This window comes from Ruminiclostridium papyrosolvens DSM 2782, from assembly GCF_029318685.1.
Classification (GTDB): Bacteria; Bacillota; Clostridia; order Acetivibrionales; family DSM-1351; genus Ruminiclostridium; species Ruminiclostridium papyrosolvens.
On sequence record NZ_CP119677.1, the window covers coordinates 980414 to 1038084 of the forward strand.

Here is a 57671-nt window from a genome sequence, read left to right on the forward strand (position 1 = left end):
CTATTTTATACTGGACAAGGCCTTAACGAGAATGATGGCAGAAAAGGTGCTTTCAAATACAGGATATATGATTTGATTCACCAAAAGGAGATTTTTTCAATGCCGGGAAATGACCCCGTTGCATTCAGACCATGGGGAGCAAATGATTCCTCCGCATTGCTGAACAGATACACCGATACGCTATTGGATTGCGGTGAAAACGGTCTTGTTTACAAGACAAAGCTAAATACAAAGTTTGATAAGAAAGCAGGAACAATATCAATTAATCCTTCAATAACAAAATACCGTTACAAGAGCAGTTACAGTCCAGAACAAGGAATTGAAAATTCACCTGCTGTATACAGGAACCTGATGTATTTTGCCGATAACGGAGGAACTATACAGTGCTTGGACATCAACAAACTTGAACCTGTTTGGATTTTTAAATCAGGTGACGATACTGATAGTTCCATAACTATAGAAGAAACTGACGAAGGAGTATTCCTCTACACAGCAAATGAGGTTGATAAACGAGGAAAATCAGGAGCCAGGGCAAACTGCAACGTAAGAAAGCTTAATGCACTGACTGGAGAGCTTGTATGGCAGAAGGATTATTCCTGTGTTTACCAGAATTATATAAATGGAGGGGCGTTGGCAACTCCTGTAATCGGAAAAAATGATATAAGTGATATTGTTATATTCAATGTAGCACTTACAGGCTCTACAAGTGATGGAACACTTGTGGCACTGGATAAGAAGACAGGTAAAGAGGTTTGGAAGAGGCAGTTGGACGCATACAGTTGGAGTTCTCCTGTAGATTTTATGTCCAAAGACGGAAAGACCTATATGCTGCTTTGTGACTTTAAAGGATATATGCATTTGGTAGACCCTAAAACAGGTGAGGATTTGGATAAAATCTCAGTTGGTGGGAATGTAGAAGCATCACCTTCAGTATACAATGATATGGCGGTAGTAGGTACTTATGCAAAAAAAATATACGGAGTAAAAATCAAGTAAAATAACCGGGGAGTAAATTGAGAATGACTAGATATAGAAGAAGAAGGGCAACCAACAGATTTAAAGTAATACTGACTATTTTAATACTATCGTTGATAACAACAGGTATCATGATTGTATTAAGCAAAACAGGTAATTTAGGGAAATTAGGAAACAGTAAAAATTCCTCTGCTGTAAATACTACTGCGAGAGACAGTCAGAATGAGGTTGATGAAACAGAACCTGAGCCGGTAGCAGACCCAATGCCCGCAGAAATAACAGACCAGAGTAAGTTGAAGGCCTCATGGACTACAAATTCAAATTTTGACGGTGCAAAGGCTTTTACGGAATTTGCATTCCAGAATACATTGAAAAACGGAACTAAAATGCAAAGCTGGATATTTAGAAACAATACTCCTTTGAAGGAATATACGGTAAAAAACAAGAACAAAATCAGCTTTGGTGCATCTGATACTTATTCAGACCTGGAAGGTATAACAACGTTCAGAGGAAACAATTATAGAGATAATGCATCATTTGGTACACGTACCGTGAATCAGAAAAAGCTGGAGATAGTGTGGAAAAAAACCGGACTGGGGGCTATTTCAGGAGAAGGCAGCTTTTGGCCGGGAACAGGCTGGACAGGGCAGCCCCTCATTGTTCATTGGTCTGAAGACGTAAGAAAGCTGATGAACATTAACAGTGATATGAAGTCAAAAGATCTTGTTGAGATCATATATCCTACTCTTGACGGAAATATATATTTCCTTGACCTTGAAACGGGAAAACCCACCAGAAATCCAATCAAAATCGGTTATCCGATTAAGGGAACAGGTATGATTGACCCGAGAGGCTATCCGATACTCTACACTGGAATGGGAATAAATGATAACGGCGGAAAATACAGCGAATACAAATACAGAATTTTTAATCTCCTGAACCAGAAGGAGATGTACTCAATATTCGGCAGAGATCAGGTTGCATTCAGAGGTTGGGGAGCCAATGATTCATCTGCAATTCTGGATAAAAATACAGATACACTCCTTAACTGCGGTGAAAACGGACTTGTATACAAGGTGAAAATGAATACAAAATTCGATAAGGCAGCGGGAACCCTTTCAGTAGCACCTCAAATTACCAAATACCGTTACAGAAGTCCATACAATGACGAACAGGGTATAGAAAATTCACCTGCAGTATATAAAAACTATATGTATTTCTGTGATAACGGAGGTACACTGCAATGTCTGGACCTGAATACTATGAAACCTGTGTGGATATATGAAACAGGGGATGATACCGACAGTTCTATTGTAATAGAAGAAACAAAGGACGGAGTGTTCTTGTATACTGCAAACCAAGTTGATAAGCGTGGTGAAAATGGTAAAAAGAAATTTGATAATTGCAATATTCGAAAAATAAACGCAAAAACAGGTGAGCTTGTATGGCAAAAGGATTACAAGTGTATCTACAACTATTATATAAACGGCGGTTCACTGGGAACTCCGGTACTTGGTAAAGACGATATAAGTAATATGGTTATATTCAACATTTGCTTTACAGGTTCAAATACAGACGGAAACATGATTGCTTTGGATAAAAACACCGGGGAAGAAATATGGAATAAGAAACTCTCAGCGTATAGCTGGTGTTCTCCCGTTGACTTCAAAAGCTCTGATGGGAAAACTTATTTAGTGTATACAGACTACGCAGGGTACATGCGTCTGGTAGACCCTAAAGACGGAAAAACCCTTGATTCGGTATCCTTGGAGGGAAATGTAGAATCCTCTCCTGCTATTTACAACGATACTCTGGTAGTAGGAAGCTATGCTAAGAAGATATTTGGAATAAAGGTAAAATAATAATGTACTAAAATAATTGCTTGGATTTATAGCATCTCCTTGTAAAATGCTTATCCAGGCAATTATATTAAATTGGGGTAATTAATGATACACTGCTGTTTCAGACTTATAGGACTTAAAATCGTATAATTATTAGTACTAAAAATAATTAAGGAAAAGTTAATAAATTACGTCTATAAAATGTTACATAAATATATTATAATTAGGTAAATTTAGTAAGTCAGAGACGTAAACGCAAAAGAAAACACAAACGAGGGAGATATTTTGGAGATGAAAATTTTAAGAGAATTATTAGGCTGGGTAGGAACAATACTGGGGTCTGTGGTTTTGGCATTGATAGTTATAATATTTATATTTCAGCCAACCAGCGTAGACGGACATTCAATGGATAATACTTTGCACGATAAAGAAAAAATAATAATTAATAAGACTCAGAATATATTTCACGGTAAACCAAAATACGGAGACATTGTTATAATTGACAGCAGGGTAGACAGAAAAAGAACCTTTTGGGACAACGTTATAGATCCTCTCAAATACAATATTCTTGTATCAAAGTTTACCGAAAATACTCAGCAGATATTCTGGGTTAAGAGAGTAATAGGCAAAGCCGGAGACGAATTGCAGTTCAAGGACGGAAAAGTTATACGCAACGGTATAACGTTAGAAGAAAAATACATAAAAGAGCCAATGCGTTATCAATCAGAAAACATAATAAAGGTTCCGGAGGATTGCGTATTTGTTATGGGAGACAACAGAAATGAAAGCAAGGACAGCAGAGTGATAGGCCCTGTACCAAATGACCATGTAGTGGGTAAGTATTTATTCAAACTTGGTTAATACATAACAAAACTTGGAGGACATATGAACCCGCTTTCGATATACAAAAAGAACTATCATGTTGATTATGGCGATGCTGATTATTTTAAAAGACTAAAACTCAGTTATCTTTTTAACTTTTTTCAGAATATCGCAGGCCTCCACTCAGAGAGTACAGACCTTGGTATAGGAAAATTGCAGAACGAATATGGTGTGGCGTGGGTAATGGTTCGAATGATGGTGGATATTAACAGGATGCCCGGTATTAATGAAGATATTTCAATTGAGACATGGCCGGTATCACCCAAGAAAATGACAATAGAAAGAAATTTTATTGTCAGGGATATGAAGGGGAATATTCTTGTTAATGCAATCTCAAGCTGGGTTATACTGGACTTACAGAAACGTCAGATGGTTAAAATAGATTCAATGCTTCCAAAGCAGCATCCTGAATTTATAGAATCAAAAGCAATAGACAGGAAATTTGAAAAGCTGAAGCCAACAGGCGAGTTGCATTCCGTGTACAAAAAGCTTGTAGGCTTTAGTGACCTTGATATTAACGGTCATGTAAATAATGCAAAATATATAGACTATATATTAGACTGTTTTTCCTTAGATAAGCATGAAAAGTATAGTGCTGAATCAATTCAAATAAATTATGTAAATGAAGCAGTTGCCGGAGATATTATTTCTTTGTACAGGAATACTGAGGAGATAGAAGGAAACCACAAAAGAGTGTATATTCAAGGGGTAAGTGAAACTGACAAAAAGGTATATTTTGAAGCAGACATCAAGGTACAGTAGTATATTACTATTTTAATGGGTGGAGGGAGTTTATATGAATACTTCAAAAAAACTTAAAACTATATTGGGTGTTCTTTTTTGCTTTATGGTAATTCTGGTTATTTTGCTTGTGTATGTTGTAGGTCAGTCAAAGGAGCCAACTGAATCTTCTTCAACAGCATCTGATTCGTCAGCAAGTACATCACAAACCACTGCATCACAAACCACTCCGGTTACTGAAAAAATGGAACTCAAACTTTATTATTATGATGCTGATAATTATGATAAACCAAAGGAAATCCGTAATATTACTGTTGATAAAAAATTGTATGACAATGATTTAACAGCTGCAATAAACAATGTTTTGTCTTCTACAGACATAAAAATAAACAAGGCTGTTTTGGATGGAAAGAATATTACTATTGATTTACCTAAGGAGACTGTAAAAAAGTTTAATTCAGGGAGTGCAGGAGGTATCAACCATACCAACATTCTTGCAATGACAGTACTGAATCTTCCGGGAGTTGAACAAATGCAGGTAACTATGGACGGGGAAGCAGGTATTGAGTCAGACCATTTCAGCTTTAACGGTACATTTATCAAACCTGAGGAAGGCAAAAAGTATACTTTCAACCCGTCAGATAAGCCTGGAAAGACTTTGGAATTTTAAATATGAAAAATAAATATTTACAGATATTTTTGTACATATTGGCTGTCGCTGGAATAATAGACACTATACTTATTGCTAAAAGAGGCGGCGGTATGAATCTGGGGGTTTTGCTTCCAGCTGTTGGAGGGACTTGTATAATACTTTGGGCATTATTTAAAAAGACCCCATCATACAGGAGAAGACCAAACCTTTATAGGAAGCTTATAAAAGTATTTACAGGACTTTTCCTTATATGGTTGGTTTCTTTTGCTATTATAACTGCTGTTATAATAACCTCTGCCATGTCAGATAAGGAGCAAAAGGTAGACAGCGTAATAGTACTGGGTGCAGGGCTTAAAGGTGAAACACCTACTCTGGTTTTGAAGAAGCGTCTTGACTATACTCTGGATTACTACAAAAGCAATCCGGATGTAAAGATAATAGTATCAGGGGGGCAGGGTATCGGCGAAACCATAACGGAAGCCGAGGCAATGAAAAGATATCTGGTTAAACATGATATTCCCGAAAATATTATTTTGAAAGAAGAAAGTTCTACCAGTACCTATGAAAACATGCTGTATTCTAAAAAAGCCTATGAAAATACTATTGGAAAGCCTCTTGATAAGGTAATGATTATAACTAATGATTTTCATATGTTCAGAGCAAAAATACTTGCAAAAAGAGCCGGACTTAAAGCATATGGAATCAGTTCCGGCACTCCTTGGTACATATATCCGAATGTTTGTTTAAGAGAGTACTTCGCTTTATTCAAGTCTCTTATTTTAGACAGATAAGTTAAAATTAACACTTTCATTTTCAGATAAATAAACAAAAACTAAGTTGCCTGTCTTTTCAAAATATTTGTCTGCCGTAAAGGATTCATTTATCCTAATACGGCAGACATTACTATTTCCAGCTGTTATACGCACCTTCAAAAGATTGTGATTGCGCCACAAAATATCTACAGTGTAGTTTCCTCTGGCTTTTAAACCCGTTGCACTTCCATCTTTCCAGCTATTGGGCAAGGCAGGCAGCAGGTGTAGCTCGCCGTTATGGCTTTGTAAAAGCATTTCAATAATACCAGTCGTAAAACCGAAATTACCATCAATTTGGAATGGAGGATGTGCATCAAAAAGATTGGGATAAACGGAACGGGTTAAAAGTTGATTGACAAAACGGTAGGCATTATCTCCGTCCCCCAGTCTGGCATAAAGACATATTAGCCAAGCACAGCTCCAACCTGTATGGCCTCCTCCGTTTGCAAGTCGTTGTTCCAGAGATTTACGGCAGGCTTCGGCAAGTTCCGGGGTGTGCCATGGACTTATAACACTGCCGGGGAAAAGTCCAAACAGGTGGGAGATATGCCGATGCCCCGGCTCTTCTTCAACATATTCATCAGGCCACTCCAATAACTGTCCCTTTTTACCTATCCGAAATGGAGGCAGCTTGCAAAGCCTTTGGACAAGTAAGCCGGAAAGCTCTGAATCAATTTTAAGAATAGACTGTGCTTCCACACAGCTTTCAAAAAGCTCTCGGATAATAAACAGGTCCATGGTTGAACCTTTTGTAATTGAACATATTCGACCTTCTTTATCTATAAAGGCGTTTTCAGGTGAAGTGGAGGGGTTGGTTATATAATACCCTTTTTTGTCAGGCTTCATATAATCAAGGAAAAACAAAACTGCTTCTCGCATAATATAATAGTGATTTTGTAAAAAAACTACATCACAGCTGAATCTGTAATGCTCCATTATATGTAGAGAGAGCCACGCCCCACCCATAGGCCAGAACCCCCATCTTGCCTGACCTGACACGGCAGATGCCATCCGCCATAAATCCGTGTTATGATGCAACACAAAGCCCCTGCATCCGTAATTTTCACGTGATATCTCAGAACCAGCCTTTGAAACGTCTTTCAGCAGATCAAACAGAGGCTTGTGACATTCCGAAAGGTTAGCAGTCTCAGCAGGCCAATAATTCATTTCAAGATTAATATTAGTAGTGTAATTAGAAGACCATGGTGCTGCCAAATCTTTATTCCAAATACCTTGAAGATTGGCTGCTTGTGTGCCGGGGCGGGAACATGCTATAAGCAGATATCTGCCATAGGCAAACATCAGTGAATCAAGAGAAGGGTCGTACTGTCCTTTGGCATATGCAGCAAGTCTTTCATCTGTGGGCAGCTGCGACTGTGTGCCAAGGTCAAGACATACACGTTTAAATAAAGAAGAGTGGTCATCTTTATGACGGGACAAAAGTTCATTCCAACTATAACCTGCTGCCTTATCCAAAGTCCGTATACATTTGCTTAACGGGTCTACGCCCGAACTTCCTGGCATTATATCAAATCCCTCAAAATTTGTAGATGAAGAGAGGACTAAGAGAACTTCATCAGCAGCATTGATTGAAATACCGTTTTCTTCTACAATTACGGAGCCACCCTTTATATATGCCCTCATTCCAACTGAAAATCCAATACTGCGACTGTGTTCTTCAGAGTCATAGACTATATGTTTACCTGCTTCCACGTAGTCAGGAATCATACATGAAGGACAGTCTCCGGTCATTATTAAGGTACGGCCTTTTTTATTAACCTGATAACGCAGTTGAGAATCAAGAGTTGCGGTTAATGTAAATGATTCTGATTTATCTGCAGTCATATGAACTGCCATTACGTTGTCAGGATAAGAACATATAACCTCACGGCAATGATTAACGCCGCCACAGGTATAGCGGGTTTCACATACTGCTGTATTAAGGGAGAGTGAACGACTGTAGTTATTAATTTCTCCTGACAGCTCACAGGTCAGTAATAACCTGCCAAGAGGGAGATAAGACTGTGAGTAGCCAGTTAGTATATTTTCTTCTATAAGCTTTTGTGCATCATAATTATTGCCTTCATCCACTAGACACTGAACTTCAGGTAATAAAGGCAGTATGTTTTTGTTAATAAGCTGCCCCGGTAATCCTGACCATAAAGTATCGTTATTTAAATCAATACATTCATGTGAAATCCCGCCGTGAACCATTCCACCAAGACCACCGTTACCGACAGGCAGTGCCTCTTCCCAAATACGAGCGGGAGATTTGTACCATAAAATATACTCCACCAGATTCCCTCCTAAAAATTGGTTATAAAATATAAAAACGTCCTGTTAAATGGAAAAAGGATGCTTCTCGGGTATTACCCAAGGCTGCATCCTTTTTCCGGAGGAGAGGACTATAAAATGTCCAATTTTGCAAATCTATTTTTTGCTGTCCGCTGCCTGTTTCCTAGCTGCAGCAACCTCACTTAACTGCTGTTTATCCCATTCTACAACGGTATCAAAACCTTCGCCCTTGACCTTCTCGGTCATTTGTTTTAAAAGAGAATTGAACTCACTGTCACTCTTTGCATATACCATCTTCCAGGAATAGTCACGGATATCCATCTTTACCACGTCCTGAGTTGACTGAATGTCAGAAGGAAGTGTAGGAGCAACATAATCGGTACCCGGAGCAACTGAAATGTGGTTGTTCTTTACAAGCCAGTCTTTGGTACACATAGCGCCGTCCATGGCTTCACTCCAGTTTTTCTGAAGGAGACTTGTATTAGAGGACAGAGTTGAGGACCAAAGTTTATAATAATATGGTTCCTTGGTATTAGGATTAACGGCGTTAGCTGCCAAGCCGTCAAAGCCGAGTCTGCACTCTCCTGTTTGCCAATCGCTGCCGCCAAACTCGCTGGATACTTCAACTGCAAGAGATGGTCTGCATTTCTTGCCAAAATCAGTAAGTACAGCTTTGCCGTTTTCCATTTTCCATGCAAGACCTTCAGGGCCGTTCTTTACAATCATTTGTCCTTCAGGTGAATAGTACCAGTTTAGGAAATCCATAGCACGTTCAGGGTCTTTGCAGGATTTGCCTAATGCAACAACATAAGTGCTGCCGTTTGGAGTAAATCCATTTGACCATATTTTCTCATCAGCAATAGGAACAAGTGCAAAGCCTGCACCCTTTGCTATGTTATCAGCATTGTTAAAATAGTTAGGTCCAAGCCAACTGAACTGTGAGTAAAGAACCTGACCATTTGTATACTTTTTGGTAATATCATCCCAGGTCTGATTGATTGAGTCTGGGTCCAGAAGACCGTCACGGTATGCCTGATTGTAAACCTTCAGAGCTTTTACATAGTAACCGTTGGGGTCAATAATGCTTTGATACTCGGTAGCCATATTATTTGTCAGAAGGAAACCGCCAAAAGGAGCTTCCTCATAACCGTAAAGCTCTGCAATCATTTTACCGAACATCATCATACAGCCGTCCCAATCCTTAAACAGTGAAAAAGCATACTGCTTCTGACCATTTGCGTTGGTGGGGTGCTTTTTTGCCATAGCTTTTAACATGGGATATACATCATCAAAGGTATTAAGCTTAGGAGAGCCGATTTCCTTGTAGTAATCATAGCGTGTATATACTCCAAAAGTAAGGTCGGAATCTTCACAAGGAGTATTAGGTGACTCAGTTGAAACATTATTAGGTATAGCATAATTACCATACTTATCGGAGATACGTTTGATTGCACCCGGATAATTCTTAACAATATTACTTCCGTGCTTTGAAAGCAAATCGTTGTCAGACAGTTTCATTAGAAGCCCGGCTTTAAGTGAATCAGTGAATTTAGTGTCCATTGCACCATATACCACAATATCACCAAGGTCTCCGGAAGCAGAACGGGTCTGAAAAGACTGGTCAGCATTTCCGTCTGTCTGGGCTGAAATAATGTTCAGCTTGAGATTGAATTTGTCTTTTACCACTTTTCCGAACCATCCTATCTGTTCGCCTTGGAAATTTCCGGTGAGAGTGTAAACATCAAGTGTTACAGTATCCTTATAAGGAGTGTTGCCGGAACCGGATGCGGAACTGCTGGAATTGGATGAGGAATTACTGTCGCCGCCCGGTTTAGTGCAGGCCGCCATACTTACGGTAACACCGAGGATAATGGCAGCGGTTAGGGATTTAATAAGCCACTTTTTCATACATAAACCTCCATTAAATTATTGTATTAGTAAAGCAGTGTTTCTTTATGTGCCGTTACACTGCAGTGTAGGGCACTAATAAACTATATAACGGAATTAACCCTTAACGGCACCTATAATTATGCCGCCCACAAAAAACCGCTGGAAAAAGGGGTATACAAATAAAATAGGAAGTATAACCACAACCGAAACAGTCATTCTCACAGACTGTGCTGTTTGAGAGCTTGCAATACTTGATACTGATTGACCAATTCCTGAACCGCTGTTTCTCATAATACTAGCAAGAGAACTTGCCTGATTAAGGTAGCGATACAGGATAAACTGCAAGGTATACAAATGGCTGTCCGTCATCAACAACAGAGTGTCAGTAAAAGAATTCCATTGACCTACCGCGGCAAAAATGGCAACCGTTGCGAGGATAGGAACGCAGAGAGGCCAGACAACTTTAGTAAATATTGTAAAGTATCCTGCCCCATCTATCTGTGCCGCTTCTTGAAGAGCTTGGGGGGTGCTCTCTATATAAGTTTTTACAAGGATGACATTAAAGGGAGCCACAATAGCCGGAAGAATATATGCAAGAAAATTATTACGAAGGCCAAGGTTAAGCATTGTTATAAACCAGGGTATCAGTCCGGCATTAAAATACATTGTAACAATAACAAAACGGTACCAGAATTTGCGACCCCACATTTCTTTTTTTGTAAACAGATATCCTAAAAATGCTGAGGCAAAAACTGTTAGTGTCGTGCCGATTATTGTACGGGCTACAGATATAAATAAAGCATCAGTAAGACCGTTGAGTTTCAAAATTTTTACGTAATTATCAAAATGAATTTTTTGGGGAAGTACTAATACCGCCATCTTTGAGCTGATTTCATTGGCTGTAAGTGTATTTATAATCAAAAAATAAAAAGGATATATGCAAGCGATAGTTAAGACACCAAATACCAAATATGTAATTATATAAAACACAATGTCTCCAAATGTGTAATGTTCTTTCTTTTTTATTATGGATAACATGTTTGTTTTCCTCCTTTATTAACCTGTCAGACAATAGTTTCGCCACGCAGAAGTTTGGATACGCCGTTAACCGAAAACAACAGTGCTATACTGACGATAGACTTGAGCATACTGACGGCAGTTGCAAGAGGGAAATTCATACTGCCAACACCTATGTTGTAAACATAAAGGTCAAGAACCTGAATATGTGCTTTGTTCATTGCATTCTGGAATACATAATACTGGTCAAGGCCGTTATTAAGAAAATTGGCAACTGACAGCATCAACAGAACAAAAAAGGTTGGCAACAGTGAAGGAATAGTTATATGCCAAATCATTCTGAAACGCCCTGCTCCGTCAACTTTGGCAGCTTCGTAAAGTTCCTGATCAATACCTGCTATAGCGGCAAGGTACATAATGGCACTCCAACCGAGAGTTTTCCACAAACTCCATAAAGTCATTGTAAGCCATGTATGGTTATCGTTTGCAAGAAAGTTTATGGGAGATGAAATAATATTCATATTCATCAGTACCTTGTTTACCACACCGTCTCCCGTTGAAAAGAACACATAGGCAACAGAGTAAACAAGTACCCAGCTGATAAAGTTGGGCAGAGTAGTCAACACTTGTACCGTTCGTTTGAACCAGCCTCGTTTAACCTCATTTAGAAATACAGCAAAGGCAAGAGGCAGAACGGAGGTTAACAGGTTTAGCCCGCTAATCGCAAAGGTATTACGAAGAACGTCACCGATTGCATTTCTGTAAGCAGGATTTGTAACTATAGAAGTAATCCATTTTAGCCCCACAAAATCACACTGATACAACTTAAATGGAGGACGGTAATCGAACATTGAGTAAATCCATCCGTATAAAGGTAAGTAGGAAAATGTAAAACAAAGAATCAGAAAAGGTAATGCCATGAAAAACAGTTTGAATCTATCCCGGTGCTTGTTCTTTTTAAACTTGACGTAGGTGATGCCATTCGACGGATTGGACATTAAGCTTCCCTCCAAATATTTTGGGTTTAGTAATTTTTTACAAAAATATTGTATCTTACCCATTAAAATTTGTATATCCTAAAAAAATAGTCAAAAACACTGTAAAATTTATAGGTGAGTATCTGTTTTCAAAAAGTTCTATAATTATTACAGTGATTTTAATGTGATTTTTTACGTTTTAAATATACTCATGAGACTGTATAATTGAAAATATGGAAAAATAAAATAGCCGGATAAACTTTTCAGGAGGTCTTAATACCATGAAATTTCTAAATGGATATTGGTTGAGCAAGGAAGGATATTCACTGCATTACCCGTCCAAGGCATACCGTATTGAGAAATGCGGGGACAGATTACGCATTTTTGCACCATGTAACCAGATTAATCACAGAGGAGATACTTTAGCCGGCCCTGCACTGACTATTGAATTGAGTTCACCGGCGGCTGATATAATTCACGTAAGAGCATATCACTATAAAGGAGTAAAAAAAGACGGACCTTATTTTGAACTTAATTCTGCCGGAAGTTCTCCAACAATCAGTGAAGATAGTGATGCAGTGTGGTTTGAAAGCGGAAATATTAAGGCTCGTATTGATAAAAACAACTTTAGTATTGACTATTATCGGGGCAGTGAACTTCTGACAGGGAGTGGTTGGAGGCATCTTGCATACATTAAAGATGAAAACGGTCATACCTATATGAGGGAACAACTTGATTTGGATGTGGGAGAGTGTGTGTATGGTTTGGGTGAGAGGTTTACACCCTTCGTAAAGAATGGTCAGACAGTTGATATTTGGAATCAGGACGGAGGTACTTGTACCGAGCAGTCCTATAAGAATATCCCATTTTACATGACAAACCGAGGGTATGGAGTTTTTGTAAACGACCCCGGACTTGTGTCATTTGAAGTTTGCAGTGAAGTAGTATCCCGGGTGCAATTTTCTGTTGAAGGTGAAGCCTTGGACTATTTTGTGATTGGAGGTTCAGACTGTAAGGAAGTGATTTCAAATTATACTGCGCTTACAGGACGTCCTTCAATGCCTCCTGCATGGTCCTTCGGACTATGGCTTTCCACTTCCTTTACGACGAACTATGATGAAGAAACCGTCACCGGATTTATTAATGGAATGAGTCAGCGGCGTATTCCCCTATCCGTTTTCCACTTTGATTGCTTTTGGATGAAAGAATTTAACTGGTGCGATTTTATTTGGGACAAGGATGTTTTTCCAGACCCCAAAAAGATGTTGTCCAATTTAAAGGAAAGTGGCCTGCATATCTGTGTCTGGATTAATTCATATGTCTCACAGGAGTCTGTTCTGTTTGATGAAGGAATGGAAAAGGGCTATTTCATACACAAAAAAGATGGCAGCGTCTGGCAATGGGATATGTGGCAGCCGGGAATGGCAATAGTTGATTTTACAAATCCTGAGGCGTGTAAGTGGTTTTCTCAGCAGCTTCTTAACCTTGTGGATATGGGTGTGGATTGTTTTAAAACCGATTTCGGAGAACGTATTCCAACAGAGGATGTTGTATACTACGATGGTTCAGACCCTAAAAAGATGCATAACTTTTATACTTACCTTTATAACAGGACAGTGTTTGATACATTGAAATCAGCGGGAAAAGACGCGGTACTATTTGTACGGTCGGCTACAGCAGGCAGCCAGAAGTTCCCTGTTCACTGGGGAGGAGATTGTACTGCTGACTTTTCCTCTATGGCTGAAAGTTTGAGAGGTGGTCTGTCTTTAGGACTGTGCGGATTCGGTTTCTGGAGTCATGACATCGGAGGCTTCGAGCAAACTGCTACAGCTGATGTTTATAAACGATGGGTGGCCTTTGGTATGCTGTCATCTCATTCACGTCTTCACGGAAGTACCAGCTACCGTGTACCTTGGCTATATGACGAAGAGGCAGTGGAGGTATTACGTTTTTTTGCAAATCTCAAATGCCGACTAATGCCTTATATATACAAAACGGCGGTTCAGGCCTCGCAAAAGGGGTTGCCATCGTTACGTGCAATGTTTGTTGAGTTTCAGGAAGATTCTGCTTGTGCAACCCTTGACCGTCAATATATGCTGGGTGACTCCCTGCTGGTAGCGCCTGTATTTACGGCTTCCGGCCTGGTAGACTATTATTTGTCTAAAGGTGAGTGGTATAACCTTCTGACGGGTGAAATTGTTGCAGGAGGAAGTTATCGCAAGGAAAAGCACGATTACATGAGTCTGCCCTTGTATGTACGTCCGGGCAGCCTTCTGGCAATGGGCTGCAGCGAAGATGAAACTGTCTATGAATATGCACAGGATGTTCGATTGCTGTTGACACCTCTTTGCGACGGTGCTTGTACAAATACTTCTGTATACGAAAAGGATGGAAAAGAAGCACTTAATGTTACTGCGACCCGTAAAGGAAGTGAAATCACTGTGCTAGCAGAGGGAGACGGAAAACCTTGGAGCTTAAAACTGTGCGGTATTAAAGCAGACAGATGTACCGGAGGTACTATTGTAAGGGAGCAGGATGGTGATATATTTGTACCAAAAGCCTTTGGTGGCAGATACACCCTTGAAATTATGGAGTAACTGTATTAACTAAATTATAATATTTTGGAGTGAATATTATGCAAATTAATCCTATAGATAAAAAAATAGAAGAACTACTGTCCATGATGACTTTAGAGGAAAAGGCGGGCATGTGTCACGGCAATGGGTTATTCCGCACAGGTGGAGTAGAAAGACTGGGAATTCATCCCATTGTATTTTCCGACGGGCCTTTGGGCATACGCAATGAGTTTGCAGATAATCGGTGGGAAACGGTAGGCGGCAATACAGATTTTGTTACATATCTGCCTGCCTGCACTGCCCTTGCCGCAACCTTCAACAGAACCCTTGCAGAGAGGGTGGGAGAAGTACTGGGCTGCGAAGCAAGAGGCCGTGGTAAGGACGTTATCCTTGCTCCGGGCGTAAATATTATACGTACACCTTTATGCGGCAGAAATTATGAGTATTTCAGTGAAGACCCCATGCTCACAGCAGAACTTGCATCAGCATTAATAAAAGGTGTACAGCGCTTTGATGTGGCAGCCTGCGTGAAGCATTTTGCCGCAAATAATCAGGAGACAGAACGTCTTACTGTCAGTGCCCAAGTGGATGAACGGACACTTAGGGAGCTGTATTATCCTGCATTTGAAGCAACTGTAAAGGCTGGAGTTCTTACAGTTATGACTGCGTATAACAGGCTAAATGGTACATTTTGCAGTCACAGCTCTGAGCTGATTACGGAAATTCTTCGTGAGGAATGGGGCTTTGAAGGTGTTGTGGTTTCGGATTGGGGAGCAGTACACGATACAGTGGTACCTGCAGAAGCCGGACTCGATATCGAAATGAGCGTAACTTCTGATTTTGATGACTACTTTTTTGCAAAACCCCTTATAAATGCTGTTCAAAACGGGAAAATCTCTGAAAGTATTCTTGATGATAAGGTACGACGAATACTTAAATTGATGTTCAGACTGAATATGTTCTCCAAAGACCGAAAGCGAGGCGGCTTCAATCTGCCTCAACACCAACAGACAGTACTTGAAGCAGCTAAGGAGAGTTTTGTTTTATTAAAAAATGACAATAGTGTACTCCCTCTTAATGCAGACAAAATTAGAACTGTTGCCGTTATCGGCAATAATGCAGACAAAAAACATTCCACAGGGGGAGATAGTGCGGCAGTCAAGGCACTATTTGAGGTTACGCCTTTATCCGGCATAGTTATGAGATTGGCAGGAGGAGCAAAGGTATCATATTATCCGGGGTGCCTGGATGAAACATATTCTAAGCATGAATTTCACATACCTTCTAATGCTGATGAAAAAACCCGTACTGAGATAGAAGAAAAGGCAAGAGCTGCTCAAGAGGAATATAAAAATGTTAAAATACGTCTTGAGAATGAGGCAATTCAGGCGGCACAAACTGCCGATGCAGTTATTTTCGTTGGAGGTACAGGTCACGAGCAGGAATCGGAGGGCCGAGACAGGGCGGATATGACTTTGCCTTACCAACAGGATAAACTTCTGGAAAGTATTTTAGCAGTAAACCCCAACACAGTGGTAGTCATATTAAGTGGTTCTCAGGTTGATATGAGCTCATGGATAAACAATGCACCTGCGGTTTTGCAGGGATTTTTTTCAGGCATGCACACTGGAACTGCGTTAGCAGAAGTTTTATTCGGTGATGAAAACCCAAGCGGACATCTCCCATTCACAATTCCGGCGAAAGAGGAGGATACAGGAGTTAAGGCACTGGGCGAATACCCAGGAGGGGAGAAGGTCTTTTATAAAGATGGCCTTTTTGTAGGATACCGTTATCACGATGCATATAAGGTACCACCGCTTTTTCCCTTTGGACACGGCTTGTCCTATACGGATTTTTCGTTGGGGAAGGGTGTAGTCAGACAGATTTCCGGCTCCTGTAAGGAGTATGAAATAAACGCAGATGTAACCAATACAGGGGATAGGAAAGGTGCGCAGTCAGTACAGCTATATGTGGAGCCACCAAGAAAAGCAGACTCCCCTATACGTACTTTAAAAGGTTTTGAAAAGGTATGTCTTAATCCCGGCGAAACCAAAACCATTACATTTAAACTTGATGAAAGAACTTTCTCGGAATTCCGCACTAATACAGGGTGGGTCTTTGTTCCGGGCGAATATACCATACACATTGGTACTTCATCCCGTGAGCTTCCCATAGCTATGACTCTTACACTTTGATATTTGTACAAATAGGTTTGTATGTGGTTTACAATATTGTTATAATAAGCCTATAATACAAGAAATATCAGTGTCGGCGAGGGTGGAATAAATATCGTGTTCATCAAGCGTTTGAAAGAAGGTTGGAACAATATTCGGATACGCAAAAAAATGATCGGTATCTACATAATCTCCGTGCTGCTGCCGGTATTTTTCGTGAGCCTTTATTTAACCTACAGCATGTCAAATCTGGTTTACTCACGTATGGTTACCGAGGCTAAAACTGATACCCTTAGAGTGCGGGACCGTGTCAACGAGCTGTTATATCTTATGACTAACATTTCTGACAAAATTTATTTTGATAAACAGCTCAAAAAACTTATTTCAACTAAATACGATAGTTTTTTGGAGTCTATTGATGCTTGGAATAGTTACCCTGCACTTAAGGAGTATACAAAGTACTACAGCCAAATAGAAGCTATTACCTTGTATGTAGATAATAGCACCATATGTGAAAATGGCTTTTTTATTAAAACCACAGAAGATATTAGAAAAGAAGCATGGTATAAGGCGGCGGTTCGAAGCGGTGGGAATATGATATGGCAGTGTTTTTATAATAGTGATAACAATTCCTATTACCTTGCCTTGGTTCGTCGTATTCCAATTGACAATAATGGGAATTACGCCGTTATGGTAATGAGAGTAAGCTACAGCTATCTCACCTCTGTTATTCAGAACGAAAGAACAACCATGCTTATGACTGTGGATAATGACCGCATTGTACTGGCAGATAATCGCAAAAAGCTGGGTACAAAAATGGATATAAAGGGTTTAACTGCTGTATCCGGTGACAGAGAGCAAATTCTAAAGGATGTAACCTATGAAAACCGAAAGGTATTTATTGTCTGTGACTCCTTTCTTCCTCAGAAAACCCGCAGTACAATAAAGATTATTAATATAACACCTACCAGTGACATTACAAGTCAAGTTTTCTCTACATATATAACAGGGATTGCAATTGCACTCATCAGTCTTGTAGTACCTGTATTGCTTATGGTGCTATTTACCGGAAGCTTTTCAGAGCGTATTTTATTTATCAGAACTCAGATTCACAGGGCGGCCTCCGGGGATTTGGATATTCCGCAGGATATCAGCGGCAGTGATGAGATTGCCGACCTTTATACAGATTTGATTAAGATGATTGGCGATATGAAAAAGCTTTTACAGGAAAACTATGAGCACAAGCTCCAGCAGCAAAAGCTTCTGACAAAGCAAAATGAGGCACAGTTCAAGATGCTGGCCAGTCAGATTAATCCTCATTTTCTGTTTAATACTCTTGAAAGTATACGAATGAAGGCTTATGTCTGCGGTCAACGTGAAATTGCCACTGTTATAAAGCTTTTAGGGAAGTCTATGCGTAGTTTGCTGGAACTTGACGACAATGCTCAGCCATTGAAGAGTGAGCTGGATTTTGTTCGTAATTATTTGGAAATTCAGAAGTTCCGTTTTGCTGACAGGGTGGATTATACAATTGATGTTCAGGATGGTATTGATGAGAAAATTCTCAAGGTACTTCCTTTGTTGATACAGCCAATTGTTGAAAATGCCTTTGTGCACGGCTTGGAGCAAAAAGAGGGAAGTGGAAAAATAGACATTATCGTAAAAAGGCAGCAGGAAAATATACTGGTGACTGTAAAGGATAATGGGCTTGGAATGGAAACCCGTAAGCTGGAGGAGGTTCAACGCAAGATTAAGGAAGCAGGAGGGAATACAGGCAAAAGTATTGGACTATCAAATGTCAATCAGCGTATAAAGCTATATTACGGTGAAGCCTATGGAATCAGGGTGGACAGCAGTCCCGGAACAGGAACAACGGTATGGATTTCTTTTCCGGAACAGCCTGTAAAAAAACAAAATATCTTAGGAAAGGAATGGTAAGCCAAATGCTCAAGGTTTTAATCATTGATGACGAGCCGGCAGTAAGGGCTGGACTAAAGGCTATTATTGATTGGGACAGCCTTGGTTATGAGATAGCCGGAGAAGCAGCAGATGGGCATGAGGGTCTTCGTATGCTGCTTGGGCTTAACCCGGACCTATGTATTACCGATATCAGGATGCCGGGGTTGTATGGAACTGAGATGCTTGAAAAGGCAAGAGAAGGAGGCTTTGACGGCAAGGTTATAATCCTGACAGGTTATTCCGATTTTGAATATGCCCGCAGTGCCATTAGATCCGGTGTATCCTCCTTTCAGCTAAAACCTATAGAGGAAGACGATTTGCAGGAGGCAATTGTAAAGGTACGCAAAACGATTATGGCTGAAAAGGAAAAGCTTAAAAGTATTCAATCCAGTATGAATCTTATATATGAAAAGCAGCTTACAGACCTTATTTGCGGGAAGGTGACGACTGAAGCAGTAAATCTCAATGAGCTTAAACTAAATGATAATATTTACCGTGTTGCTGTTATAAAAGCTGGGCAGTCTGATGCAGATATCCCGACGCTTTTTGACTATGAAAAAGAGATGCGATGTATCTGTATGGACGATTTGTGGGTGGTTTTGCTGCAAGGAGGAGGTATTACACGCTTCTTTGTACATATGAGGGATATATTCCATAAGACGCCTGATTTGTTTGTTTCTTTGGGAAGACTGTGCAGCAAGGCTGAAGAACTTCACCTTTCCTATGCAGATGCCAAAAAGATACAACAGCACAGTTTCTATTATCAGCAATCGGGAAATCTCGTATTATGGGATGACGTATGTGAAGATTTTTCAAACGGAGTAAACCTTGATTCTATTGACATAAAAGAATATATTGAGGCTTTTTACGATTATATTGAAATAGGGCAGGAGGAGTTGCTGCAAAATAAAATGAGGAGCTTCGAGTCGGAATACCATAGACTCAATCTCCATCCCGACCGATTTGCAGGAGTTCTATCAAATATCTTTATACGAGTTCGGGATATGCTGTCTCAAAACTACCAGAATCTCATAATTCCCGATGACGGAAGAATAATTCATGATATATACAGAAAACAGAGTTTGCATGAAATTACAGATTACATATTAAGTGAATTTTTATGTTTTATGAAGCAGATAGGGAATAATTCACGGGACAATATAGTAAAGAGACTTTGTATGTATATTGAAGCCAATTATGCCAAGGACTTGAAGCTGGAATCCCTTGCTAAGATTTTTTGTTATAACAGCTCCTATCTGGGAAGAATTTTCAGAAGCGGAACAGGTGAGAGCTTCAATTCCTATCTTGACCATGTCCGAATTCGCAAAGCTAAAGAAATGCTTGCGGAAGGAAAATACAAGGTTTATGAAATTTCTTATATGGTAGGGTACAAAAATATAGACTATTTTTACAGGAAGTTTAAATACTATGTGGGACGAAAACCCAGAGACTATTGGGGCGAAATGCCGGACTTGACTACATGTATCAAAAAGGAGAGTTAAGGAATGAACAAATACATGCCTATTGGAAACAAGTTTCCCCACATCCTCCACGGCGGAGATTATAATCCTGAACAGTGGTTGGAGACTCCAAATATAATAAATGAAGATTTTCGTCTTATGAAGCTAGCCCATTGTAATACAATGACAGTTGGCATTTTTTCATGGGTGGCACTGGAGCCGGAAGAGGGCAAGTATAGGCTTGATTGGCTGGACGATATTATGGATAGGCTTGCCCAAAATGGAATGAAGGCAGTCCTTGCTACTCCAAGCGGTGCAAAACCGCCCTGGATGTCACAAAAATACCCTGAGATACTGCGTACTCAAGCAGACAGGCTAAAGGATTTACACGGCGGGCGTCATAACCACTGTTTTACTTCCCCGATTTACCGCAAAAAGGTGAGCCGTATAAATCGTATGTTAGCAGAACGTTATGGAAACCATCCGGCGCTGATTTTGTGGCATATCTCAAATGAGTTCAGTGGTGAATGTCATTGTCCCCTGTGTCAGAATGAGTTTCGTAAATTTCTTCAGAATAAGTATGACAATGACCTTGAAAGGCTCAACCATGAGTGGTGGACGGGCTTCTGGTCACACAGGTATACTGATTGGTCTCAAATCGAATCCCCTTCTCCACGAGGGGAGCATGAGACTCATGGACTTATTCTGGATTGGAAAAGATTTGTTTCACACCAGACAATTGACTTTTTTAAAAATGAAATAAAACCCTTACGGGAATTAACACCGGAGGTTCCTGTTACTACAAATCTTATGGGAACTTTTCCCGGCATAGAATACAGGGAACTGGCAAAAGAACTGGATGTGGTTTCCTGGGACAATTACCCAACCTGGCATACCACGGAACAGACTGATTGGAAAATTGGTTTACGAACCTCTTTTGTCCATGACCTTAACAGGTCTCTAAAGCAGGGTAAACCATTTATGATGATGGAAAGTACCCCCAGTACCGTTAACTGGCAAAAGACAAACAAGCTAAAGCGCCCCGGTATGCATATGCTGTCGTCCTTGCAGGCAGTGGCTCATGGAAGTGATACTGTTCAGTACTTCCAGTGGCGAAAGTCACGGGGAAGCTTTGAAAAATTCCATGGTGCGGTGGTAGACCATTCAGGCCATGAGAATACCCGTGTTTTCAGAGATGTTGCACAGTTGGGGCAGGCACTTGAAAAACTTGACGAAGTTGTGGGAACTACAGCTCATTCACAGGTTGCTATAATATTTGACTGGGAAAACCGATGGGCTTTAGAAGAAGCACAGGCTCTTGCCCGTGAAAGGCTGCAATATGAGGAAACCTGTATCTCACATTATGCTGCCTTCTGGAAACAAGGAGTAACAGTAGATATTATAGGTGCCAGAGAGGATTTATCACAGTACAAGCTTGTTATTGCGCCTATGCTTTATATGACACATCCCGGTGTGGGAGAGCGCATCGAGGCTTTTGTCAGAGAGGGTGGAACCTTTGTTACCACCTATTGGAGCGGAATTGTAAATGAGAATGATTTATGTCATCTGGGGGGATTCCCGGGGCCCCTGCTAGGAGTTACGGGTATTTGGAGCGAGGAAATAGATACTTTGCACGCTGATGAAAACAATAGTCTTTTAATGAGTGAAAATTTTTTAGGTCTTTCTGGCTCTTATAGAGTGATGGACTTCTGTGAGTTGATTCGCCCTGAGGCTGCACAGGTTCTGGCTGTGTATGGTGACGATTTTTATCAAGGACGTCCGGCTCTAACGGTTAACCGTTTTGGCAAAGGAGATGCCTACTATATGGCAGCCCGGACAGGAGAAGAGTTTCTTGATGATTTTTACATGGCTCTTATGGAGAAATTGTCACTTACACGTACAATTGAAACCAAGCTGCCAATAGGAGTAACTGCCCAACAGCGCACCGATGGACAATATCGCTATATATTTATAATGAATTTTAATTCAAAGAAGGAGCAAATCTCTCTTAACGGGATTTACACTGATATGTTTACTCAAGTAGACAAGCAAGGAGTTTTGGAACTTGACCCCTTTGACGTAAAAGTTCTGAAAGCTAAAGCAAAATAAAAAGGCGCTGTGGTAATTAAGATATTCTATTTTAGCATGTACTCAGAGTATGAATTGTATCAATGGAAGCTTAGTTAAAGATATTTGCAGATGTTTATCGGCGAAGATGGATATTTTACCGGAAAACCTATACGATATAGGTTTTAGCGACACAATGAATCACGGACGATGAATGTGAGCGACGGTAAAATATCCTAAGATGAGCCGCTGGAAACTCTTGCAAATATCTTGGAAGCAATCATTGATACAATTTTATACGGGAGTACCAGTGTTAAAACAAAAAGCTTTATGTTTTTTAACAGCGCCTTCTTTATATTTGATATTAAGCGGAATACTACTTTATATTCGGTAAGTTTTGCAAACTTTTTTCAGCAGATTCCGGTGAAAACTCTATATCATCAATAAGCCCGTTAAAATAGTTTTCATATGCCGTAAAATCAAAGTATCCGTGTCCGCTGAGACAGAAGAGAATAACCTTTTCCTCGCCGGATTCCTTTGCCAGAATAGCTTCATCCATTGCAGCCCTTATGGCATGTGCCGATTCGGGAGCAGGAACTATTCCTTCTGCCCTTGCAAAGGCTACTGCCGCATCAAAGACTGATTTCTGACCGTAGGCTTTTGCTTCAATGATTCCATCATGGTATAACTGGCTGACAATGGCGGAATCACCGTGATATCTCAATCCACCGGCATGTATACCGGATGGAATAAAGTCATGCCCTAAAGTATACATTTTTGTTATTGGAGCTGCTTTTGCTGTATCGCCGTAATCAAATGCAAATACACCTTTTGTCAAAGTGGGACATGCTGAAGGTTCAACAGCTACAGCCCTGAGGTTGTTCCCTTTTAGCTTATCCTGCAAAAATGGGAAAGTCAGACCGGCAAAATTGCTTCCGCCTCCGCAGCATGCAAATATTACATCAGGATATTCATCCAGATACTCCATTTGTTTTTTTGCTTCGATTCCGATTATGGTCTGATGCAGGCATACGTGGTTTAAAACACTTCCAAGGGCATAGTTGGTATCAGCATGTGTCGCAGCATCTTCAACTGCTTCACTTATTGCTATTCCAAGACTGCCTGAACACTTCGGGTCTCTTTCCAAAATACTTCTTCCGCTGTTGGTAAGTGTGCTGGGGCTTGCTACAACATTTGCACCGAAGGTTTTCATAAATGAACGTCTGTATGGTTTTTGCTGATAGCTGACATTAACCATGTAAACCGAACATTCTAATCCAAATTGGCTTGTTGCAAGGCTCAAGGCACTACCCCATTGTCCTGCACCTGTTTCCGTTGCAAGTCTTTTTATACCCGCCAGTTTGTTGTAATATACCTGTGGTATTGCGGTATTAAGCTTGTGGCTTCCTGTGGCATTTGTTCCTTCATATTTATAATAAATTCTGGCAGGAGTATCCAACAGTTTTTCAAGAGCCTTTGCCCTGTATAGAGGACTTGGCCTGAACTGGCAGTACCTTTGACGAACTTCGTCAGGGATATCTATATATCGTTCGGAAGACATTTCCTGCCTGATTACCTCATCCGGGAAAATAGCCTTCATATCATCGGGCTTAATAACATCAAGTGTTGCTGGATTGTGATAGGGTGCAGGCTTATTTGGCATGTCTGCAACTATGTTGTACCATTGTTTGGGAATATCGCTTTCAGACAGAATTACCTTACTGATCTCATCTCTTCTCATCTTAACCTCCATATCCTTTATAATCAAAGGACTTCTTAACTAGTCTATATAATATTTTACTTGAATTAAATTATAAGTCAATAAAATAATTTGAACACACATGGATTAAACCTCTGTTTAAAAGAATATAAATTTAATATACTTAAAAGCAGGACAAGGGGGCTTATAAATGTTCAGATATTTTTTTACTTACATAGACAATATACCAAGAAGAAATCACAACTCCATGTTCTCTGTACAGCATCTTCTTGCTATTGGTATGGTGATTTGTATGTGGTGTATTCTTACTATACTGTTCAAGGACAAGAGTGACGAAAAAAAGTGGAGGATGCTTATACTGACCAGCTTGCTGCTGCCCCTGACAGAAGGCGCACAAATGTTATGGTACAACGCTGTAGGACAGTTTTCCTGGGGCTATACACTTCCACTTCACTTGTGCAGCCTTATGTGTATTGTACTCCCTGTAATGACTATTACCAGAAGCAAACTACTGATGGAGTATTCGTATGCTATGGGACTGGCGCCTGCTTTTATGACACTCCTGACACCTGATGTTTACTATTATCCGTCCATTTCATTTATATATATACAAAGTATGCTGGTTCACGGAATTATTTGCTTTATACCCATATTCATGGTTTTTGGTATGGGGTTTAAGCCGGATATACGGAGCCTTCCGAAGACAGTTGCTATGTTGATAGCTTTTGCCCTGTTAGTTACTCCCGTAAATATAGCTACTAACGGGAATTACTTTTTTTTAAGGTTTCCGGCACCCGGCTCACCTATGGAGTTTTTTGCAAAGCAGGTAGGAAGCCCCTGGTATCTCATTCCTACGTTTCTTCTGGGGTGCTTCCTTTGGGTTATATTATATATGCCCTTTGTTTTATTAAAAAGACACAAAAGGTATTCACAGAACTCTGCTGACAGAGAAAAAATCCGGATTTTATTTTAACCTGTCAAGAGGCTTTAGGGCAGGGCCTTCAATTACTGTTCCGTCATAGCTGTATCTGGAAGCGTGACAGGGACAATCCCAGCTTTTTTCCGCTGAGTTCCAATGTACTTCACAGCCCAGATGTTTGCAGGTTGTATCTATTATATAAACGTTACCGTCATTGTCCATATAGGCTCCGGCTTTTTTGCCTTGGTACTTTACTGCCTTGCCTTCTCCCGGTTGAATTGTAAACTCTTCCGGTGGTGATGCCAGCTTTCCTGAAACAAGGTTGTCAACAACATCAGCATTTTCTTTTATAAAATTCTTTGCAGAACTTGCCGGAGTAAATCTTGAGGGAGTAAAAATATTTTCGGCTTCACTTTTTCCGTCGGCAATTATATCACGTATTATCATAGCTGATACATGACTGGTAGTCATACCCCATTTCTGGAAGCCTGTGGCTACAAATATATTCATTTTATTACTGGTGATGTGTCCTATAAAAGGTATTTCATTCATTACGGTATAATCCTGAGCTGACCAGCGATAAGGAACATCTGTAGCCTGAAAACTGTCTTTTGCAAAATTTATAAGATTTGTATAGTTTTCTTTCTCATTTACATCTTGCCCTGTTTTGTGGTGTTCTCCACCCAAAATAAGCAGCTGATTTCCGTCTTCTCCGGGTTGGGTTCTGATAGACCTTGTAGGTTCTTCATAGGAGATATACATTCCATACGGAACATTGACAGGTGATTTTACTGCAAGTGAATAGGAGCGTTCTGCATACATTCTGGCAGAATAGAAGCCCCACCCGTCGTAAAAGGGAAAGTGACTGGCAATTATTACTTTGGCTGATTTTATACTGAAGCCGCTTCGGGTAGAAGTTGTACATTCACGGTCTTCATGGATGTCGAGAGCTACCGTGTTCTCAAAAATGTGCCCGCCATTTTTTACAAATGTATCTGCCAGGGACAGAAGATATTTACGGGGATGAAACTGAGCCTGATTATCAAAGCATACTGCACCCTGAACAGCAAAGGGCAGAGGAAGAGAAGCTTCAAATCTTGCAGGAAGACCAATGGATTTTGCTGCATTTACCTCTTCCTCAATAACGTTTATATATTGTTCTTCCTTTGTATACACAAAGTTTGGCTGACGGCTGAAATCACATTGTATACTGTTTTCTTTTATTATGTCTTCAATCATTGAGATGGCTTTTTCGTTAATTTCTCCGTACTTGCCGGCACCTTCTTCTCCCAACTGCTTTATCAGTTTTGCATATTTTACGTCATGGAGAGAAGTAATTTTCGCTGTGGTGTGTCCCGAAGTGGAATAAGCGATTCTGTTGGCATCTATTATAACAACATCCAAGCCTTCCTTCTGAAGCAGATACGCTGTTGCTATTCCGGTTATTCCGCCTCCCACAACAAGAATGTCTGCTTTGATATTTTCATTCAATTCGGGATAGTCAGTTTTGGGCGTTGACCCAATCCAATATGATTCTACCGGCCTTGAAAATGCTTTTTCTATTAAATTCTGTGGCATATGCTTTCTCCTTGATTCAACTGGTTTTCGTTTAATAATATTGTTAGAATATCCAGATTTTTTAAAGAAATTCACCTGTTAAGGTTATATTCTGTTTAATTTAACCTTGACAAGTCAATATTTTCATAAGACTTGATTTTTTATAGAAAGGGGAATTTATGGCATATTCAGACCTCCATGAATTTATCGGTAAACTGGAAGAGAAAGCACTTATTAAAAGAATAAAGTCAGAAACCGATGCGGAGCTTGAAATTACGGAAATAGCAGATAGAGTGGTAAAAAGTGGCGGGCCTGCTCTTCTTTTCGAAAGGGTAAAAAACTCAAAATTTCCGTTGCTTATTAATACTTTTGGCAGTTATGAAAGGTTGAATCTTGCATTGGGTGTTAAAAATATTGAGGAGGCTGCCGTGAAAATAGGAGATTTTATTGATGCGGCAAATTATGCGGGGTTTATTAAAACCGTAAAAGCAGTTCCGTCTTTAATCCAGTTAACATCTGTTTTCCCATTAAAACTTCCAACTAAAGGAAAGTGCCAGCAGATAATTGATTACAGTCCTGATTTGGGAAAGCTCCCAATACTTAAATGCTGGCCCGGGGATGGAGGCAGGTTTATTACATTGCCTGTGGTTATAACTAAAGACCCTGAGACAGGCATTCAAAATATGGGTATGTACCGTATGCAGGTATATGATGCACAAACTACGGGGATGCACTGGCACCTCCACAAGGACGGAAGAAGCATTTACGACAAGTGTCGCAATACAGGAGGGATAATGCCCGTCTCTGTGGCTATAGGCTGTGACCCGGTGGTTATTTATTCTGCAACTGCTCCTCTTCCGCAATATATAGATGAAATATTATTCGCAGGGTTTCTAAGAAAAAAGCCCGTAGCCTTGGTTAAATCTATAACAAATGATATTTACGTTCCGGCTAATGCTGATTTTATTCTGGAAGGGTATGTGGACACAAAGGAGGACCTTCGTATGGAAGGCCCTTTTGGAGATCATACCGGGTATTATTCTCTTGCTGATATGTATCCGGTTTTTCATCTGACCTGTATGACTTACAGAGAGGATGCTGTTTATCCTGCCACTGTTGTGGGCAAACCGCCCATGGAGGACTGTTATCTGGGTAAGGCAACTGAAAAACTCTTTCTTCCTTTATTAAGAATTCAGTTCCCTGAGATTATTGATATGAATTTTCCTTTGGAGGGTGTATTTCACAATTGTGTTATTGTTTCGATAAAAAAGAGGTTTCCGGGACATGCTAAAAAAGTAATGAACTCCATATGGGGTTCGGGGCAGATGATGTACACAAAAATGATTGTAGTTGTGGATGAATCTGTAAATCCTCATGATTTATCAACAGTTGCATGGAAGGTTTTTAACAATATTGACGGCAGGCGGGATATAGTACTGTCTGACGGCCCACTTGACGCACTGGACCATGCCTCTGACCAAAGACATTATGGATGCAGGCTAGGTATTGACGCTACCGTAAAACTTCCCGAAGAAGGCTATAGCCGTACATGGCCTGATGAAATAACCATGTCAGAGGACATAAAGACATTGGTTACAAGGAGATGGAAGGAATACGGTTTTTAAATAAAAGGAGGAAATATGCTCGCTTCAAAAGTAATAAGAAAAATATCTGACTATGGAACTCTTGTAATGTTTTCACACTCCATATTTTCTTTATCCTTTGCCGTTATTTCAATGCTGCTGGCTTCAAATGGGTTTCCAAGTCTGTGGAAGGTACTGTGGATACTGCTTGCATTTATGGGTGCAAGAACAGGTGCCAATGCCATTAACAGGGCTATAGATGGGGAAATTGATAAACTTAACCCCAGAACTTCTGTAAGACAGATTCCACAGGGACAGGTCAGCAAGGCTGAAGCCTATGGGCTGGCGGCGGTTTGTTTTGCACTAATGTTTGTTTCGGCGACCATGTTGAACATGCTCTGCCTTATTCTGGCACCTGCTGCTCTTTTATTTATGACAGGCTACTCCTATACAAAAAGGTTTACATGGCTCTGTCATATAGTTTTGGGAATTACGACAGCGGCAGCTCCTGTAGGAGCATGGATTGCCGTAACCGGAAGTTTATCCTTAACTCCGTTGATAATGGGTGCTGCAAACACTTTCTGGGTAGCCGGCTTTGATATAATCTACGGTATCCAGGACTATGAGTTTGATAGAGCTAACAAACTACGCTCAATTCCTGTAAAATTCGGTATACGCAAGGCACTTCATATATCAAGCGCCTTCCATCTTATATCCTGTATCTTCCTGCTTCTGTTGGGGATAATCAGCAAAGAGCTGGGATTAATATATTACTCGGGGCTATTGATAATAACAGTACTTTTTGCTATAGAACATTCACTTGTGGTAAATGTCAGAAAACCAGATGATACCGGAGCTGAGGTGTACTCCTTTACATCCTATTCCCTGAACCAGATAATAAGCGTTGTATTTTTAACGGCCTCCTTAGTGGAAATACTAATATAAAAATACTCATTTGAGTACATTTTAATAGCATCTTACGTAAAAGAATGGACTTACCATAAATGTTAATGTAAACTAATTTTACTAACCCTTTTTAGAAAAGTTTGTAAGATTGTTTACAAATTAAGGGCTGGAAAATAATAAAAGGAGATAAGAGTGATGAAAAAAGTTGTTTCGTACATGCTGTCATTTGTTTTGATTTTGAGCCTTTTTCTCAACGTCGCACCTTGTGTAGATGCTGCTCAAACGGAACTCAAAGCGTTGCCGGAGGTGGGACAGGTTGTATCCGGCTTTAAGGTTCGGGAAGTTGGGAACATGGAAATCATCGACAGCAAAACTGTTTTATTTGAGCATGAAAAAACAGGTGCAAAGCTTATTTTTATTCAGAATAAAGATACTAACAGGGCTTTTGATATTTCATTCAAAACACCTGCCTTCAATGATACGGGAGTAAATCATGTATTGGAGCATATAACCGTGTCCGGCTCACAGAAGTATCCTATGAAAAACGTTCTGTTTACAATTTTAAATCAGACATATTCGACTTTTATAAATGCATTTACCGCTCAAAACTTTACTACATATCCTGTCTCATCATTGAGTGAGGATCAGCTTTTAAAGTTAACTGAGGTTTATATGGATTGTGTATATCATCCGTCAGTATATAACGACAAGAATATTTTCAAAAGGGAAGCCTGGAGATATGAAATGGCAGACAGCAAGGCGGACCTGAATATAAGCGGTACGGTATATAATGAAATGAAGGGTGCTTTGGGGAATATAACCACAGCCGCCGCATACAACAGTCTAAAAACACTTTTTCCAAACAGTACCCAATCCACTGTATCAGGAGGAGACCCTGATAAGGTAAAGGATTTGGCATATGAGGATGTAATTAAGACCCACAACACTTATTACCATCCTTCCAACTCACTTATGGTTCTGTACGGAAATGTGGATTATGAAAGATTCCTTAAAATGATTGACGACAGTTATCTTTCCAAGTATGACAAGAAGGATATTAAGATTGAAAAGTTAAAGCTTCAGCCGCTTGAAAAAACAGTAGAAAAAACTTTTAAATACCCGGTGGCTGCAGGTACTGATACTAAAAATGCATCTCAGATTGATTATTGTTTTCCTCTTGCAAATATGTCCGATGATGATTTACTGGGAGTAGCTGTGTTAGCTGAGCTGATTGGAAGCGACTCATCGCAGCTAAAACAGGAATTCAGGGATAAAAAACTTGGGGGAGATATTGTAGTTAGCTACAATTCCGGATTATCAATACCGGTTTTAAGTTTTTCGGCGCAAAATACTGATGAAAGCAAAAAGACGGATATTAAAGCCCTTGTTGATAAATATCTGAATATTATTGTTAAGACCGGCTTTAAGTCAGAAGATGTTGATGCAGTACTTGCAGGAGAATTAAGGGGAGTATCAAATATAACCGAAACTCCCAATCTTGGCGTGAATTTATCTACACAGGTGGGCAGCTTCTGGGCAAATTTCGACAGCATTGATTTTTACAATAATATGCTCAAGAACATAAAGTCCTTTTCTGCTAAGTCCGAAAAAAGGTATTTTGAAGGTCTTATCGAAAAATTTCTTTTAAATAATAAAAACACTGCCCTGGTTACTACTGTTCCGGAAGCAGGACTTTCAGAGAAGCAGGCGGCAGAACAGAAAAAGTATTTGTCTGACAAACAGGCATCAATGAGCCAACAGCAGATAGATGCAATTGTCAATGAAACAAAGACCTACAACGAGTGGAACAGCAGAGAAGATAATAAAGACGTAGTTAAAAGTCTTCAGGCTGTAAAGATTTCCGATTTACCTGAGGAAGTTAAAAACTATAATATTAAAGAAACTAAATCAGACGGAGTAAAATTGATATCTGCAGAGGCAAATGTTGGGGAGATGGAGTCCACCAGTCTTTATTTCGACACTTCATCTGTTCCTGCTGATAAGCTGCATTATTTAAAGCTATATACTGAGTTATTAGGAAACCTCGATACCAAAAACAGCAAGAAGGCTGAGCTGAGTAATCTAAAGACAAGATATATTAACGGAGCAGCATTTAATTTATCTATCTTGCCTGATAAAAACTATATAAAATACTCTCCTGTTTTAACTGTTTCCTGGTCAGGTATTATAGGGGATTATGATAAGCAGCTTGAGGTAGTAAAAGACATTGTTTTAAATACACAGGTTGATAATAGTACTGATATCTTGAATATAGTAAAATCCAGAATATCGGAAATGAAAACCCAATACACAAGCAACCCTTTAAGTATACAGGCAATGAGAAGCAGATCATATTTCAACGAAGGGTATAACTATCTTGACTATATTTCTGCTATCGACTATTACAATTTCCTTACAAATCTGGAAAAGGAAATTTCAAAAAATCCTAATGGGGTTTTGAAAGAGCTGGATAATGTTAAAGCCTTGGTTACAAACAAAAAGAATTTGATAGTGACTTTTGCAGGTAATAAGAACAGTATCAGCAAATTTGAAACTGCAATAAAGAAGTTTACCGCAGTAATGCCATCAAAGGATATTGCAAAACAGGATTATTCAAAACTACCTAAGCCTGCAAAAAAAGAGGGTATATCTGTAGACGGCTCTGTACAATATAATATGATTTATGCACCGTATGATAAAATGGGAACTGTATTCAACGGAAAATATATTCCAATAGGTTCAGTAATAAACGAAAACTATATTACTCCAAAGATAAGATTTGGTTACGGTGCGTACGATAACATAGTTGACTTCGGTAATGAAGGCTTTATGCTTGCATCATACCGTGACCCTAATATTAAAGAGACCTTTGAGGTATACAACGGCTTGCCGGAATTCATAAAGAATATTAATCTTACACAGGAACAACTGGATAGCTACATTCTGAAGTCATTCAGCAATTATACTGTGTCTTCCGGAGAATTATCAGGTGCCAATACTGCAATTGGTTACTATCTGATGGGAATTAAGTCAGAAGATATATTACAGATATTGAAAGAAATTAAGTCAGTTACCGTCAAGGATGTCAAGGATTCGGCTTCCATGATTGAAAACATGCTTAAAAACGGAACATATTCAACCGCAGGAAGCAAGGAAAAACTTAGTCAAAACAAAGAGCTTTATGATAGTATAATTGCTTTGGAGCAGGGACAGGATACCAAAACAGGTACTATTACAAGAGGACAATTCTTTGAACTGGTTCTTGCAGGTACTCCAAATCCTATTGAAATGGCTAAGCAACAAGGCTTGATAACCGCGGATAAAAAGGGAAACTACTTTGAAAACAGAAAACTGACAAGAGAAGAGCTTGCGGTGTTTGTATTCAAAATAGCTACTTGGAGCGGCGTAAAGATTCCGGATGCAAAGTCTGAAATAGCAGATATCAATTCTGCTGCAGTATGGTCAAGAAAAGCAGTTAATGCTTTGGTTGGCTTTGAGGTTATAAAGCTGGATGACAAGGGTAATTTTAATCCTAAAGGTGAAGTAACGGCTGACTTTGTTACTACAGTTTTTAATAACCTTAATCAGAAGCTGGCAGGAAAATAGTATATTTATACGCAGCAGCACGAACCCCCCGGTAACTACAGCGGCAATGGCTGTAGTTACCGGGGGGTTTTTATTATTCATAAAAGAGCTACATGTGTAATATAGTGCTTTTATGGAGGTTGTAATATATGCGAAATAAATTACTGTTTAGGATTTTATGTGCGGCAATGATTGTTTCAGTAGTTTTTGCTGCCTGCGGATGTAAAAAAGAAAAAGACCTAAAAGGCGAAGAACACTTGAAAATAGGCCTTACTCCGGCAGTTGATGCCATACCCTACATAATTGCAAGAGACAAAGGTATTTTTAATAAATTTGGGTTAAAGGTGGATATGGAGGTGTTCAAAAGTGCGGCAGACAGGGATGCTGCATTTCAAAGCTCAAATATTGATGGTGTTCTATGCGATATGGTAGCTGTCTGCCTTTACCGTAACGCAGGATTTGATGTAAAAATAACCGGAGTTACAGACGGGGACTTTATACTCTTGGCAAACAAGCAATCAGGTATAAAAAACATAAATGAAGTCAAAGGCCACAAGGTTGCAATATCTGAAAATACTATAATTGAGTACACACTGGATAAAATTCTGAGTAAAAACGGTATTGGGATTAATCAAGTTGAAAAAGTTCCAGTGCCTTCTATACCCATACGTCTTGAGATGCTTCAGCAGAACAAGGTTCAGCTTGCCTTGCTTCCGGAGCCTTTTTCTTCCATGGCAATTAAACAAGGTGCTATTGTTCTGGATTCTGCCTACAAAAACAGTATTTTCAGCAATGTAATTGCCTTTAAAACTGCTACAATTAAAGAAAAGGCATCAGTAATAAAAAAAATGAATGAAGCCTATAATGATTCTGTCAAATATCTAAAGGAAAATTCAATAGAAAAGTATCAGAATGAAGTCATTAAATTTATCGGATATCCCGAGGATATGAAGGGAAGTATTATACTTCCGGATTACAGAAAAGCAGGACTTCCGGCTGATAGTGAATTGAAATCTACTATTGAGTGGGGCGAAAGGGAACACTTGCTTAATAAAAAGCTTAAAGAAAAAGATTTGAAGGAAATAATTAACTAAATTTCATGTATATTATTGTAAGTTAAAAACATATGTGGTAATATATTACTGTAGTAATTAATTTTTTGAAGGCAACGATGCCAATTCTGTATATATCAGAATTGGCGTTTTTTATATTAATTTTTATATTTGTTTATTATTAATGCATGGCAATGACGCCGGTTTCTGTGAGGAAATCCGGCGTTTTTTATTTATATCAATAGATTAAGGAGATGAGTAATTTATGAAAAAAATCGAAATGATTATCAGACCTGAAAAGCTGGAGGATGTGAAGGAAATATTAAATGAATCACAAATATTCGGTATGACGGTATTGATGGTTTCTGGCTGCGGACATCAAAAGGGAAGAAAAGAAATATACAGAGGTGCCGAGGTTACAATAAATCTTCTTCCTAAAGTAATGGTTCAAACTGTTGTTCACGATGATGAAGTCCAGAAAATAATAGAAAAGGTTACACAGAGAGTGAAAACAGGTAATGTAGGAGATGGAAAGATTTTTGTGTATAACGTTGAAGAAGCAGTGAAAATAAGAACAAGTGAGAGTGGTGAAAATGCAATATAAAAAAGCGGCTGTTATTTTATTGACCTTGTTGTCAGCGGGCATATGCCTCTCAGGTATATTCTTTATTTTTTACAGTTGGATGAACAATATAAGCTTCAAAGTATTAAATACAAATATCTCAGGGATATTGTTCGGTGTGGCTGCTTTATATCTGGGGTTCAGATACCTGCTTTCGGTTTTAAAACTAAAAAAAGAGCTGTATAAGGAATCTTCAGTATTTTCATGGAGTAATTTCAGAAAGCAAAAGACTGCAAGATAAGCAAATCGCTTATATATAAATTCAGAAGGAAATGAGGGATAATTATGAAAAGAGTTGCGAAAATTTTAAGTTTTATTTCAGTAATTGCAATACTAACACTGTTTATTTCAACTGTTGTTATGGCGGCAGGAGACCCAACAGGTGCTTCATATACATCCGTAACAGGAAAGGAAACCCTTTCAGATGTTGCCAATGCTGCAAGCAGAGCTCAATACAGTGCTAACTTTGTTTGGATTATGATTACAGGTTTTATGGTATTTTTCTTCCAGTGTGGTTTTGCAATGGTTGAAACCGGCTTTTGCCGTGGTAAAAATGCCGCTCATACAATTACAATGAACTTAATGGTTTTTCTTGTTGGTGCTATAGGGTATTTTCTTGTAGGTTTCGCATTACAATTCGGAGGCTCGGGAGGAGCTGTAGGCTTGGGAACAGGCGGCTCAGTTTTAAATGGTATGCTTTCAATCCCCGGATTAGGGGGTATTCTGGGGTATAAAGGCTTCTTCCTGCAGAGCGGAGGAACCTATGATGCAGGGATTTACGCTTTATTCTTCTTCCAAATGGTGTTTATGGACACTACTTGTACTATTCCAACGGGAGCAGTTGCGGAAAGAGTAAAATATTCTGCTGTTGTAATAGCTTCGTTTTTCATATCCATGATATATTATCCTGTGTTCGGAAACTGGGTATGGGGCGGAGGGTGGATGGCTACCCTTGGCAAAAACTTTGGCTTAGGTCACGGGGTTGTTGATTTTGCAGGATCTGCAGTAGTTCACTCCATGGGCGGTATGATGGCTATTGCAGCGGCTATAGTCATAGGGCCCAGAATAGGAAAGTTCAAAAAAGACGGTACCGCAAGAGCATTTCCCGGACACCATATACCTATGGCGGTAGTAGGGACCATTATTCTGTTCTTCTGCTGGTTTTCCTTTAATGCCGGTTCTACACTTAACGCCGGAGATTTCAGACTGGCAGTTGTTGCTACAAATACTATGATAGCAGGTGCTATTGGCGGGTTGGTTGCAATGTTCTATATGTGGGGTAAATACGGAAAACCAGACCTTCAATGACTTGTAACGGAGCGCTTGCCGGTTTGGTAGCAATTACTGCTCCATGTGCCTTCGTCAATGCCATAGCTTCTTTTTTTATAGGTGCATTTGCAGGAATACTGGTTTGTATTTCTGTAGCTTTTGTTGAAAACAAGCTGAAGCTTGATGACCCTGTAGGTGCTATTTCAGTCCATGCCGTAAACGGTGTATTTGGAGTCTTATGCGTGGGATTATTTGCTGATGGAAGTTACGGTGACGGTATTAACGGTGTAGCAGGAGGAGTAAAAGGCTTATTCTACGGAGACGCATCCCAGTTGGTTGCCCAGCTCATAGCAGTAGGAGTTCTGATAGTGTGGGGCTTTGGAGTCTCATATGTATTCTGGAAGCTTCTTGACAAAGTCTGGGGTATAAGGGTTAGCCCTGAAGTTGAGATTGAGGGTTGTGATCTTGAAGAAATGGGGGCTTACGGATATCCTGATTTCCAGATTGTTAAGTCAGAATTGGATTTCCAGAAAGCAGATGACTTGTATTTAAGTAAATTGAAAGTCAAAGGTACAAGTTTAAATGCATAAAAATTAAATGGTTTACAATTAAAAAAGCCTGGGTTATATTAATAAATATTCCCAGACTTTTTATGTTCTTTTATTTAAATAGATTACGCTGCTGAATCACTCTAGCCGTGCTTTGAGCTGAATACAATTTTTAGCAGTGCAGGAGTGATTACTGTGGTAAGTATAACTACAATCAGCGTAGGAATGTATATTTCCTCGGATATAATCTTGTTTTGCATTCCTATGTTTGCTGTAATTATGGCAACCTCACCACGTGAAACCATACCTACTCCAATTTGAATGCATTCCTGCTTGCTCATTTTGAACAGCTTTGCCGCTCCTCCGCAACCAAAGAGCTTGCCCGCAACAGCTATTGCAAACATAACCAGCGTAATAAGCACAACTTCGAAGTTCAAGCCCTTGATGTCCGCTGCGATACCTACGCTTGCAAAGAATATTAATGACAAAAAGCCCGAGGATATGGCTTTGACATTTTTCTCAATGTAATCTCTGTGTATGAATTGTGAAAGAGTCAAACCGCAGATGTATGCACCTGTTATTGCAGCAATACCAAGCAGTTCTGATATAAAGGCAAGAATGAGTGCCATTGCAATTGCGTAGGTTAACAGGTCACGTTTGTGACTGCTGTCAGCTTTGATTTTATTGATAAATTTAGGTACAACTGCAATCATAATTACTGCGAGTACACAGAATGCAATTATTTTAGCAAAGGTCAGAACAAGGCTTATTACTGCGTCTGAACCGGATGCTCCGCTTCCGACTGTTTTGGACACGGCAAGCACGATTGATATGAGAATCAAGCCCAGAACATCGTCAATAACAGCGGCTCCCAGGATATTTACTCCGGCTTTTGTATTAAGCTTACCCAGTTCGTTAAGTGTTTCAACCGAAATACTAACGCTTGTTGCTGTAAGAATTACACCAACAAAGAGGTTTTCCCAGAAGTTTGTAAAAAACAGGTAGGCAGCAGCCGTTCCCAGAATCAAAGGAACGATTACTCCTCCCAGAGCAATAACAAAGGAGGTTTTTCCTGCTTTTTTCAGTTCATCCACATTAGTTTCCAGTCCGGCAAGAAACATAAGCATAATAACGCCCAGTTCCGACAGTAACTTTATGTGTTCAGTATAATCAACAAGCTTTAACACAGCAGGCCCCAGAATAACACCTGCAATTAATGCCCCCAATACCTCAGGCATTTTCAATTTCCTACTTATAAGCCCACCTATTTTTGTAAAAATCAGAATAAGGGCGATATCAATAAGAACCTTTTCCAAGTTTACACCTTCTTTACTGTTTATTAATCTTTGAATTTTCCTACCACATTATGTAGTGTGATTTTTCCATTAACATAAATAAAAAGGAAAGTCACTAACGGACTTCCCTCATTGGAAGACGGACAACAATTATCAAACAGAAATCTCACAGGATTATTATACCATGTTAATTCATAAATCAACAAGCCCCTTTGATTTACGGGTATCCTTTATTTTTTAAAATTCTAATGCATATATTAGAACGTAATCTCTATTATAAGGTTTATACGAAGGAGAGTGCTTATGCTTGAATTGACAGAAGTCAGTGTTTACTATGCTGCAAAAGGAGAAAAAAAGCATGTGGCTGGGCCTGTAACTTTGCAGGTGGCAAATCGTGAGACTTGTGCCATAATTGGCCCGTCAGGGTGTGGAAAGACAAGCTTGCTTAGGATAATGGCAGGAGTTCAGAACAGCTTTACTGGTAGTGTGAAGCTGGACGGAGAGGATTTGAAGCCCGACTTACATAAAATAGCGTATATTCCTCAGAACAGCGGATTTCTGAGATGGAAAACCATTAGAAATAACTGCCTGCTGCCTGTGAAAATCAAAAAGCTGCCTTTGGATAGTGAAGTTAATTCAAGACTAAAAGAAATAACCCAAAGACTGGAAATAGAAGATATTATGGACAGGTATCCTTCACAGGTTAGCGGAGGTCAGCTCCAAAGGGCAGCAGTTGCCAGAAGTCTTATGATAAAACCGGATTTGTTGTTAATGGACGAACCTTTTTCTGCATTAGATGCCCTGACACGGGAGTATGCGCAAAATATGCTGCGATGTGTGCTGAAGGATTTCAAGGCCACGGCAGTACTTGTTACACATAGTATAGAGGAGGCTGTCTTTTTAGCTGACAGGGTAATTGTACTTTCAGCGTCTCCCGGAAAGATTATTGCTGATATTACAACATTAAGCAGTGCTTATGAAGATAGGTCAGCAGTACGTTTTACGAAGCTTACAGCAATAGTAAGACAGCTTATAAAAGATGAATGGGAGGGATTTGGTGAAGAAGAAAGTAACAGTGTATGCTGAGGGTATGCTATTTATTAATCTGATATGGTATGCAATACACGTAATATTTCAAACAAGGATAATTCCCAACCCCATAAGAGTGTACAGGAGTTTTTATTTATTTTTTAAAGAAGCCATGCTTTTGCATATAAGTATAAGCCTTTGTAGGATATTTGCAGGAGTAATAATAGCACTTTTGCTGGGCTCCTTAATAGGTTATAAAATGGCTGTGTCTGATATATGGAATAAAATTCTTAACCCATTGGTGTTTTTAACATACCCTATTCCCAAAACAGCACTCCTGCCTATAATCATGACAATATTTGGTTTGGGCGGGGCATCAAAAATAATTCTCATAACAATGATAATTATCTTTCAAATAATAATAACTGTAAGAGATTCCGTTACAAGGATAGATAAAGAGTGTATATACAATGTACGAAGTATGGGGGCATCCCAAAGGCAGATTCTTTACCACGTTATTATACCTGATATAATACCCGGTATATTAACAGGCTTGCGTGTAACAATAGGGACTGCACTGTCCATTCTTTTTTTCTGCGAAGCCTATGGTACTTCATGGGGTATGGGGTACTATATACTTGATGCCTGGACCAGAATAGATTATATCAGCATGTACAAGGGAATTCTGGTATTGTCTGTCGTTGGAATAGCATTGTTTTCATCAATTGATATTCTAGAGCAAAAAATAGTCAAATGGCGATAAATTTCTTTTCACAAGCCCTTGCTTATAATATATAATAATTTATGTCAACTTTTTTGGACGAGTATATATTATTAAACAGAGGGGTACATAGCCGTGAATTTATTATCAAAGTTCAGGGAAATTTATTTTAATAAAGAAAGCCTTTCCGAAGAAGATATGCGGGTTTCAAGGAATATATCCGTATATGAGGGCTGTACCGCCAGAAGTATTCTTACCCTGACAAGTGGAGCTTTCTTGATTGGATTTGCTAAATATTTAGGAGCAAGCAATGAACAGTCGGGAATTATTGCTGCTATTCCGGTATTGGCGGGAATAGTAACGGTGTTTTCTCCTATAATTCTTGAGAAGCTTGAAAGCAGAAAATTGCTGACTTGTATAATGTGCTTTATAGGAAGATTGATGATGGGACTAATGATACTTATACCTTTTATAAGTCCTCACAAAACAGTTAGGGTTCAACTGTTAATATGGATATTCTTAATTGCAAATTTAGTTTTGATTTTTACAATTCCATATGTACAGATGTGGCAACTGAATATAACTCCAGAGAGAATAAGAGGCTCTTATTATGGTAAACGTGAATCAATAATTTTAGCTACAGTTACTGTTGTTACCCTTCTTATGGGACAGGTTCTCGATAAACTTGAGCAGTTGGGACACCAATTTACGGGCTTCATCGTATTATACGCTTTTGTTATTGTTATGGCTTTTGTAAACGTTGTTATGTTGTCAAAAATAAAAGAGCCGGTTAATCCCCTTTTAGAATCAAGGGTTTCAATTAAAAACTTGTTTACGCTGCCCACTAAAAACAAAAATTTTATGAAAATAACTTTCATAACTGTATTATGGAATTTGGGTTATCAGATTGCTTTCCCGTTTACCTCGGTTTATATGGTATCGACCCTTCAATTAAGATACGGACTTGTTACGGCAATGGCAGTTTTGGCTTCAATTACAAGTGTTGTATCTGTTAGGTTCTGGGGAAAAATTGCAGATAAAAAATCATGGATTTATATTATGAAACTAATGATTATCCTTCAGATTTTGAGCTTTGTGACTTGGTTTTTCATAAATGCAGACACGGTATATATTCTTATGCCTATAGCTCATATACTCGGCGGAGCAGCAATTTCAGGAGTTAACATATCTGTGAACAATTTGCAGTACAGCTACTCCCCAGCAGACAATAAGACTGTATACATGGGCTTCTCATCGGCAGTTAACGGTATTATTGGATTTGTAGGCACCCTAATAGGTTCATTTTTTATTAAGGTTACGAATACCATAGGAGTTTCTCCGGCAGGTTTTTCAATTGGTAATATGCAGCTGCTGTTTTTAACAGCAGTACTTGTTTTAACAGTGAGTATTTTAAGCATTTCAAAATTCAGAATTAATAACGCCTGACATTTGGCTCTGTTATTTGTCAGCAAAGGAGTATAATGAAATATGAGGGTATGAATATAATAGAAAAATAGTCATACACTAGTACTCCCGTATAAAATTATATCAATGATTGCTTCCAAGATATTTGCAAGAGTTTATAACGGCTCATCTTTGGATATTTTACCGTCGCTCACATTCATCGTCCATGATTCATTGTCTCGCTAAAACCTATATCGTATAGGTTTTCCGGTAAAATATCCTTCTTCAACCATAAACTACTGCAAATATCTTTAACCAAGCTTCCATTGATAAAATTTATACTCCTTAAGTACAGGCTCAGATAGACAAAAATTATTTTTGCAACAGCCCATAATAATTCATAAATAAACACTATCACTGTCTTTGTTTAAACAATAGTAACTTTATATTCCTTAAACCAGTAGTCCAACTGAATCAACCATGCAATAAGCTGCGGTCTTCCCATAAGCTGTCCATACCAGGTTACATTGCTGCCGGAACGGAGAAGGGGCAGAGTATCCGGGTGAAGTATATCCTTGAGTATGGAATCAGGAGTAGCCATAACTTCTTCAAACATTGCTGATACGATTGATTCATACTCAGGGTTGTGAGTTTTGGGGTAGGGACTCTTTTTCCTGTACAAAATCTTGTCAGGCAAGTAATCGCTCATAGCTTCCCTCAAAAGTGACTTTTCAACCTTATTTTTAAATTTTATCTTCCATGGTACATTATAAACATATTCCAGAATCCTATGGTCTGAAAAAGGAACCCTGACTTCAAGTCCGCTTGCCATTGACATACGATCCTTTCTTTCCAAAAGGGATACCATAAACCAGTTTACAGAAAGCCAATTTGCCAACCTTGCAGTTTTCATTTCCTCAGTTTCATTACCTGTAAAAGGACAGGCGTTTACACTGTCACGGTACATTTGGTTTACAAAATCCATACCTTGCTTTGGCTTTGCAAAATCAGCAGCAAACAGGTAAATTCTTGATTCAGGGTCATGTATCCACGGGAAGAAATTTCGGTGTAGCATTTCAGGCTTATAGAACCAGGGGTATCCGCCGAATATTTCATCAGCACATTCACCGCTTAAAGCAACAGTATGCCTTTTTTTAATCTGCTGACAATAATAAAGCAGAGAGGAGTCTATGTCTGCCATGCCGGGGTAGTCTCTGAATTTCACGGCATCATAAAGGAGGTCAGCGATGGTTTGCTGGCTAACGGTAAGAACCGAATGGTCTGTGCCAAGGTATTCACTAAGCCAAACTGCGTAACTGTCATCGCTTTCAGGCTGGAAGCTTGTGGAGGTGAAATGCTGCTTATTACCTTCATATTCAAAGGAATAGGTACTCAGCAAATCTCCGTTTTTCTTGTCAGCACGGGCGACAGCTGTTACTACGGAGGAGTCAAGTCCCCCTGACAAAAGAGTACATAAGGGTACATCGGAAACCAGCTGCCTTTGAATTGCATCTGTAAGATAAAACTTTGTTTTTTCTACAATGGTACTTTCACTGTCCTCCAGCTCGTAAGCCTGTAAAGACCAGTATTTGCGTAATTCAAGACCGTTACGGTTAAAAATTCCATGAAAACCGGGTGAAACTTCATAAATGTTTTTGAAAATCCCGCTATTGGACGGGCGCATGGGGGAGAGGTATAATAACTGCCAGACTCCTTCACTGTCAAGCTCTGCCTTAACCTGAGGATGTTTTAAAATTGCTTTTACTTCAGATGAGAAAAGTATTGTATCTCCTATAAAAGTATAAAAAAACGGTTTTACGCCCATTCTGTCTCTGGATACGTAAATCTGTTTTTTATCATCATCATAAACTGCAAAGGCAAAAATACCATTAAGCTTTTCCGAACAGCCCATACCCCAAAGTATGTACGAATAAAGTAAAACCTCCGTGTCGCAGTGGGTTTTAAATTCTACTCCCAGATTTTCAAGCTCTGAACGCAAATCATTTGAATTATAAAGCTCGCCGTTGTAAACAATAGTATAAGATTTACCTTCGAAAACAGCAGTCATAGGCTGTAAGCCGTTGGCAACATCAATTACGGCAAGTCTGTTATGTCCAAAGCAAACATATTCATCTCTAAAAAAACCATGTTGATCTGGACCTCTGTGATTAGTAGTCATTCTCATTGCATCAAGGGTTTCCTGAGAGATGCTTCTTGTACCATCTTTAAAATTTACCAAACCAAGAATTGAGCACATATTTTATCCTCCAGAAAAAATTCATATCAATACAAGACAATGGGACAATTATCATCGCTGACGCCATTGTCCCATGCTCTTATTAGTATATGAAAAAGTGAGGTAAATTGTGCTTTAAAATTTAATGAATATTTATATCTATACCCACCACTCCTACGATTTCGCCTGTACCTGACTTAATGGGAGAGGACACCGTAATACATGGATTTCTGGTTATGGCAGAAATGTAGATAGAGGATACAAAATTCTCGCCTTTAATACTCCTTTTGAACCATTCACGTACATTTGCGTTGGCTATTCCGGCTTTTGGTATTGAGCATATAAAACGTCCTTTTTTATCATTGGTCCATACGGCTTCCACATAAGGATATCTATTTTTAAATTCACTTAAAATTTCTTCATGAAGGTTGCTATCCTTAGAATTCATGATTTCATTTTTTGAACAAAGCTCTTTAGATACAATGGAAAGAGAACTTTTTGCCTTCTCCATTGCATCATTACCAAGTGCTTCAACATCTTCCGCTTCAACGGAAAAGAGTTCCGACAGGGTAGAGGAGGCTTCGTTAAGCCTTATACCCATAGAGGAGATTTCTTCTATATTCTTTTTCTGCTGATGTACAGATGTGCAAACATCATCTACAGACCGTGAAGTTGCAGACAAAATATCTTCCACGCCTCTAATCTGATTTCCTACATTCTGTGCAATAAGAACCTCCTGCTGTGATAAGGAACTTATTTTATCCATCATGCCAAACACATCATTAAAGGAAGAATCAATTTTCCCCAGATATTGTTCAATGCTCTTGGTTGCAGAAATACCTTCATCAACTCTGGAGGCGTTTTCTCTTACAACCGTATAAACGTTTCCAACCTCTCCATGAATGGATTTAATCAGTGAACCTATTTCTTCCACTGATTTGCTTGTATTGTCTGCAAGTTTGTGAATTTCAGCTGCCACAACGGCAAAGCCCTTACCGTGTTCCCCGGCACGTGCGGATTCAATAGTTGCATTTAATGCAAGAAGTTGAGTCTGTTTGGAAATACTGCTGACAGTCTCTAAAATATGCTCGATTTCCCCGGAAGTTTTCTGGAGTCTCTCCATATTCGCAAGAGTTTTATTTGAGGATTCGTGGATGCTATCTATAGTCTTTACAATTTGCATTATTTCTTCAAGACTCAATCTGACCGTATCCTTTGAAAGAGAGCTTTTTTTAATCATTTGTCCGGTTATGTCTTTTGCGTTATTCAGCAAATCCACAATGTTTTTAACTTCGGAAAGAGTATTGGTAATACTATCGTAGACATGCTCATTTTTGTTAGCCATTTCCTTAACTTCATCATAAACATATTTTGCAAATTCATTGTTTTCATCTAATGTCACCGAAATATTTTCGGAAACGGATGAAATCTGACTTGAGGTAACCTGAACTTCAAAATTGAATTTCTTCAGATCACTTTTCAGTTTTTTAATTCTGCCAGTATATAGCCTGAATTTTCCCTGAATGAGTTTCCATGTAACGAAGAAGTATACTATAAATGCAATAAAGTACAATATTAGCTTAATATAAAAATTTATTCCTGAAAAACAAACCAAAAAAGTTGATACCAGAAAAAACAGGCAGCTTGCAACTATGTAAGAAGAGCTTTTCATTCAACTTCTCTCCGTTTCATTAAATTATTTATACTATCATGTTAAAAAACGACAAAAGGGACAGTAGTAAGTTGGTACGTATTGTCCCTTTTGTGTCAGATACAATTATATTTTATTTGTATATACTATATATTAAAAAGTAAGTCAGCATAAGTTGGGAATGGATACAAATCCTTTGGAATAATAGCTTCCAGCTTATCTGCATCGGCTCTAAGTGAATCCATAGCAGGTACTACAATTTTACTGAATGCTTCTGCCTGTTTTAATGCACTTGAGTCTTCTGCACTTGCTTTTTCAATAGCTTTCTTCAAAGCGTTGATGTTTGAAGAGAAGGAGCTTAATACAGGTGACAACTCTTTAAGAACAGAAGACTGTGCTGATACTTCAACTGACATTCCTGTAGCTTTTACGGAATTTATTGTATCGGACAAATTCTTGCTGAACTTAAATGCAGCAGGAAGAAGCTCAGTTTTAGCCATTGATATCATAGTCAAAGCTTCAATATTAATTGTTTTAACATAGTTTTCAAGTAATATTTCATATCTTGATTCAATTTCCGAATTACTGAGAACTCCATGTTTAACAAATACAGCTACGTTTTTATCTTTTATGAAGGTAGGAATACATTCAACAGTTGACTTTAAGTTGAGCAATCCTCTGCTTTCAGCTTCTGCAACCCATTCATCAGTGTAGTTGTTGCCGTTAAATATTATACGCTTGTGCTCTTTTATAGTTTCAGATATCAAATCTGTAACTGCACTTGAAAGATCGTTTTGTGCCTCCAGAGTGTCAGCAAACTTTTGAAGTACTTCTGCAACTATTGTATTTAATACAAAGTTTGGTCCTGCAATAGAAGCTGAAGAACCAAGCATTCTAAATTCAAACTTGTTGCCTGTAAATGCAAATGGTGAAGTTCTGTTACGGTCAGTTGTGTCTTTAGGAAGCTTTGGCAAGCTTGCAACACCTGTTTCAAGAATGGAGTTGTATGCTTTACCCTTAGCTTTTCCGTTTTCAAGCTGAGCGAGGATGTCTGTTAATTGATCTCCAAGGAACATAGATACTATAGCAGGAGGAGCTTCATTTGCACCAAGTCTGTGGTCATTTCCTGCAGATGCTACTGAAAGACGCATCAGATCCTGATACTCGTCAATAGCTTTAATAACTGCACACAGGAAAACAAGGAACTGAACATTTTCGTGTGGAGTTGATCCCGGTTCCAACAGGTTCTGGCCGTCGTTAGTTGACATTGACCAGTTGTTGTGCTTACCTGAACCATTTACACCTGCAAATGGTTTTTCGTGGAGCAGGCATACAAGATTGTGTCTGAGAGCTATTTTCTGCATAAGCTCCATAGTAAGTTGATTGTGGTCGGTTGCTATGTTTGAAGTTGTGAATATTGGAGCCAATTCGTGCTGAGCAGGAGCAACTTCATTATGCTTTGTTTTAGCTGCAATTCCAAGCTCCCACAGTTCTTTATCAAGATCCTTCATGTAGTTGGAGATTCTTTGCTTGATGTTTCCAAAGTAGTGGTCTTCCAGCTCCTGTCCTTTTGGAGGCTTGTTGCCGAAAAGAGTTCTTCCGGTGAAAATCAAGTCTTTTCTCTTTTTATACAAATCTCTGTCAATCAGAAAGTATTCCTGTTCAGGGCCTACAGTAGTTGTAACTCTTGTAGCCGTATTTCCGAACAATTTCAAAATTCTGAGAGCCTGTTTGTTAAGAGCTTCCATTGAACGGAGCAAAGGAGTTTTTTTGTCTAAAACTTCTCCGGTATACGAACAGAAAGCTGTTGGAATATAAAGAGTGCCATCTTTAACAAAAGCCGGTGAAGTACAGTCCCAAGCAGTATAACCTCTAGCTTCAAAAGTTGCTCTGAGTCCGCCGGAAGGGAAGGAGGAAGCGTCAGGCTCACCCTTTACAAGATCCTTGCCGGTAAATTCCATAATAACTCTTCCGTCATCTGTAGGCGAAATAAAAGAGTCATGCTTTTCAGCTGTGATACCTGTCATTGGCTGGAACCAGTGAGTGAAATGTGTTGCACCCTTTTCCATTGCCCAATCCTTCATTGCACTTGCAACAACGTCAGCTACTGTTACATCCAGTGCTAAACCTTCATCAATAGTCTTTTTTATAGACTTATAAGTAGTTTTTGGAAGACGTTCACGCATAGCAGCATCATTAAATACATTACTTCCATAAATTTCTGTAACACGAAAATCCATGTTAACCCCTCCTTGAATAATTTAAATTTAATTAATTGTCAATGTAATATATAAAAAAAGACATTTCACCCCTTAAAAAAATTCTTTAAGGAAGTGAAACGCCTTTGTTTCACAAAATATATTAAGTTTTTTATACTACTTAGCTTTTAAGCTTGTTCAGCTCACTTCTCAGTATCTCCTGAATTACTTTAGGATTGCCTCTCCCAGCCAATGCTCTTGAACATTGCCCCATCAAAAATCCAAAAGTCTTTTCCTTGCCTTCAAGATATTCTGCAACAGCTTTTTCATTATTTGATAGTATTTCTTTAACCGTGTTTTCAACTTCAGAGGTATCATTTATTACCTTGTAACCCTTTTCAGCTATAATGGCTTCAGGCTCTTTGCTTGTTTCAAACATTTCTGCCAAAACCTTTTTAGCATTGTTGGAAGTAATCTCATCACTGTCCATCATCTTTATAAGTCTCCCCAACAGTTTTGCGTCAAAGGGGATATCCTCTGGGGTTATACAACTGTCATTGAGTCTTCTCAATACTTCAACTACTATAAAATTAGCGGCTGTTTTAGGATTACCCGATTCAGCAGCAGTAGCTTCAAAGAAATCAGAAAGGCTTACGGAAGTCAGCAACAGATTGGCATCAGCCTCGTTAATGCCATAATCTTTGGTATATCTTTCAAACCTTTTGTCAGGAAGTTCCGGAAGAGCTTTTCTAAGCTTCTCAATATCCTCACTTGTAAAGGAGACAGGTACAATGTCAGGCTCAGGAAAATATCTGTAGTCATGGGCATTTTCCTTGCTTCTAAGTGACTTACTTTCTCCTTTGCCGTCATCCCAACGTCTTGTTTCCTGAGTTATTTTTTTACCTTCGTCCAGAAGTTCTGTCTGTCTTTCAATTTCATAATCAATAGCTCTTGCAATAGCCTTTATGGAGTTGATATTTTTCATTTCTGTTCTTGTTCCAAGTTCATCAGTACCTACCGGCCTAATAGAAACATTGACATCGGCTCTCAAAGAGCCTTCCTCCATACGACAATCCGAAACGCCGGAGTAGAGAAGCATCAAACGAACCTTTTCAACAAATTCTCTTGCTTCCTCCGCAGAAGACAAATCAGGTTTAGTTACAATTTCAATCAGAGGAACTCCGCAGCGATTATAGTCTGCAAGACTGTACCTGTCATAGCTGTCATGAAGAAGCTTTCCGGCGTCTTCCTCCAAATGAATTCTCTCTATTCTGATGAATTTTTCTCCATCAGGGGTATTTATAGTCAATCCACCGTCTTTACAGATGGGGAGATCAAATTGCGATATCTGATAAGCCTTTGGTAAATCCGGATAAAAGTAATTCTTTCTGTCCATTTTCGAAAATTCATTTATTTTGCAGTTTAAGGCCAAGCCTGCCATTACAGTATATTCAACTGCTTGTTTGTTGAGAACCGGAAGAGTTCCGGGCATTCCCGTGCAAACAGGACAACACCGCGTATTTGGCTCGCCGCCGAAACTTACGGGACAATCACAGAAAATTTTCGATTTTGTTGATAACTCCGAATGTATTTCCAAGCCTATAGTGGGTATATATTTCATCGTTACGCTCCTTTCTTGCTATATAGCGGGAACTCTGAACTTATCGGCAAATTCAGCCTCAAAGTTCGCAGCAGCCCTGAATATATCTTTTTCTCCCAAGGGTTTACCCGTAAAGGAAAGACCTATGGGAAGTCCCTGTGAATCGTATCCGCACGGGACTGAAATTGAAGGAAGTCCGGCTATATTTACAGCAACAGTGTAAATATCAGCAAGATACATCGTAAGGGGATTATTTGTATTCTGCCCTATTTTAAATGCGGTTTCAGGAGCAGTAGGGTGCAGAACAACATCATATTTTGAAAAAGCCTCATTAAAGCCATTGCTTATTAATGTCCTGAGTTTGAGAGCTTTCTTGTAGTAAGCATCGTAGTAACCTGATGCAAGAGCATAGGTTCCAAGAAGAATTCTTCTCTTGACCTCTTTACCAAAGGCTTCAGCTCTTGACTTTCCGATTAGTTCATTAAAGGTTTTGCAGTTGTCGGCTCTATAGCCATATTTTACTCCGTCATATCTGGAGAGGTTGGAACTTGCCTCAGCAGAGGACATGAGATAGTAAGCAGGTACGGCATGTTTCAATACAGGCATTGAGAACTCCTCTATTTTTGCTCCCATACTCTCCAATTTATCAATTGATTTATATAAGGAAGTCTTTACCTCAGCGTTTAAGCCTTCGGTGAGATATTCTTGGGGTAAGCCAATCTTAAAACCTTTTATATCTCCTGAAACAGAAGAACTGTAGCTGGAGTCGTTTTTATATTTTAATGATGTAGCATCTTTAGAATCATTTCCGCAAATGCTGTCCAGAATTATTGCGCAATCTTCAACGGTTTTAGCAATGGGGCCAATCTGGTCAAAGGAGGAGGCAAAAGCCACCAAACCATATCTTGAAACAAGCCCGTAAGTAGGTTTCATACCCACAACACCGCAGAAGGAGGCAGGCTGTCTTACTGAACCGCCTGTATCAGAACCAAGAGAGCCAAGGGCTAAAGAAGCAGATACACAAGCAGCCGAGCCGCCTGACGAACCTCCGGGGACTCTTGATAAGTCAAAAGGGTTTTTGGTTGTCTTAAAAGCCGAATTCTCAGTAGAACCTCCCATGGCAAATTCATCAAGATTTGTTTTCCCGAGAATAACTGCATTGTCAGCCAACAGTTTGTTTACCGCTGTTGCTGTATATGGTGAAACAAAGTCCTCAAGCATTTTTGAAGCACATGTAGTTTTTGTTCCTTCAATACATATGTTATCTTTTATGCTTAAGGGAATACCTGTAAGCAAGGATGATTTACCGCTATCTATAATATTCTGAGCTTGATGGGCATTTTCCATAGCCATATCCTCAGTTACTGAAAGATAGGACTCAACTTTACCGTCAAGAAGGTTAATTCTGTCCAAATACATACGGGTGAGCTCAACAGCACTTATTTCTTTATTATCAAGAAGCCCTCTGGCCTCTTTAATAGTTAACCTGGTTATATCCATGAGGACCTCCTTATTCAATCATCTTAGGAATAGCAAAACAATTTTCCATGGTCTTTTTTGAATTTGACAGGATTTTTTCGGTTTCAAACGAATCCCCGGGATTATCTTCCCTCATATTATTAGTTACTCGGGATATGTGTTCGGTTGCATCTATATGTTCTGTATCAATATTTTTGATAGTATCCATTAACCCTATAATATCTCGCATATCTTCAGCCAACGACTGTATTTCGTTATCATCAAGAGATAGTTTTGCAAGATTTGCTATATATTTAATGTAATCATTAGATTCAGAATTAGTCATGTATACCTCCTTGATTATTAATTATCAAATATGAATTTAAGCTTTACAAAAAAGTTAAAAATTATATACTATATAAATAAAAAAAACTGTACCAAACAAACATTTTGTTATAAAATGTTTGTTGACACAGCACCTTTGCTGCATTTAATTAATTTACAACCATTATAATATACGTCCTGCAAAAAAGCAATACTTTTTCCAGAAAACATTTTTGTAGGATAAACAAGCCTAATATGTGCCTTTCCGTGATACGGCTATAGTTTCAACGTTTTATACAATAATTTAGAGGTGGAATCATTTTGCAGGATTGAAAAATGAAAATTGCAAAAAAGTATTGACGTATGATTATTTTCTTAGTAAAATACTCTTGAAGATAAATTGCAGGTATGTCACATAAATCAAAAATTAATAAACAAAGAACAATGGCGTTCTCATAAAAACCTGATTTTAGGGGTTTGTATGAGTACGCTTTTTTGTTACCCGATTATGTGACTGTTATTTTTATAAATATAGAAAATTTATTATTTTGATTTTTATTTTTTTAGTAAAGGAAGTGTACGACATGTTATTGAAGGAAGGTCAGGTAAGAATACCATCTGGTTGTGCAATTTCAGGAATGTTCAGCAGGGAAGGTAGACGCATCTCAGGTCAGGATATAGTTAAATCGATAGCGGTGATGCACGATCGCTCCAATGGTTTAGGAGGAGGCTTCGCAGGCTATGGCATTTACCCTGAATATAAAGAACTTTATGCATTTCATGTATTCTTTGACAGTAATGAGGCAAGAGAAGATGCCGAAAGATTTATAAACAGACATTTTGATGTTGTTAATTTAAGCAGAATTCCTACCAAAAAGCACCCAAGGATAACTGATGCTCCACTTATATGGAGATATTTTGTATCGCCTCTTCATGGAAAGCTTGAGGAAAGTCAGTTAGAAGAAAAGGAATATGTTGCAAGGTGTGTCATAAAGATAAATACAAGAATTAATGGTGCATATGTATTTTCCAGCGGTAAAAACATGGGAGTATTCAAGGCAGTAGGTTTCCCGGAGGACGTTGGAGAGTTCTACAAGCTTGAAGATTACGAAGGTTATTGTTGGACTGCACACGGCAGATACCCTACAAATACTCCGGGTTGGTGGGGAGGAGCACATCCTTTTTCACTTCTGGACTATACAATAGTACACAACGGTGAAATATCCTCATATGATGCCAACAGACGATTTATGGAAATGTTCGGATATAAATGTTCACTTCTTACTGATACAGAAGTAATAACATATATTTTCGATTACTTGAACAGAAGACAAGGAATATCTTTAGAAGATTGTGCATCAATAATAGCTGCTCCTTTCTGGTCTGAGATAGACAAAATGCCTCAGGATATGAAAGAGAAATTTACAGCAATCAGAAATGTATATGCAAGTCTTCTTATAACAGGTCCATTCTCAATAATATTGGGATATGAAGGCGGAATGATGGCATTGAATGACAGATTGAAACTTCGTTCAATGGTTGCCGCAGAAAAAGGAGACCTTGTACTTGTAGCCAGTGAAGAGAGTGCTATCAGGATTATACATCCGGAGGTAGACAGAATCTGGAGCCCTAAGGGCGGAGAACCGGTAATTGCAACGTTATCAGGGGGTGAAATTTAATGGGTATAAATTATTTTACACCTCAATATGAGGTATGTAGAGATCCAAAGAAATGTATTAAATGTAAAGTATGTATGCGTCAGTGTGCAAACGAAGTACACAGCTATGACGAAGAACTTGATATGATGGTTGCTGATGACAGCAAGTGCGTGGATTGCCAGAGATGTGTTTCACTGTGTCCTACACGTGCGCTCCGCATAACCAAATATAAGAATGAGTTCAAGGAAAATGCAAACTGGACACAACAACATATAACTGAAATATATAAGCAGGCAAATACAGGAGGAGTTCTTCTGTCATCAATGGGTAATCCTGTACCGTACCCGATTTACTGGGATAAATTGCTGATAAATGCAAGTCAGGTTACAAACCCATCTATAGACCCATTGAGAGAACCTATGGAAACAAGGGTTCAGTTGGGTTCAAAGCCTCAGAAACTGGAATTTGCAGAAGATGGAAAGCTCAAAACAAAGATAGCACCTCATCTTGAATTACAGGTGCCAATCATGTTCTCAGCAATGTCATACGGCTCAATAAGCAGAAATGCACATGAGAGTCTTGCAAGGGCAGCTGAAGAGCTTGGAACATATTACAATACCGGTGAAGGCGGTTTGAATGAGGATTTTTACCAATACGGTAAAAACACAATAGTTCAGGTTGCTTCAGGAAGATTCGGTGTTCATGTGGGTTACCTCAGTGCAGGTGCCGCAATTGAAATAAAAATGGGTCAGGGAGCAAAACCGGGTATCGGCGGACACTTACCGGGAGAAAAGGTTGGAGAGGATGTATCAAAAACCAGAATGATTCCTGTAGGCAGTGATGCAATATCTCCTGCACCTCACCATGATATATATTCAATAGAAGATTTAAGACAGCTTGTATTTTCTTTAAAGGAAGCAACTGCATATACCAAGCCGGTAATAGTAAAGATAGCAGCTGTACACAATGTAGCTGCAATAGCATCAGGTATAGCCCGTTCAGGGGCAGATATAATTGCAATTGACGGATACAGAGGCGGTACCGGAGCTGCTCCCACCAGAATAAGAGACAACGTAGGAATCCCAATAGAGCTTGCACTGGCGTCAGTTGACCAGAGATTGCGAGATGAAGGAATCAGAAACAATGTTTCCTTGGTAGTAGCAGGAAGTATAAGAAACAGCGGAGATATTGTAAAAGCAATCGCTTTAGGAGCAGACGCAGTATATATCGGTACATCTGCATTGATTGCATTGGGCTGTCATGTATGCAGAAGCTGCCACGGCGGAAAGTGTAACTGGGGAATTGCAACACAAAGACCTGATTTGGTTAAGAGACTTAACCCTGATATCGGATACAAACGTTTGATAAATCTTGTTCACGCATGGGATCATGAGATAAAGGAAATGCTCGGTGGCATGGGAATCAATGCAATTGAGAGTCTCAAAGGTAATCGTTTAATGCTCAGGGGAATAGGACTAAGTCAAAAAGAACTTGATATATTAGGCGTTATGCACGCCGGCGAATAAGGGGTGAAGATTTAAGATGAAAAAGATATATGTAAATGAAGACAGATGTTTGGGGTGTCATCTTTGTGAATACTATTGTGCATTTGCACATAGCGGAAAGGTAGATATGGTAAAGGCTTTTTCGGGAGATTCAAAGCCACAGCCACGCTTAACAATAGAAGAAGGAGACAGCATAAATTTTGCCGTATCCTGCAGACATTGTGAAACGCCTTTGTGTGTAAAATCATGTATTACCGGAGCAATGCAGAAGGATGAAGACGGAAGAATATTTGTTGACGAGTCAAGATGTGTTGGCTGCTATACCTGTATTCTTGTTTGTCCTTACGGTTCAGTTATACCGGGAAAAGAAAAGGCCATTAAAAAGTGCGACCTTTGTATTGAAAGCGGAAAACCGGCCTGTGCCGAAAACTGCCCGAATTTAGCTATTGTATACGAGGAAAGGGGTTGATTTTAAGTGAAGTATGTGATTATTGGAAACTCAGCTGCTGCAATCGGTTGTATCAGCGGAATCCGTACTGTAGACGGGGAATCATCAATTACTTTGATATCGGATGAACCACATTTTACTTACTCTCGCCCGCTTATATCCTATTGGTTAAAGGGCAAAGTAACTGATGACAAGATGTATTACAGAAGCAGTGACTTCTATGAAAAAAACAATTGTACTGCTATTTTAGGAAAAAAAGCAGAGAAAATAGATGCAGCTGCAAAGAAAGTTATTCTTGAGGACGGAAGTGCTGTTGAATACGACAAATTGTTGGTAGCTACAGGCTCATCTCCGTTTGTACCGCCTGTAGAAGGCATGAAAGAAGCCAAAAACGCTTTTACTTTTCTGAACTGGGATAGCGCAAAGGCTGTAAAGGAAGTTGTGACTAAGGATTCAAAGGTTGTAATAATGGGTGCGGGTCTTATCGGTTTAAAGGCGGCAGAAGGACTACATGAAGTATGCGAGGATATTACTGTTGTTGACCTTGCAGACAGAGTTCTTCCAAGTATACTGGATGCAGAAGGCGCCGGCATGGTGCAGAAGCATATAGAAAAAGAAGGAATAAAGTTCATTCTCAATGATGCTGCATCAGCAGTAAAAGAAAACACAATTGTACTTAAATCAGGCAAGGAATTGCCATATGACATATTGATAGTAGCAGTTGGAGTAAGGCCAAACACCGGACTGGTCAAGGATGCCGGAGGAGAAGTAAACAGGGGAATTATAACAGACAATTGTCAGGCAACTTCACTCCCCGATGTATATTCTGCGGGGGACTGTACTGAAAGCCTGGATATTTGTACCGGACAGAGCAAAATACTTGCACTTTTGCCAAATGCTTATTTTCAGGGTGAAACAGCAGGCATCAATATGGCTGGCGGTAATCAAACCTTTGATACTGCAATGCCAATGAATGCCATAGGTTTCTTTGGGCTTCACATGTTGACTGCAGGAGCTATGGAAGGTGAATGCTTCGAGGATATTGATGAAAATAATTACAAGAGAATGTTCTTCTCTGACGGACTTCTAAAGGGCTTTATACTTATAGGGGAAATAGACAGAGCTGGAATTTATACTTCACTTATACGAGAGAAAACCCCAATGGATCAGATTGACAGCAATTTATTAAAAGTAAATCCTCAGCTTATGGTTTTTGATAAAAAGGCTAGGATGCAGAAATTGGCGGGAGGGAAGTAAAATGAAGATTACAGTTGGTGATACTTACTATACCGAAATCAATGAACAGATAAGAAATACCGCCGATACCGAAATTATACTCGACAAGGTATACGGACAAAGATATATAGGCTGTGGGATTAAGGGAAAGACTATAACCATAAACGGTACTCCCGGAAATGCACTGGGCTCATATATGGATGGCGCTGATGTAATAGTAAACGGAAATGCCCAGGACGCCACAGGGGATACAATGAATGACGGGTCAATAATCATTCACGGTAACTGCGGTGATACTACAGGCTACGGTATGCGTGGCGGTAAAATCCTTATAAAAGGAAATGCCGGCTACCGCGTGGGAATACACATGAAAGAGTATAAGGAGCAAAAACCTATAGTGGTAGTTGGAGGCAAAACCGGGGACTTTTTAGGAGAATATCAGGCAGGTGGAATAATTATTGTTCTTGGAATAGGTGTGGATGGAATTCCTGTGGGTAGCTTTTGCGGTACTGGAATGCATGGCGGCGCCATATACTTGAGATGTAATGATATTCCCGAGGGACTTCCTCCTCAGGTTTCAGCAACCTCTGTAACAGAAGAGGACAAAAAGCAGATTGACAGCATTATAGGGGATTTTTGTAAAAGCTTCGGATATGATAAAAATGATATTTTAAACTCAAATTATATAAAGCTGACTGCAAATACAAAAAATCCATATAAGCAGCTATATACACATAATTAATAAATAGTGTAAAATAATAGTAATACAACATAAAGCAAAGAGGTGGGAAAATGGCTACTAAGAATGATGTTCTGAAATTTATAGACCAAAACGACGTTAAATTTATCAGACTGCAGTTTTCAGATATATTCGGCAGAATGAAAAATATAGCTATAAATTCACAACTACTTGAGAAAGCTCTTGATGAGGGAGTAATTTTTGACGCATCTGCCATAGCGGGATTTTCCGAGGTAGAATCGTCAGATATGCTGCTGTTTCCGGATCTCAATACATTTTCCGTTATTCCCTGGAGACCGCAGCATGGAAAAGTTGCAAGATTTATATGTGACATTAAGAATTATGATGGTTCTCAGTTTATGGGAGACCCCAGATATGTTCTGAAAAGATCAGCAGAAAAAGCAAAAAAACAAGGTTATACCTTCAATATAGGACCTGAGTGTGAGTTTTTCCTGTTTCATATAGATGCTGAAGGCATGCCTACAACAAAAACACATGATTCAGCAGGCTATTTTGATATGGCGCCTACTGATTTGGGTGAAAATTGCAGAAGAGAAATTTGCATGGTCCTTGAAGATATGGGCTTTGAAACAGAGGCATCACATCACGAAAATGCAGCCGGACAGCATGAGGTTGATTTCAGGTACAGCGATGTTATGACTGCTGCGGACAGAATAATGACATTCAGAACAGTAGTTAAAATTGTTGCACAAAGAAACGGACTGCATGCAACTTTTATGCCAAAACCAATTTTTAATGATTATGGCTCCGGTATGCACATTAATATGTCTCTGTTTAAAGACGGCAAAAACCTCTTTAACGCAGGCGAAAACAGCAGGGATATATCCGACACTGCAAAAATGTTTGCAGCGGGCGTACTGGAACATATCAAGGGTCTTACTGCGGTTGCAAATCCGTTGGTAAACTCATACAAGAGGTTTGTACCGGGCTTTGAGGCTCCTATTCACATTGCATGGTCTCATATGAACAGAAGCCCGTTATTAAGAGTTCCTGCACCAAAAGGTGAAGCAACCAGAATAGAATTAAGAAGTCCTGACCCATCCTGCAATCCGTACCTGACATTGGCACTGATTCTGGAAGCGGGCTTGGATGGATTGCAAAAGAAAATGGAAATACCTGAACCTGTTGAGATTAATACTTATAATCTTACACCTGAACAAGAGGAAGAGCTGAACATACAAAGGCTTCCATCCAATCTATATTTAGCGTTGGAAGAAATGAAGAAGGATACTTATATCAGGGAGGTTTTAGGAGAACACATTTATTCAAAGTATATATCAGCTAAAGAACTGGAGTGGACTAAATACAACAGTACAGTTCATCCTTGGGAGATAGATAATTATCTTACTGCATATTAATTAACAGATGTTTCTGTTATGGCAGTATAATTAACTATAATTATTCCCCATTCAAATGGAGGTGATGCCAATGAGTGCAGGAGGGATTCTTATAGTATGCAGTAAGCCTGAGTTAATTAAAGAAATCAGAGCCCTAATGCTGCAACAGGGATATTCGTCCGCAGAGTACTCGTTATCGGCAAGTGCTGCCAGACGTAAACTCGATTTTTTTGAACCTGAACTGATATTGGTTAATTCACCTTTACAGGATGAACTTGGAATTGATTTCATTTTGGATATTGCTGATAATACTGATGCAGGAATTATAGTGTTGGCTAAGCATGAGCATCTGGAGGATATGCAGTACAGACTTGAAAAAGTTGGAGCGTTAATACTGCCTAAGCCAATAAATAAAATGACTTTATTACAAACGGCCAGATTTGCTGCTCAATCCCGAAAGTCTTTAATGGGATTAAAAACTATAAACGAAGATCTTGAAAAAAAGATGAAGGATCGTAAGATTATAGAAAAAGCCAAATGGATTCTTGTTGAAAAGATGAATATGACTGAACCACAAGCACACAGATATATTCAGAAGAGAGCAATGGACACTAGAACATCACAGTTAAAGGTAGCTGAGGAAATTATTCAGAGTTTTTAAAGAAATTGCTTGAATTTACGAATAACAAATGGTAACATTACTGCATATTATTTAATTAAATATCAAAAACA

General features: G+C 39.2%; 41 protein-coding genes and 1 pseudogene (1 of these 42 cut by a window edge). 29 read left to right on the top strand and 13 right to left on the bottom strand.

Translation table 11 applies throughout. The features are described 5' to 3' along the window. The 6 genes from P0092_RS04435 to P0092_RS04460 all read left to right on the top strand — a co-directional run. A protein-coding gene (locus P0092_RS04435) for an outer membrane protein assembly factor BamB family protein (protein WP_276187084.1) crosses the window boundary here: on the top strand, window positions 1-996 show its 3' portion. 819 nt of this gene lie to the left of the window's left edge; only the last 996 of its 1815 coding nucleotides appear in the window; the start codon falls outside the window, past its left edge; its stop codon occupies window positions 994-996. 23 nt (window positions 997-1019) lie between these two features. Further along, window positions 1020-2837, top strand: a complete 1818-nt coding sequence (locus tag P0092_RS04440) for an outer membrane protein assembly factor BamB family protein (protein WP_004621229.1) — start codon at window positions 1020-1022, stop codon at window positions 2835-2837. 270 nt (window positions 2838-3107) lie between these two features. Further along, window positions 3108-3677 (top strand): signal peptidase I, encoded by a 570-nt coding sequence (gene lepB / locus P0092_RS04445; protein WP_004621230.1) that lies wholly within the window; start codon window positions 3108-3110, stop codon window positions 3675-3677. Window positions 3678-3701: 24 nt separating this feature from the next. After that, window positions 3702-4460, top strand: a complete 759-nt coding sequence (locus P0092_RS04450) for an acyl-[acyl-carrier-protein] thioesterase (protein ID WP_004621231.1) — start codon at window positions 3702-3704, stop codon at window positions 4458-4460. A 34-nt stretch (window positions 4461-4494) separates the two neighbouring features. Then, window positions 4495-5109, top strand: a complete 615-nt coding sequence (locus tag P0092_RS04455; protein WP_004621232.1) for a GerMN domain-containing protein — start codon at window positions 4495-4497, stop codon at window positions 5107-5109. A 2-nt stretch (window positions 5110-5111) separates the two neighbouring features. Beyond that, window positions 5112-5882, top strand: a complete 771-nt coding sequence (locus tag P0092_RS04460; RefSeq protein ID WP_004621233.1) for a YdcF family protein — start codon at window positions 5112-5114, stop codon at window positions 5880-5882. On the opposite strand, the gene P0092_RS04465 is transcribed toward P0092_RS04460, so the two are convergent. The 4 genes from P0092_RS04465 to P0092_RS04480 all read right to left on the bottom strand — a co-directional run bounded on the left by P0092_RS04465 (window position 5871) and on the right by P0092_RS04480 (window position 12103). Next, on the bottom strand, window positions 5871-8198 hold the full coding sequence (locus tag P0092_RS04465) for a glycoside hydrolase family 95 protein (RefSeq protein ID WP_004621234.1): 2328 nt from the start codon (window positions 8196-8198) through the stop codon (window positions 5871-5873). The two genes, P0092_RS04460 and P0092_RS04465, sit on opposite strands and share 12 nt — an antisense overlap. Window positions 8199-8333: 135 nt before the next feature. Continuing rightward, window positions 8334-10106: an extracellular solute-binding protein gene (locus P0092_RS04470; protein ID WP_004621235.1), complete on the bottom strand. Its 1773-nt coding sequence runs from the start codon at window positions 10104-10106 to the stop codon at window positions 8334-8336. Between the two features lie 96 nt (window positions 10107-10202). Beyond that, window positions 10203-11126 (bottom strand): carbohydrate ABC transporter permease, encoded by a 924-nt coding sequence (locus tag P0092_RS04475; RefSeq protein ID WP_004621236.1) that lies wholly within the window; start codon window positions 11124-11126, stop codon window positions 10203-10205. A gap of 26 nt (window positions 11127-11152) precedes the next feature. Then, window positions 11153-12103, bottom strand: a complete 951-nt coding sequence (locus tag P0092_RS04480) for an ABC transporter permease (protein WP_004621237.1) — start codon at window positions 12101-12103, stop codon at window positions 11153-11155. 260 nt (window positions 12104-12363) lie between these two features. Here P0092_RS04480 and yicI point away from each other — a divergent pair, with 260 nt between their 5' ends. The 5 genes from yicI (at window position 12364) to P0092_RS04505 (ending at window position 22360) form a co-directional block, all read left to right on the top strand. Then, window positions 12364-14679, top strand: a complete 2316-nt coding sequence (gene yicI / locus P0092_RS04485) for an alpha-xylosidase (RefSeq protein WP_004621238.1) — start codon at window positions 12364-12366, stop codon at window positions 14677-14679. A 38-nt stretch (window positions 14680-14717) separates the two neighbouring features. Next, window positions 14718-16853, top strand: a complete 2136-nt coding sequence (locus tag P0092_RS04490; protein ID WP_004621239.1) for a glycoside hydrolase family 3 C-terminal domain-containing protein — start codon at window positions 14718-14720, stop codon at window positions 16851-16853. A 96-nt stretch (window positions 16854-16949) separates the two neighbouring features. Further along, window positions 16950-18770: a cache domain-containing sensor histidine kinase gene (locus P0092_RS04495; RefSeq protein WP_004621240.1), complete on the top strand. Its 1821-nt coding sequence runs from the start codon at window positions 16950-16952 to the stop codon at window positions 18768-18770. Next, window positions 18710-20293 (top strand): response regulator transcription factor, encoded by a 1584-nt coding sequence (locus P0092_RS04500; RefSeq protein WP_276187085.1) that lies wholly within the window; start codon window positions 18710-18712, stop codon window positions 20291-20293. The genes P0092_RS04495 and P0092_RS04500 overlap by 61 nt, the downstream gene beginning before the upstream one ends. A 3-nt stretch (window positions 20294-20296) precedes the next feature. Next, window positions 20297-22360 carry a beta-galactosidase gene (locus P0092_RS04505; RefSeq protein WP_004621242.1) on the top strand — a complete coding sequence of 688 codons (2064 nt, stop codon included), beginning with the start codon at window positions 20297-20299 and terminating at the stop codon, window positions 22358-22360. Window positions 22361-22694: 334 nt separating this feature from the next. On the opposite strand, the gene P0092_RS04510 is transcribed toward P0092_RS04505, so the two are convergent. After that, a complete protein-coding gene (locus P0092_RS04510) occupies window positions 22695-24059 on the bottom strand; it encodes a TrpB-like pyridoxal phosphate-dependent enzyme (RefSeq protein WP_004621243.1) in 1365 nt (454 codons plus the stop codon). A 169-nt stretch (window positions 24060-24228) separates the two neighbouring features. On the opposite strand from P0092_RS04510, the gene P0092_RS04515 reads away from it, so the two are divergent. After that, window positions 24229-25011: a YwaF family protein gene (locus tag P0092_RS04515; RefSeq protein WP_004621244.1), complete on the top strand. Its 783-nt coding sequence runs from the start codon at window positions 24229-24231 to the stop codon at window positions 25009-25011. On the opposite strand, the gene P0092_RS04520 is transcribed toward P0092_RS04515, so the two are convergent. After that, a complete protein-coding gene (locus P0092_RS04520; protein WP_004621245.1) occupies window positions 25003-26535 on the bottom strand; it encodes an FAD-dependent oxidoreductase in 1533 nt (510 codons plus the stop codon). The genes P0092_RS04515 and P0092_RS04520 overlap by 9 nt on opposite strands. Window positions 26536-26693: 158 nt before the next feature. On the opposite strand from P0092_RS04520, the gene P0092_RS04525 reads away from it, so the two are divergent. The 7 genes and pseudogenes from P0092_RS04525 to P0092_RS04555 all read left to right on the top strand — a co-directional run bounded on the left by P0092_RS04525 (window position 26694) and on the right by P0092_RS04555 (window position 36121). Continuing rightward, on the top strand, window positions 26694-28139 hold the full coding sequence (locus P0092_RS04525; RefSeq protein ID WP_004621246.1) for a menaquinone biosynthesis decarboxylase: 1446 nt from the start codon (window positions 26694-26696) through the stop codon (window positions 28137-28139). 15 nt (window positions 28140-28154) lie between these two features. Beyond that, window positions 28155-29042 (top strand): 4-hydroxybenzoate octaprenyltransferase, encoded by an 888-nt coding sequence (locus P0092_RS04530; protein ID WP_004621247.1) that lies wholly within the window; start codon window positions 28155-28157, stop codon window positions 29040-29042. Window positions 29043-29198: 156 nt separating this feature from the next. Further along, window positions 29199-32609 carry an insulinase family protein gene (locus P0092_RS04535; protein WP_004621248.1) on the top strand — a complete coding sequence of 1137 codons (3411 nt, stop codon included), beginning with the start codon at window positions 29199-29201 and terminating at the stop codon, window positions 32607-32609. A gap of 128 nt (window positions 32610-32737) precedes the next feature. Further along, window positions 32738-33682: an ABC transporter substrate-binding protein gene (locus tag P0092_RS04540; protein WP_004621249.1), complete on the top strand. Its 945-nt coding sequence runs from the start codon at window positions 32738-32740 to the stop codon at window positions 33680-33682. Between the two features lie 223 nt (window positions 33683-33905). Continuing rightward, on the top strand, window positions 33906-34244 hold the full coding sequence (locus tag P0092_RS04545) for a P-II family nitrogen regulator (protein WP_004621250.1): 339 nt from the start codon (window positions 33906-33908) through the stop codon (window positions 34242-34244). After that, on the top strand, window positions 34234-34503 hold the full coding sequence (locus tag P0092_RS04550) for a hypothetical protein (protein ID WP_004621251.1): 270 nt from the start codon (window positions 34234-34236) through the stop codon (window positions 34501-34503). The genes P0092_RS04545 and P0092_RS04550 overlap by 11 nt, the downstream gene beginning before the upstream one ends. A 44-nt stretch (window positions 34504-34547) precedes the next feature. After that, window positions 34548-36121 (top strand): annotated as a pseudogene (locus tag P0092_RS04555) (ammonium transporter). Window positions 36122-36222: 101 nt separating this feature from the next. Here the strand turns inward: P0092_RS04555 and P0092_RS04560 are convergent. Next, window positions 36223-37395 carry a cation:proton antiporter gene (locus P0092_RS04560; RefSeq protein WP_004621253.1) on the bottom strand — a complete coding sequence of 391 codons (1173 nt, stop codon included), beginning with the start codon at window positions 37393-37395 and terminating at the stop codon, window positions 36223-36225. A 282-nt stretch (window positions 37396-37677) separates the two neighbouring features. Here P0092_RS04560 and P0092_RS04565 point away from each other — a divergent pair, with 282 nt between their 5' ends. The 3 genes from P0092_RS04565 to P0092_RS04575 all read left to right on the top strand — a co-directional run bounded on the left by P0092_RS04565 (window position 37678) and on the right by P0092_RS04575 (window position 40570). Then, the gene (locus tag P0092_RS04565) at window positions 37678-38460 is read left to right on the top strand and encodes an ABC transporter ATP-binding protein (RefSeq protein ID WP_004621254.1); all 783 of its coding nucleotides are present in this window, start codon (window positions 37678-37680) and stop codon (window positions 38458-38460) included. Further along, on the top strand, window positions 38432-39166 hold the full coding sequence (locus tag P0092_RS04570) for an ABC transporter permease (RefSeq protein ID WP_004621255.1): 735 nt from the start codon (window positions 38432-38434) through the stop codon (window positions 39164-39166). The genes P0092_RS04565 and P0092_RS04570 overlap by 29 nt, the downstream gene beginning before the upstream one ends. Before the next feature lie 93 nt (window positions 39167-39259). After that, a complete protein-coding gene (locus P0092_RS04575) occupies window positions 39260-40570 on the top strand; it encodes an MFS transporter (protein ID WP_004621256.1) in 1311 nt (436 codons plus the stop codon). Window positions 40571-40955: 385 nt separating this feature from the next. Here the strand turns inward: P0092_RS04575 and asnB are convergent, their stop codons facing one another. From asnB to gatC, 6 genes are all read right to left on the bottom strand, one after another. Then, complete coding sequence (gene asnB, locus P0092_RS04580; RefSeq protein WP_004621257.1) at window positions 40956-42785, bottom strand: asparagine synthase (glutamine-hydrolyzing); 1830 nt, start codon at window positions 42783-42785, stop codon at window positions 40956-40958. Between the two features lie 121 nt (window positions 42786-42906). Then, on the bottom strand, window positions 42907-44436 hold the full coding sequence (locus P0092_RS04585; RefSeq protein ID WP_004621258.1) for a methyl-accepting chemotaxis protein: 1530 nt from the start codon (window positions 44434-44436) through the stop codon (window positions 42907-42909). 125 nt (window positions 44437-44561) lie between these two features. Beyond that, window positions 44562-46655 (bottom strand): glutamine synthetase III family protein, encoded by a 2094-nt coding sequence (locus P0092_RS04590; RefSeq protein WP_004621260.1) that lies wholly within the window; start codon window positions 46653-46655, stop codon window positions 44562-44564. A 139-nt stretch (window positions 46656-46794) separates the two neighbouring features. Next, on the bottom strand, window positions 46795-48234 hold the full coding sequence (gene gatB / locus P0092_RS04595) for an Asp-tRNA(Asn)/Glu-tRNA(Gln) amidotransferase subunit GatB (protein WP_004621262.1): 1440 nt from the start codon (window positions 48232-48234) through the stop codon (window positions 46795-46797). Between the two features lie 18 nt (window positions 48235-48252). Continuing rightward, the gene (gene gatA, locus P0092_RS04600) at window positions 48253-49713 is read right to left on the bottom strand and encodes an Asp-tRNA(Asn)/Glu-tRNA(Gln) amidotransferase subunit GatA (RefSeq protein ID WP_004621264.1); all 1461 of its coding nucleotides are present in this window, start codon (window positions 49711-49713) and stop codon (window positions 48253-48255) included. Between the two features lie 10 nt (window positions 49714-49723). Beyond that, window positions 49724-50017, bottom strand: a complete 294-nt coding sequence (gatC, locus tag P0092_RS04605) for an Asp-tRNA(Asn)/Glu-tRNA(Gln) amidotransferase subunit GatC (RefSeq protein ID WP_004621266.1) — start codon at window positions 50015-50017, stop codon at window positions 49724-49726. Between the two features lie 562 nt (window positions 50018-50579). Here gatC and P0092_RS04610 point away from each other — a divergent pair. From P0092_RS04610 to P0092_RS04640, 7 genes are all read left to right on the top strand, one after another. Then, window positions 50580-51674 carry a class II glutamine amidotransferase gene (locus tag P0092_RS04610; RefSeq protein WP_004621268.1) on the top strand — a complete coding sequence of 365 codons (1095 nt, stop codon included), beginning with the start codon at window positions 50580-50582 and terminating at the stop codon, window positions 51672-51674. Further along, the gene (locus tag P0092_RS04615) at window positions 51674-53179 is read left to right on the top strand and encodes a glutamate synthase-related protein (RefSeq protein WP_004621269.1); all 1506 of its coding nucleotides are present in this window, start codon (window positions 51674-51676) and stop codon (window positions 53177-53179) included. Before P0092_RS04610 ends, P0092_RS04615 begins: the two co-directional genes overlap by 1 nt. Window positions 53180-53195: 16 nt before the next feature. Then, window positions 53196-53627 carry a 4Fe-4S dicluster domain-containing protein gene (locus P0092_RS04620; protein WP_004621270.1) on the top strand — a complete coding sequence of 144 codons (432 nt, stop codon included), beginning with the start codon at window positions 53196-53198 and terminating at the stop codon, window positions 53625-53627. A gap of 6 nt (window positions 53628-53633) precedes the next feature. Then, window positions 53634-54863, top strand: coding sequence for an NAD(P)/FAD-dependent oxidoreductase (locus tag P0092_RS04625; protein ID WP_004621273.1), 1230 nt, complete (start codon window positions 53634-53636; stop codon window positions 54861-54863). Window position 54864: 1 nt separating this feature from the next. Continuing rightward, a complete protein-coding gene (locus P0092_RS04630) occupies window positions 54865-55584 on the top strand; it encodes a GltB/FmdC/FwdC-like GXGXG domain-containing protein (protein ID WP_004621274.1) in 720 nt (239 codons plus the stop codon). Window positions 55585-55634: 50 nt separating this feature from the next. Beyond that, window positions 55635-56960, top strand: a complete 1326-nt coding sequence (locus P0092_RS04635; RefSeq protein WP_004621276.1) for a glutamine synthetase family protein — start codon at window positions 55635-55637, stop codon at window positions 56958-56960. A 70-nt stretch (window positions 56961-57030) separates the two neighbouring features. After that, window positions 57031-57600 (top strand): ANTAR domain-containing response regulator, encoded by a 570-nt coding sequence (locus P0092_RS04640; protein WP_004621279.1) that lies wholly within the window; start codon window positions 57031-57033, stop codon window positions 57598-57600. The last annotated feature ends 71 nt before the right edge of the window (window positions 57601-57671 follow it).

Excerpts from the sequence above, each read along its gene's own strand:
- P0092_RS04440 (WP_004621229.1), top strand. The coding sequence starts at position 1,020 with ATGACTAGATATAGAAGAAGAAGGGCAACCAACAGATTTAAAGTAATA.
- lepB (WP_004621230.1), top strand. The coding sequence starts at position 3,108 with ATGAAAATTTTAAGAGAATTATTAGGCTGGGTAGGAACAATACTGGGG.
- P0092_RS04450 (WP_004621231.1), top strand. The coding sequence starts at position 3,702 with ATGAACCCGCTTTCGATATACAAAAAGAACTATCATGTTGATTATGGC.
- P0092_RS04455 (WP_004621232.1), top strand. The coding sequence starts at position 4,495 with ATGAATACTTCAAAAAAACTTAAAACTATATTGGGTGTTCTTTTTTGC.
- P0092_RS04460 (WP_004621233.1), top strand. The coding sequence starts at position 5,112 with ATGAAAAATAAATATTTACAGATATTTTTGTACATATTGGCTGTCGCT.
- P0092_RS04470 (WP_004621235.1), bottom strand. The coding sequence starts at position 10,106 with ATGAAAAAGTGGCTTATTAAATCCCTAACCGCTGCCATTATCCTCGGT.
- P0092_RS04475 (WP_004621236.1), bottom strand. The coding sequence starts at position 11,126 with ATGTTATCCATAATAAAAAAGAAAGAACATTACACATTTGGAGACATT.
- P0092_RS04480 (WP_004621237.1), bottom strand. The coding sequence starts at position 12,103 with ATGTCCAATCCGTCGAATGGCATCACCTACGTCAAGTTTAAAAAGAAC.
- yicI (WP_004621238.1), top strand. The coding sequence starts at position 12,364 with ATGAAATTTCTAAATGGATATTGGTTGAGCAAGGAAGGATATTCACTG.
- P0092_RS04490 (WP_004621239.1), top strand. The coding sequence starts at position 14,718 with ATGCAAATTAATCCTATAGATAAAAAAATAGAAGAACTACTGTCCATG.
- P0092_RS04500 (WP_276187085.1), top strand. The coding sequence starts at position 18,710 with ATGGATTTCTTTTCCGGAACAGCCTGTAAAAAAACAAAATATCTTAGG.
- P0092_RS04505 (WP_004621242.1), top strand. The coding sequence starts at position 20,297 with ATGAACAAATACATGCCTATTGGAAACAAGTTTCCCCACATCCTCCAC.
- P0092_RS04510 (WP_004621243.1), bottom strand. The coding sequence starts at position 24,059 with ATGAGAAGAGATGAGATCAGTAAGGTAATTCTGTCTGAAAGCGATATT.
- P0092_RS04515 (WP_004621244.1), top strand. The coding sequence starts at position 24,229 with ATGTTCAGATATTTTTTTACTTACATAGACAATATACCAAGAAGAAAT.
- P0092_RS04520 (WP_004621245.1), bottom strand. The coding sequence starts at position 26,535 with ATGCCACAGAATTTAATAGAAAAAGCATTTTCAAGGCCGGTAGAATCA.
- P0092_RS04525 (WP_004621246.1), top strand. The coding sequence starts at position 26,694 with ATGGCATATTCAGACCTCCATGAATTTATCGGTAAACTGGAAGAGAAA.
- P0092_RS04530 (WP_004621247.1), top strand. The coding sequence starts at position 28,155 with ATGCTCGCTTCAAAAGTAATAAGAAAAATATCTGACTATGGAACTCTT.
- P0092_RS04535 (WP_004621248.1), top strand. The coding sequence starts at position 29,199 with ATGAAAAAAGTTGTTTCGTACATGCTGTCATTTGTTTTGATTTTGAGC.
- P0092_RS04540 (WP_004621249.1), top strand. The coding sequence starts at position 32,738 with ATGCGAAATAAATTACTGTTTAGGATTTTATGTGCGGCAATGATTGTT.
- P0092_RS04545 (WP_004621250.1), top strand. The coding sequence starts at position 33,906 with ATGAAAAAAATCGAAATGATTATCAGACCTGAAAAGCTGGAGGATGTG.
- P0092_RS04550 (WP_004621251.1), top strand. The coding sequence starts at position 34,234 with ATGCAATATAAAAAAGCGGCTGTTATTTTATTGACCTTGTTGTCAGCG.
- P0092_RS04565 (WP_004621254.1), top strand. The coding sequence starts at position 37,678 with ATGCTTGAATTGACAGAAGTCAGTGTTTACTATGCTGCAAAAGGAGAA.
- asnB (WP_004621257.1), bottom strand. The coding sequence starts at position 42,785 with ATGTGCTCAATTCTTGGTTTGGTAAATTTTAAAGATGGTACAAGAAGC.
- P0092_RS04585 (WP_004621258.1), bottom strand. The coding sequence starts at position 44,436 with ATGAAAAGCTCTTCTTACATAGTTGCAAGCTGCCTGTTTTTTCTGGTA.
- P0092_RS04590 (WP_004621260.1), bottom strand. The coding sequence starts at position 46,655 with ATGGATTTTCGTGTTACAGAAATTTATGGAAGTAATGTATTTAATGAT.
- gatB (WP_004621262.1), bottom strand. The coding sequence starts at position 48,234 with ATGAAATATATACCCACTATAGGCTTGGAAATACATTCGGAGTTATCA.
- gatA (WP_004621264.1), bottom strand. The coding sequence starts at position 49,713 with ATGGATATAACCAGGTTAACTATTAAAGAGGCCAGAGGGCTTCTTGAT.
- gatC (WP_004621266.1), bottom strand. The coding sequence starts at position 50,017 with ATGACTAATTCTGAATCTAATGATTACATTAAATATATAGCAAATCTT.
- P0092_RS04610 (WP_004621268.1), top strand. The coding sequence starts at position 50,580 with ATGTTATTGAAGGAAGGTCAGGTAAGAATACCATCTGGTTGTGCAATT.
- P0092_RS04615 (WP_004621269.1), top strand. The coding sequence starts at position 51,674 with ATGGGTATAAATTATTTTACACCTCAATATGAGGTATGTAGAGATCCA.
- P0092_RS04620 (WP_004621270.1), top strand. The coding sequence starts at position 53,196 with ATGAAAAAGATATATGTAAATGAAGACAGATGTTTGGGGTGTCATCTT.
- P0092_RS04630 (WP_004621274.1), top strand. The coding sequence starts at position 54,865 with ATGAAGATTACAGTTGGTGATACTTACTATACCGAAATCAATGAACAG.
- P0092_RS04635 (WP_004621276.1), top strand. The coding sequence starts at position 55,635 with ATGGCTACTAAGAATGATGTTCTGAAATTTATAGACCAAAACGACGTT.
- P0092_RS04640 (WP_004621279.1), top strand. The coding sequence starts at position 57,031 with ATGAGTGCAGGAGGGATTCTTATAGTATGCAGTAAGCCTGAGTTAATT.